Genomic DNA, 57,671 nt, shown 5'->3' on the forward strand with positions numbered 1-57,671 from the left:
TAGGCCGATCCAACAAAAAAGCTTATTGTTATTTGCTTACACCGCCGGTGGCTGGTTTACCAAGTGATGCCCGCAAACGCCTGAGCACCCTGGAAGAATTTTCTGATTTGGGCGAAGGATTTAAAATTGCGATGCGCGACCTGGACATTCGTGGGGCTGGCAACTTACTGGGCGGTGAGCAAAGTGGTTTTATCACGGACCTTGGTTTCGAGATGTACCACCAGATACTAGATGATGCCGTGAAAGAGCTGAAAGAAACAGAATTCCGGGAGCTGTTTTTGGGAGATAACCTGGAACAGTTTTTAGAGCCTGTGCGCGACTGTAATATTGAAACCGACATGGAAGTACTGATCCCGGACTGGTATGTAAGCAACATTTCGGAACGCCTGAGCCTGTACAGCAAACTCGACAGCACCAAAGACCTGCAGGAACTGGAAAAACTGCGCGCCAGTATAGTTGACAGATTTGGTCCGCTGCCGGAAGAAGTACAGAAACTGATCGAGATCGTAAAACTACGCTGGCAGGCACAGCAGCTCGGCTTCGAGAAACTGACGATCAAAAAAGAAGTGATGAAGGGCTACCTGCCAAGCGAGAACAACGACAAATACTTCCAGTCCGATACCTTTGGCAACATATTGAAGTATGTGCAGCAGCATTCGCGCCGCTCGCGGTTAAAGGAAGCCAAGAACAAGCTCATAGTTATCGTAGAGGATATCCAGACGATAGCAGATGCCCGGGAAGTGTTTGAGGACCTGGGGATAAAGGAAATCAACCCTGCATGATTTGATAACGTAAAACCCTGACCTAGATATACCGCCATTATGGATGAATCGATTTACAAGCAGGCTAAAAAAGCACTAGATGTAAGTAACGAGAACCTGCTTGATTTTATGGATGCATTACCACAAATGGCATGGGCAGCACAACCTAACGGAAAGGTTATATACTTCAACAAAGCCTGGCATATGTATACCGGCAAAGCTCCTGGTACCACAGATGGCTGGATTACTACGGTACACCCGGAGGAATCCAGCCAGGTTATTGAAGCCTGGAAGAGTGCACTACAGAAAGGTGATTACCATATAGAATGCCGTATCCGAAACGGGGCAGACGGCTCATACAAATGGTTTTTAGAGCAGGGCATGCCCATCCGGGATGAAAACGGAAAAGTAATTATGTGGTTTGGCACCTACACTGATATAAACAATGAGAAACAGGACCTGGAGCCTTTATAGTTACCAGGCATGCATAAACTATACTAGTGGCGCAGTAGCTGAACCCACAGTAATTTAATTTTAGAGCCTGCCAAATAAAGATTTGAATAGGAGATTTCTTTAATTAAATTTACTCACCAACCCTTTTACCGGAGGGAGGAACTTTATTTTTTCCCATGTCAGCTCAGCAAATAACTGCAATACCCAACCTTGGCCCTGTTTTTCGATTATTACCTGGCTTATATGTTGCTCTTTCGCCGGAGCTCACCATTATTGAGGTAACAGATGCTTACCTGCGGGCCCGACATACCTCCCGAGGCGCGCTGCTGGGCAGGCCTTTAGTCGAAACCTATGAGGGCAGCAACATTTTGCTTAACACTTCACCTACCCAGGCACTGGAACAGTCGCTGCAGCAGGTATTATTTTCCAAACAGCCACACCATATCCCCACCTTTTGCTATAGTTTAAAACTGCCGGAGGCAATGGGTGGCAACTATAAAGAGTGTTACTGGAGTGCAACCAATACGCCAGTGCTCGATGAACAGGATAACCTGCTATATATTCTGCACGAGGCCCGCGAATTATCCGCAGAGAACAGCACCACACAGGTTGGCGAGCATATACCATTGCTTAGAGATACTATGGATGCAGTATCGTGGGAGTACGACCCAATTCAGAACAAGATGGAATGGGGACCGGGACTAAAAAAAATACTCGGTTACACACCAGACGAAATGGGGCCTGGAGGCGAATCATGGGACGAACGTGTGCACCCCGACGATTTTGAAGAAGTACAGGCTAGCATTGAAAAAGCGAACGCTACAGGCAGCAAAATATGGACCGGCGAGTACCGCTTCAGAAAAGCTGATGGAACTTACATACCGGTACTGGACCAGGGTTATATTATTTACCATTCAGATGGCAGGCCTCTGCGTACGCTTGGCTCTATTATAGACCTATCAGGGAACAAGAAATCGCAGCCAGAACTAAAGGAAAGCGATGCCCGTTTCCGGCACCTGCTGGAAGTACTGCCGCATATGGCCTGGATGGCAGATGCGAATGGCAAGGTGATCTACTTTAATAAGAACTGGTATAGTTACACCGGCATGGCCACTACCCAGACTGAAGGCTGGACAAGTGTGATTCACCCGGAAGATACGGCCATAGTATTAATGGAATGGCATAATACCCTGGCTGCCGGCTCTCCTTATGAAATGGAGTATCGCCTGCTTAACTACCACGATAAAAGCTACCGCTGGTTCCTGGAGCGCGGTGTACCCATGCGCGGCGCCGATGGAAATGTACAGTTCTGGATCGGTACGCTCTCCGATATTGATGATCAGAAGCAGGCAATGGAGCACATCCGCGAAAAAGACCTCCAGCTTGAGAACATACTAAACCACTCACCGGTACATTTCTGCCAGTTGCAAGGCCCGGAGCATGTTTGTACCTATATTACCCCCGGGATAAGCATGTTTTTCGGAAACCGCCAGTACCTGAACAAAACTGTGCGCGAAATATGGCCTGAGCTAAAACATACCGAGTTTTTCGGCATCCTTGATGAAGTTTACAGGACCGGAAGCAAAATAAAGACCCAGGAATATAAACTGGTAACAGATCGCTTTCGCAACGGCCAGATTTCGGAAATATACCTTAACCTGGAATACAGGCCCATTATCAGGGAAGACCGCGTAGAAGGCATACTGGTTTCTGCAATAGATGTGACCGAACTGGTAAAGACCAAACAGCGCGTGGCCTACAACGAGCACAGCATGCGGCTGCTTTCCAAAGCGACAGGTTGTGTTACCTGGGAGTGCGACGTACCCCGTAAAACAATAGCCTGGAGTGAGTCTTACAAAGAAGTGTTTGGCTACTCCGACAGCGACCTGGAAAACGACTCCGGCACCTGGGACAAAAACATACACCCTGAAGATTACACAACCATACGGGAAAGCATAAACGCAACTATAGCAAAAGGCCAGCGAACATGGACGGGCGAGTACCGGTACATGAAAGCTGATGGCAGCTATACTTCTGTGCTGGACCATGGCTATATAGTTTACAACAGCAAGGGCGAACCAGAGCACATGCTGGGCTCGCTGATAGATATTACCCGGCAGAAGAAGCAGGAACTGGCGCTGCAATACAACAGCGAGCGTTTTAAGCGCATTGCAATGGCCACCAACGACGTACTTTGGGACTGGAACCTGGAAGACGATACCATCTGGTGGAACGAAGGATACACGACCCTTTTCGGATACCAGGTTATCCCACACAATCTTAAGATCGACTCCTGGACAGCGAACATCCACCCAGATGATTTTGCCAGAGTGAAAGCATCTATCCATGGTGTTATAGAATCAGAGCAGAATACTTGGGAAGATGAATACCTCTTTAAGTGTGCCGACGGCTCTTTTAAGCTGATACATGATAAAGGCCATGTGCTGCGCAATACCGAAGGCAAGGGAATCAGGATGTTTGGTTCTATGCTGGATGTAACTGACAAGCGCAAAATTGAACAGCAACTGCAGGAAAGCAATGCCCGTACCCTCAAAATACTGGAATCGTTGCCCCTGATGACCTGGACCGCCACACCGGAAGGCAAAGTAAATTATTATAACCAGCGGTGGTACGACTATACTGACAATACCTACTCGGAACTTACAAGCTGGGCAGATATTATTCACCCGGATGACTTGGAACATACTACCCAACTATGGGCAGAGGCAATAACTACCGGGAAACCATTTGAGACCGAAAACAGGTGGCGAGCTGCAGCTGATGGTAAGTACCGCTGGTTTCTGGCGCGCGCGGTTCCGATCCGCAATTCCGAAGGCGAAATAACGATGTGGGTAGGCTCACACACTGAAATTGAAGACCAGAAACAGTCGATGCTCGCGCTTGAAGAAAGCACGAACAAATTCAGATTCCTGACCGAGTCGAGCCCGCAAATTGTATGGAGCGCTAACCCGGATGGCAACATAGACTATACCAGCAAGCAATGGCTGGATTATACCCAAATGACCCTAGAGGATTCGCTGGGCTATGGTTGGGCGCCTGCCGTCCACCCCGACGACCTGCCTGTGCTGATGGAACTATGGTCAGAGTCTATTACTACCGGAAACCTGTTTTATGTAGAAGTGCGGGTATGCAATGTAAAGACCAATGTATACCAGTGGTTCCTGATAAAAGCACAGCCATTACGCAACGAAAAAGACGAGATCATAAAGTGGTATGGTGTCGGGCTTAACATAAACGAGCTGAAAGTACTGCAGGAGCAGCTTCAGGAATCTGAGCAGCAATTCCGTTTTCTTTCGGAGTCTATTCCGCAAATGGTCTGGACGGCAACACCGGACGGCAGTACCGATTATTTTAATAAACGCTGGATAAACTATACCGGGCTGTCGTTTGAAGAAAGCCTGGGCCCCGATGCCTGGCTGCTGGCATTACACCCAGATGATCTTAAAATGGCCTTTGAGCGCTGGCAGTACTCTGTACGCACCGGCGAATATTACGAGCTCGAGTACCGCATCCGGAATGGCAAGAACGGCCCTTACCGCTGGTTCCTGGGCCAGGGCATACCCATGCGCGATGCAGAGGGTAACATAACGCGCTGGTTTGGCACTTGCACCGACATTGAGGATCATAAAAAAGCAGAAGAAGAACTGGTAGATAAGAACCTGGAACTGGAACGCATTAACCAGGACCTTGATGGTTTTGTGTACGCTGCCTCTCACGACCTGAAACTGCCTATAGTTAACATGGCCGGTATTTTTAAAGAGCTAACGCAAAATGCTGTATTCACAGACCCTGATGCGCCGAAGCTGATAGGCATGTTCAACAAATCGCTTGAGCAGATACATAATACGATCTTCGACCTGTCGGATGTGGTAAGGATGCAGAAACGGAAGACCAGGGAGAATGAGTTAGTTGACCTGGAAGAACTGACAGCAAATGTGCAACTGAGCATACAGGATATTCTGACCAATACAGGGGCCAGCATATCAACTGATTTTTCGGAAGTGCCGGCACTTGCTTTCTCAAAGGCTAACCTCAAAAGTATAGTTTACAACCTGCTCAGTAATGCCATTAAGTACCGCAAGCCAGACCAGAAACCGGAAATTGTTTTAACTACTACCCGCAAAGGCGACTATGTAGAACTGAAAGTGCAGGACAACGGAGTGGGCATTGATATGAACAAACACCAGAATAAACTGTTTCAAATGTTTAAGCGCTTCCATAACCACGTAAGTGGTTCGGGCTTGGGCTTATACATTGTAAACAGGCTGCTTACCAATAGCGGCGGTTACATTACTATCGAGAGTACTATAAACGAAGGAACTACGTTTTTCCTCTACTTTAAACAAAGGAACGCGTAAGCTAATCTGAAAAATAATCAGCAACATGAGGCAATTAAGAACTATCCTGCTTATCGACGACGACGAGACAACCAACTACCTAAACCACCGACTGCTTTCGCGTATGAATACCGCAGAAGAGATACGGGTAGTTACAAATGGCGAAGAGGCGCTGGATTACCTGGAAAAAGCCTTTGCAGGTGTAGAAAGTTACCCCCGCCCCGACTTGATTTTTGTAGATATCAAAATGTCGGTAATGGATGGATTTGAGTTCCTGGAAGAGTATCAGAAGTTTGACGAGGCAGATAAGAACCAGACCATTATGATGATGCTGACATCTTCGGCCAGTTTTTATGATCTCGAAAAACTAAAGCAATTCCCGGAGGTGCTTAAGCACTACTCCAAGCCGTTGGCAGAAGCCGATGTAAGAGAAATTATAGAAGAACATTTTTAGCAGCTTATTTACAGCACAACTATAGCAGGATGCCTTTTTTACAAGAGGCATCCTGTTGCTTTTATACCCTCCGCATTAACTATAGCCATGCCAGCCTCGTATTGTTAAGTATCTGCCATATGGTAGCATTTGATGATTAAAAGACTGAAAGACAATGGCAAACTATAATGAAAACGAAGAAAACAAACGTGTAAACCGTGAACAACACCGCAGCGGTATGGAACAGAACCTGCCCCAGCAACGCTATGGTTACAGAAGCACGAAAGATCAGAAATGGGATGAGGGGAATTACTTCCATACAGGGCCAAGCCGCAGCGGCGCACAAGACCGTGAAAACCGGGAGAGAACCTCAGGACCATCACAACAGCGTTTCCAAAACAAAGACCAGAACGCACACCTGAACGAACACTACGGAAGCCGTCCTAACAGTGCATACCGCAACGAACGCTCTTACCTGGACCACGGCGACTCCTTCGGCTCGTCGCACTATAATCCGCAGCAATCTGCAGGCTGGTCGCAGCAGAGCAACTATAACCAGCGGCCAACCAGCCGTGATGAACAATACCAGGATTTGCCCGGCGACAGAAGCCGTTATAAAGAATCTGATTTCAGGTATGGCAGTGGCACGCATAACTGGTACCAGGAAGGCCGCTTTACCCCGGACAGCACACCGGAGCCGCAACGCGATAACAGAAGCTTCTTTGGCCGCATAAAAGATACCTGGAACGACATCATGCATTCTGATGATCCGGATTACCGCCCGAGCCATGGCTACCCGACCGACGAAGACCGCAGAAATGAACGAAAACGCTACGGCAACGACCTTTATAACAGGCAGCAGTTTGAACGTGGCTACGAAGGCGGACCACGCTGGGCTGACGAAACAGACTCCGGGAAAGACAATTATTACGATGATGCAGACAGAACCCAACGTTTTAGAAGATACTAACGTATAGGGAGCAGGTTAGATAGATTGGTTATAGATTAGTTTTAGTTAGTAAAAGCGAAGCAGCACCACCTGCTTCGCTTTTTTTATGCGCTCACAAAACTGTAGCACCGGTCACGAACATCCTCTTCCTGGCGTCGTAAACCCAATAGTGCATTAAACAATAAAAGCTATGAAACACGAACAGGATTATAACGATAGAGAATACCGGGACCGCGAAAACTATAACCAGGACGGAAACCGCCGCCATCCGCAGGACCAGCAAAACACAGCTAACCGCTGGGGAGAACCCAATCCACAGATGAGTGCGCACGAAGAAGACTGGTCCATGCGCCACGAGGACCGTTACAGGCAGGGTCACGGATTCAGGGACGACTGGCGCCCATTTAACCAACCGGAAAACCGCCACTTCCAAAACGAAGACCGCGAGTATGGCAACTATAGAAATGAACGCCCTGAGTGGGAACAAAATCAACGCTATGGCAACCAGAACCAGCAGCCTAACGACCGCTGGACGCAGGAAAATTACATGCACCATGAGCAACACCATCATCCGCGCCACTCCTCGGAAAGATTTTACAGAGAGCAACGCAGAAGAAACTGGTAAGTATAAAGGCCCCTGGCACTCCAATGCCAGGGGCCTTTGGTTTTATAGTTTATAGTTTAAAACCGCTGCCTTAAGCCTACTCCAAAAGAGATTAGTTCGGGCAGGCCGGGCACCAGGTTTACCGAAAAGTCTGTTTGTCCGGATAGGCTATAGTTGTATTCGAGTTCGCCGGCGTACCAGTAAAACTTATATTGCCACTCGCCGCGCCTGTTAAAATAGCCATCGTCCTTGTAGCCAACTATACGGTTCCAGTCGCGGCGGTATACCAGGGTTGGGCCGATGCCACCATTCAGCGAGTGCCTGTTTTTCTGAAGGATAAGCGCGCGCCAGCCAAGGTGTGTAAAGCCAGCCAGGGATGCGGCGCAATCAGCATACAACCCCTGCTCTACCCTGACAGCATGTTTGTTGCCAACTATAAACCTGTCGTAGCCAACTATAGCACCGTAGTTAAATGTGATGTAGCCTTTTTCATCGAGCCGGTTCGGGAATATTTCGGGGTGCGGACTTTCTTTCAGGTGTACTGACACACCAAATAACTTTACCGTAAACGCATTTTTATATTCCGCGTCCTGCGCCAGGCACGGACCAGCAACTATAACAAGGAGCACTATGAACATAAAACGACACATCCGTTTTGCTATACGAAACTTAAACGATAAAATGATTTACCGGCACGCAGGTAGAAAAGCGTGAGGGATGGAGCGGTTGTCTGAGCTCCTATAGTTGGGCACAAACTATAGAGCGAGCCGCGAGAGCCCGACGGCTGTGCCGGCACGCCCAAACTATAGTTCATCACAAACTATAGTTTTAAATAAAGCAATCAACAATTAACAACTTAGTACCTTTGCACCAGCATATGACCCAACTCGAAAACTTACTGCAACAGATACGCGCCTGCCGCATTTGCGAGGAGCACCTGGTACTTGGCCCGCGGCCGGTGTTGCGTGCAAGCACTACGGCAAAGCTGCTTATAGTTGGGCAGGCACCCGGCACCAAAGTACATGCCAGCGGCAAGCCCTGGGACGACCAGAGCGGGAAACGTTTACGCCTGTGGCTTGGGCTGGAGCCCGAAGTATTTTACGATGAAAGCAAGGTGGCTATAGTTCCGATTGGGTTTTGCTACCCGGGCAAAGGTAAAAGCGGCGACCTGCCACCACGCCCCGAATGCGCCCGGCACTGGCACCAGCAATTACTCAGTCTGTTGCCAAACATTGAGTTAACCTTGTTGGTTGGTAAGTATGCGCAGGACTATTTTCTAAAGGAGAAAGCCAGGCCAACTCTTACGCAGACAGTTGCTAACTGGCACGAATATTTGCCGGCTTTTATGCCCATGCCGCACCCGTCGCCGCGCAACCAGTTCTGGGTAAAACATAACCCCTGGTTTGAGCTGGATGCCGTGCCGTATTTGCAGCAACAGGTAAAACAGTTGCTCTCCTAAACCTAACTATACTATATTCGTTGCAAGAAACTCCCACTGATATAACCACCAAAACTATGGCAAATTACCCAACCAGCAAACTACCTGATGTAGGCACCAGTATTTTCTCGGTGATGTCGGCACTGGCCAACGAACACAAGGCCATTAACTTGTCGCAGGGCTTCCCGGACTTTAACTGCCCCGATGAATTGATGGAGCTGGTTACCAAGTATATGCATGCCGGTTTTAACCAGTATGCGCCTATGCCTGGTGTTGTATCGCTGCGCGAAAAGATCAGTATTAAAACAGAAAAACTATATGGTTACCGCCCTAACCCGGACACTGAAATAACAGTTACATCAGGCGCTACTGAAGCGTTGTATGCTGCCATTACGGCTGTAGTTAAACCCGGCGATGAAGTGGTGGTGCTGGAACCATGCTACGATTGTTATGCGCCTGCCATCCGTTTAAACGGTGGTATTCCGGTGTATGTACCACTGGCATTGCCTGGTTTTAGCGTGGATTGGGACTTAGTGAAACGCAACATTTCTTCTAAAACCCGATTGATCATTATAAACACGCCGCACAACCCAACCGGCGCTGTCATGACCAAAGCCGACATGGACGAACTGGCGCATATTGTGGATGGAAGTGACATTCTGGTTATCAGTGATGAAGTGTACGAGCACATGGTTTTTGATGGTTTTAAACACCACAGCGCTCTGGAGAATGCAATACTGCGTGAGCGCAGTTTTGTGATCTCGTCGTTCGGTAAAACCTACCACACCACCGGCTGGAAGATCGGCTATGCTATAGCGCCACCGGCTTTAACGACAGAACTCCGTAAAATGCACCAGTTTATTACGTTCAGTACGGTTACGCCATTGCAGTTTGCCATCGCCGATTTTATGGATAACGAAGCACATTACCTGGGCCTTCCGGACTTTTACCAGGAGAAACGCGATGCTTTCTGTGAATACTTGGCACCATCACGGTTCGAGTTTCTACCATCGGCAGGCACCTATTTCCAGTTGCTAAAGTACGATGCAATTTCCGGAGAACACGACCAGGACTTTGCCAAACGCCTGGTGCAGGAAGTTGGCGTAGCCGCTGTTCCGGTTTCTGCTTTCTACCACAACAAAACCGACCACCACTACCTGCGTTTCTGCTTCGCCAAAAGCGACGAAACCCTCTGCGCCGCCGCCGAAAAGCTCGTTAAATTATAGGTTAAATGGTTAAATTGTTGATGGTTGATTGTTGGATCAGCTGTAGTTTAAGACGCAAAATATTGCGTCTCTACAAATCATACCTTTCTAACTTATACCTTTCTAACTCTCTAACTCTCTAACTCCTAAACTCTCAAACTCTTTAACTTTAAAAAGCATGGATCTTCGGGTAACTATAGTACAGACAGAACTGCACTGGCAGGATGCGGAAGCGAACAGGAAGATGTTTGCTGAAAAGTTAGCCGCTGCCAATCCACAGACAGACCTGATCGTCCTACCCGAAATGTTTACAACTGGCTTCAGCATGGATGCTGCCTCGCAGGCCGAACAACCGGAAGGTGAAACCCTGCAGTGGATGAAAGAGCAGGCGGCAAACTATAACGCTGTTATCACCGGAAGTATTATTGTGCAGGAGAATGAGCAGTATTTTAATCGTTTGATGTGGGTGAGGCCGGATGGCAGTTATGAGCATTATAACAAGAAGCACCTGTTCCGGATGGCAAAGGAGCATCATACCTATACGCCTGGAAGCGAGCGGCTAACTATAGATTTGAAAGGCTGGAAGATTTGCCCGTTGGTGTGTTATGACCTGCGCTTCCCGGTTTGGAGCCGCAACACCGGCGACCGCTACGATCTTTTGCTCTATGTTGCCAACTGGCCGAAAGCCCGCAGCCTGGCCTGGCGCACCTTGCTACAGGCCCGCGCCATCGAAAATATTGCTTATACGGTAGGGGTGAACCGCATCGGTACCGATGGCAACGATCATCCCTATTCCGGCGACTCCGCCATTATCCACCCGAAAGGTCATAAACTTTTAGAAACAACAGAGCAGGAAGGCATCCATACCATCTCCTTAAGTAAACAGGAGCTACTGGATTTCAGAGAAGCTTTCCCGGCGCATCTGGATGCGGACACGTTTGAGTTGAAGGGTTAATTTTACCTAGTACACTCTTTGTGCTGTCCCTTGAGCTGGCCTCGCTGGCGCGAGTTTGTAACTCGTGCCTAACTATGATGTTGAGTTTGTAACTCAACTGGGCCAGAGGCCCAACTATAGTTCGACACGAGCGAGGACGCTCGCGCCATGGTTTGCTCCTGCTTTTCCCGCTGTTTCGGACTTCTTAGTCCGAAAGCTAAGCTGCCGGGAATTTCCTAATCCCCGTATTGCCGGTAACGCGGATTAGGAAATCCGCTTCAGTGTGGAGTTTCGGACTTGGAAGTCCGAAACAGCTTTAAATTTTCATAATAACTCAGTTGTAAAACCGCTTCACCTCACTTAACAACTCCACATCATCCTGTACTACTTTCATCTGCAATTCTGGTCTTGCCTGTATCATGCGTAGCAAACGGGGGTGCTCATTCCTGAAAACTATAAGCTGCTCTTTTCGCCCTTCCAGCACCAGCTCCAACAGCGGAAATACACTCCCCAAACCAGCATCTGCCGCGGTGCTTTCTATACAAACTATAAGCTGCTCCGAGTTTTGCAGCAACTGTTTCGCATAATGCAGCACCAACTCTTCAGATTGAGAATCTACATCCAGCACAGCCAAATTCGGAAATTGGCTTTTTATCTGTTCCAGGAGCGGGTTGCCGTAGGCTATAGTTTGATTTTCTGTTAATAGACGGAGGTAGAGTAGCGCTTTCATTATTTCACTACAAATTTTGCAGTTTTATAGCTGCCTTGTCTGTTTACTGCCCTCACGAAATACATGCCCGCTTTCAGGGTATGCACCTGCAGGCTGTTGTATTGCTTATAGCTGTTCCCGCTGTTATAAACCTTTTTCCCGATGGCATCATATACCACAAACGTTACCGGCTCTGAGGCCTGCACCCGAACGATAGTTCCGTTCCTTTCTGCCAGGTTGGGATATATTTCAACTATAAATTCTTCGGTTGGTGCCTCAGGGTTATGTTGGTAGCCGGAGGTTTGCTGTAGCAGGTAAAGGCCGCCGCCCTGTGTGCCTGCTACCAGGTATAGTTTGCCTGCCCCGCCTAGTGCAGCTGCGATAATACTTGTGCCCTTTCCCAGTCTGGTCGGGAGCAGGTTTTCAGCAAACTGGTTCTCCAGCAGCCCTGTTTCGGGTGTAAAGGTTTGCTCTAGTATAGCTGCCAGGTTACGGTATACTTTTATAGTTCCACTGTCGTCAGTGGTGATCAGGTCTATAGTTCCGTCACCGTCAATGTCTATGGTTGTGGGGTGCAGATGGCGCTTATCAAAACTGAAACTAATACCACCCAGGTTGGCTTTGGTTAAACTATAGTTTGTACCGGTGTTGGTGTATAGTTGCAGTTCGCCGGACGCTTTCCCTATAACCATATCCAGGTCACCATCCTTATCAGCGTCAAAGAAGGCCGGTGCATCTCCGTCTATAGCTGTGTGGAGTTGCGTTTTATCTGCCCAGTTATATGCTGTAGCTTGGCCTGTATGAGGCAGGTAAACTATAGATGTAGCATTGGTCTGTGTGTTCTTATATGTAAGCACTAAGTCTGGTTTTCCGTCTCCGGTTATGTCAGCAAAGGTTGGTTTTATGTTGAGCAGCTGCTGATTCTCCAGGTCCAGGTAATTGTCTGTTATAAGCGTAAAAGCCGGATTTGTAGCCGTGCCGGTATTTTGATAGTAGCTTATGGTTGCCACATAATTGCCGTTACGGTAAGCACCTAAATTACCCACCAGCATATCAAGGTCGCCATCGATATCCAGGTCCGCGAAAGCCGGGTAAGCGCCTTCTCCTAGGTCCATCATCTGGTCCTGCAGAAAATCATCCTGTACGAACTCAAAAACAGGCTGGCTTACAGTTCCTTTGTTTTTGTAGAGCCATACCGAACGCTGCAGTTCAGCCTTTGCTTCGTTGGTATTGGCCAGATTCGGCGCTACAAGCAGGTCGGGTATGCCATCAAACGTTACATCTTCGTAATAGGCAGCCGGAAATTTACTAAAACTGGCGCGGCGCGTATTTGCCGGAAAATTCACCGATAACTCATCCATAAAAGCCTGCTGCGCGGTTCCTTTGTTTTCCATTAGTACCAGGTCATTGCATTCTACTGCTCCGGTCAGTAGGTCTTTATCACCATCTCCATCCATATCCAATAACAGCAACGAACTGCCGGTATGGCCGGTATGCAAGGGCGCTGCCACGCGGCACGCGGCCCCGAAAACATAGTTGTTACAGCCATCGCACTCCGTAATACCGCCCCACCAGTTGGAGTTACGCACAAAGCTCAGAGTGTTGCAGTTCAATTTATTTTCGACGCGCATGTTCTGGTAGTATTCCAGCTTCTGCCCATGCGAGAACTCCGACACCAATACATCCAGATCACCGTCGCCATCCATGTCTTCTATAGCCGGAATATCGGCACTTTGCAGTTGCAGGTTTACACCCTGATTATACAGAATGGCCTCTTCAGCAAGCACGAAACGGGGTAGTTGATTAGCGCCTTTCTCCTGCCGGTACACTTTTATACCTAGCGGCGTGCTTGTAAAAATATCCTTTAGCCCATCGCAGTTATAATCGCGCAGCAATACCCAGGCCGTCAGGTCATCCGGAAAAAGAACTTCATATTCAGGGCTGTATCTATAGTTCCAGGTCCCATTTTGCTGCACTGCCAGCCATGTAAATACTTTTTGCTGCATGCGGTCATAAGCAAACAGGTCGGGCTGGTTATCGTTGTTCAGATCTAACGTTGAGAATTGGGGTGCGCTCAGTCCGCCGCTCCAGGGTTGGGTTAATTTACCCTCTGCTATAGTTACAGGCACATCGTGGCGCAGCACGAACTGCAATGGCTGCTGGGCCATAGTTGTTGTTGCGACTAAGAGTAAAAACAGAGTCAGTAACTTTTTCATAGAGATGTAAGGAGCGGTGATGTGCTGTGGCGCCGTTGCTGTTTTGGGTGTATATTGCACCGTGTATGGCAGCTATAGTTTAGGTACGTGGCCGCTACAGCGTTTATACTTTAAAATTAACTATTTCATGCAGACCAGCATCGAATTTCTATATCAAAAATACCTGGAGTGTAGCCACGTTAGCACCGACTCGCGCGCCGACCAGAACCAAAGCCTGTTTTTTGCTCTGAACGGCCCGAACTTTAAAGGTGCTAAGTTTGCCATGATGGCCCTGGAAAAAGGTGCAAAGTATGCTGTAGTGGATGACCCAACGATGGCTGCCGATAATGTATTTGTTGTAGAAGATACGTTGCAAACGCTGCAAGATCTGGCCCGCCATCACCGCAAGCAATTAAGTATTCCTGTAATAGGCATAACGGGCAGCAACGGCAAAACCACTACCAAAGAGCTGATCTATACGGTACTGAGCCAGAAGTTTAATACGCTGTACACGCAGGGTAACCTAAATAACCACATCGGCGTGCCGCTTACTTTGCTGCGCATAAAACCGGAGCATGAGATGGCAATTATTGAAATGGGTGCGAACCACATCGGTGAGATAGAACTGCTTTGCACGATAGCTCTGCCTACCCACGGCATGATCACGAATATTGGTAAAGCGCACCTGGAAGGTTTTGGTAGCCTGGAAGGCGTGGCCCGTGGCAAAAGCGAACTATACGTGCACCTGGACAATACCGCAGGCACTGTATTTGTAAACACCGGCAACGACCACTTGGTGCGCATGAGCCGCCGCATCGCCAGCAAAGTAACCTACCCAGCTGTTGGCGATTATTACCACAGCGAGTTACTGGAAGCATCGCCTTATGTGGTATACAAAGACGAAGAAGGCAATGTAGTGCATACGCAACTGGTAGGCAGCTACAACTACGAGAACATGGCCGCTGCTGCTTGTATTGGCAAATATTTTGGTGTGTCTTTACAGAAAGCCAACGAAGCCATCGCCAGCTATAGCCCGGTAAATAACCGCTCGCAGGTACTGCAGAAAGGTAGTAACACGATCGTCCTGGATGCCTATAACGCCAACCCAACTTCAATGGCCGCTGCTATCCGTAACTTTGGCAACATGAACGCCCCGCGCAAGGTGGTTATACTAGGTGACATGTTTGAGATGGGTACTGAGAGTATAGCAGAGCACACCGTCTTGGGAACTATAGCCGCCGAACAGCCTTTTGATACCGTTCTGCTTTGCGGAAAAGACATGAAGTTCGCTGCCGAAGCAGACAGCAACTTTAAGCACTTCGAAAACAAGCAGCAACTACAGAAATGGCTGCAGCAAAACCCGATCTCAGACAGCTATATTCTGATCAAAGGCTCGCGCGGCATGGGGTTGGAGACGCTGGTGGAGTTGCTGTAATTTAAAATTTTGAATGGCTGTTTGAGTGAATGTGTGAATTTAATCTGAACGAGATTAATAGAAATTTCTGGGATTGACAGCTAATGTAGAGACACAATACGTTTCGTCTTTTTTTGTCTGAAACAAGATTTATGCCGCAAGTTTAGCGATAGCGTAACTTGTGGTTAACTATGCAGCCAGTTTGTAACTGGCTTTCTGCGTGAGCAGAAATTATAGGTAACATATCTATAGTTTGGCAGATTTATAGTTGCAAGCTTCGCTTTTCTTGCTTTTTCAAAGCAAAGCAAGTTGAAAACTTGCTGCCATAAACAGCCACAAGTTACGCTGAAGCTAGACTTGCGGCAGGAACGTTTTCTTACAATTCCCCTTAATCAGGTTTAGACTTAATCCTATCATTCCTTAAATCTTAAAAATCTTAGTCTAAAACGGAGACTCAAAATTTCTTAACAGAGGCAGCACTTCATCCTTTGTAGATACCAGCGGGTTCTCAACTCCCCAATCAATTCCCAACTCCGGATCGTTCCAAAGCAGGCCGCCTTCAGCTGATGGCTGGTAATAATCGGTGCATTTGTACAGGAATGTTGTATCGTCTTCGAGAGCTACAAAGCCGTGGGCAAAACCTTCGGGTACATAGAACACATTCTGCTGTGTGGCATCTAAAATGCAGGTTACATGCTTGCCATAGGTAAGTGAATTTTTACGCAGATCAACAGCAACATCTAATGCCCTTCCCGACGAAACGCGCACCAGTTTACCCTGCGCATAAGGTGGTTTCTGGAAATGCAATCCGCGCAGCACGCCTTTTTTAGAAACCGACTGGTTGTCTTGTACAAAGTTGGGCTTAATACCCAGCGGCTCAAACCACTTCATGCTAAAGGTCTCCAAGAAATAACCCCGGTCATCGCGGAACACGCGTGGCTGAAACTCTACTAACCCTTCAATCTCAAACGTCTTAAAATCCATCTATACTTTACTGTAACTATAATTTATACTTTTTTGGAGTTGGTAACTTCGGCAATAGCGTGCAGGTAGCGCTGTATCACAAAGTTCACATCAAATTTTGTTTCGGCTATATGGCGGCTGGCTTCACCCATTTTTTGTAGCTGTTCCGGCGGCATCTGCAGCATCTGCTCCATTTTTTCGGCCAGGTCGGGGGCATTGCGTATGCGGCATAACAGGCCGTTTATATTCTGCTGCACCACTTCGCGACAGCCAGGCACATTAGTAGCAATTAATGGCTTAGCCATAGCAGCAGCTTCTAATAACGTGCGTGGTGTGCCTTCGCGGTACGAGGGCAAGACTACACAATCGGCCTGCGCAATTATAGTTGCCACATCGTCAGTCGTACCTAAATACTCTACTGCCCCTTCGGCCAACCAGGCATCCAGCACCGTTTGCTTTACCCCAAAGCGGCTGAGTTCATCTACCTGTCCCAGCAACTGGCACTTTATAGTTGGGTATTTTGCTTTCAGCAACCTGCTGGCTTCCATATATTCGGCTACCCCTTTTTCATACAATACCCGTGCTATCATCAGGAAAGTAAACGGAGCATTGCTATCTGGTTTGGGTATGGGTGTAAATGCCTTCAGATCTATGCCTGAACCCGGCAACACCTCTGTTATCCCTGCCCTTACCAGGTTATGTTTCAGGAAAAGCCTGCGGTCGTCCTGATTCTGGAAAAACACTTTAGCCGGATACTGAAAAGCCTGTTTGTATAGTTTGAGTGCGATACTGGAGATATAGTCTTTCTTTATAAATACCGTACCCAGGCCCGATACATTATTGATAGCCGGAATGTTTGCAAAGTGCGCCGCTATAGCCCCGTAAATGTTAGGCTTTATAGTATAGTGTAACACCACGTCGGGCTTTACGCGGGAATATGCCCGGTACAGGCGCCAGGTAAGCCAGATATCTTTAAAAGGATTAGTGCCTTTCTCCATTGTTACCGGCACAAATTTGCAACCGGCATCTATCAGTCGCTGCGAGTACGTATCGCGTGGGGCAATCGCTATCACCTCATGGCCTTCAGCCAGCAAGGCCTTTATCAGGCTAAGCCGGAAGTTAAAGATGTTCCAGGAAGTGTTGATAACGATAGCTATGCGCATAAATGCTTTACCGGAGCAGGAGGTTGGTTTGGTTGCCGCTTTTGTACTCTTTTAACGGTCCAAGTTACCTAAATTAAGCCTATCATCTGAAAAAAATACCCTAAATTGCATCCTCTCTTCTCAAACTTTTGCCTTTAAAATAAAACCAACGATGCCGGTCACAGCCTTCTTACACACCCATATTCTGGTAGTGATCTTGTTTCTGCTGTTGTTTATTATAAAAACGGGGCTGCTACTGCTGAACAAACGTGGTGCATTAACCAGGCTGCGCAATAAGACCAAAGTAGCCGAAATGATCCTGGGCACTTTGATTTTGGTAACGGGCGGCTGGCTGTTGTTTAACTATAGCGGCATCCCAGGCTGGCTTATCACAAAAGTATTCTTAGTGCTGATCGCTATTCCGGTGGGTATAGTTGGTTTAAAGCGTGAGAATAAAGTACTGGCTGTTATGGCGCTGTTGTTCTTTGTGTATGTGTATAGCATTGCCGAAACCGACAGCCTGGCTATGCAGAAAGAAACACCTGAAAATACCATCATTGTTACTCCGCCTGAAACAGCTATAGCCGATACAACAGAAGCTGCGGCCAGTACTCCAGCAACTGCACCGGCAGATATAGTTGCTTCACTTAATCAAACTGCGCTAACCAATGGTCAGACAATTTTCGTACAACAGTGCGCCACATGCCACGGCGAAGATGGAGCTAAAGAATTAAGCGGAGCTGCCAACCTTATACAAAGCCAGCTTAACCTTACCGACCGGAAGCAGGTAATTGCAAAAGGCCGTGGCTTAATGCCAGCTTTCGGAGAGCAACTGAGCGAACAGGAGCTTGAAGAAGTAGCGGCCTATACCATGACGTTTAAAAAATAATTAATGGCCAAACAGAAATTTTACGAAACCGCCAAGCCCCAGGAAACTGCCGTGCTGGTAGCCGTACCAGCCTACCGACAGACAGATGAGCAAACCGACGAGTACCTCGATGAGTTAGCTTTTTTAACGGAGACTGCTGGCGCACAAACTATAAAACGCTTTATTCAGAAGCTCGAAAGACCAGACCGCGCCACTTTTGTGGGCAGTGGTAAACTGGACGAGATAAAAGCCTACGTGCAGGAGCATAACGTGGACATGGTGATCTTTGATGATGACCTTAGCCCCTCGCAGGTGCGTAACATTGAGCGCGAACTACAGATTAAAATTGTAGACCGCAGCTTACTGATACTCGACATTTTTGCGCTCAGGGCTAAAACCGCCCAAGCCCATGCCCAGGTAGAGATGGCCCAGTACCAATACCTACTGCCACGCCTTACCAACCTCTGGACTCACTTATCCAAACAAAAAGGTGGTATCGGTATGAAAGGTCCCGGTGAAACGGAAATTGAAACTGACCGCCGTATAGTTCGCGAAAAAATAACCTTGCTGAAAGAGCGTCTCAAGAAGTTTGAGAAGCAGAACTTTGAGCAACGTAAGTCGCGCGCAGCTATGGTTAGGGTAGCCCTGGTTGGTTATACCAACGTTGGTAAATCCACCATCATGAACCTGCTCTCTAAGTCAGAAGTGTTTGCCGAAAACAAGCTGTTTGCTACCGTAGATGCTACGGTTCGTAAAGTCGTGTTCGATAACATTCCATTCCTGCTTTCTGATACGGTTGGGTTCATCCGTAAACTCCCTACTAAACTCATCGAGTCGTTTAAGTCTACGTTGGATGAGATCCGTGAGGCAGACCTGCTGGTGCATGTAGTGGATGTTTCGCATCCATCTTTTGAAGAGCATATTGAAGTCGTGAATGACACCTTGAAGGATATTAATGCCGCTGAGAAACCGGTACTGCTGGTATTTAACAAAGTAGACCTTTACCTAAAGAAGCGCGAGCAGGAAATGCAGGAAGAAGGCCATGAAACGCTTCCTTCCATCGAAGACCTGAAAGCAACCTATATGGCTAAAATCCATGCGCCGGCACTTTTCATTTCGGCTACAAATAAAATCAACATCGAAGGCCTGCGTGAAGAACTGCACCGTCGTGTAGCGGAGATTCATTATGAACGCTATCCAAATAATGTGTAAAGCTTACACTTTATAGAACCTTAAAAGGGCTACTTAAATGGTAGCTCTTTTTTGTTAGGTCTAATTTTGAGATGAGCGGATTTTTGACTGAATCAGGATTTATAGGATTAATGGATTTTCAGGATTTGGTCCATATCAACTGGCCCGGTAGGGACAGTAATTACGAAGGCTGACACTATAGTTCTATAGTTGGCGTGGTCCAACCACCCCCAACCCCTCCTTGTCTAAGGCGGGGAGCTTTGGTTACTGCTATAGTTGGTGGCTATCGTTTCATCGTTGCGGTTTTAACCCACCCCTACCCCTCCCGAGAGGGGAGTTTTGGCTATAGTTGTAGTTTGACCTATAGTTCTATAGTTGCGGCGTTAACACCCCTAAAGTCCCCTCAAGGGGACAATTGCGGCCGCTACCAATTTCTAAACTATCGAACTATAGTTACAGACCATGGACAGGACAGGTTTACCTGTTCCGACGAAACTACCACCACGATAAAGCTCGAAGCTTATAGTTTCAAACAGCATAAACTATAGCTATCGAACTGATCTCAGTCTTTGGGTGGAGCGCCTTGTGAATCTCTGGTGGCGCAGCCATTGCGAGGCACGAGCAAAAGAGATTCGCACAGCGCGATGCCCGAAGACGGGGCCTCCCGGCCGTGAGGGCACCAAAGCTAAATTGGAACGATAGGTTAGTAAAGATCCCAGGATGGAAAGCAGCTATGAAAGATAAGGCCTGGTTCTAGTTGCAACTATAATTAGCTATAAGCCGAGATAGATTTCTCTCTGCGTCGAAATGACAAAAGAAGAACTATAGAACACGTAAGAACTCAAGGCTTTGTTCGAAATGACAAAAGTAAAACCATACTTACAATCAAAACACTTCAACTTCCTTCACGATCACAATCCATCAACCAACCTCCCCTACCACAACTATTTCCCATCACTTTCAGTAAAGACACAGAACCATAGTAACTTTTGAATATGCTATTGGTTTGAATGATTATTGATCCCATGAAGACATTATATATCCTGAGACACGCTAAGTCGAGCTGGGAATTTGAGGAACTAAGCGACCACGACAGACCCCTGAACAAACGCGGACGCAACGATGCGCCCCTGATCGGCCGGGAACTGTCATCGCGTGGCGTTTTACCCAACCTGATCGTGTCGAGCCCTGCGGTGCGTGCTATTTCTACAGCTACCCTGGTAGGTAAGGAGCTGGGCTATGATCCGGATGACATCATGATTGACGAACGAATTTATGGTGCAGATAAGAACATGTTGCTGGAGGTAGTACAGGAAACACCTTTAGAAATAGAAAGCCTGATGCTGGTAGGCCATAACGACGCGCTCACCGAGTTTGCAAACATGTTATCGCCGGAAGCAGTGGGCAGCATCCCTACTGCCGGTATAGTTGCCCTAACCTTTGAATGTGAAAGCTGGTACGAGATTAGCCACGACAACGCAGATTACCTGTTTTTCGACTTCCCGAAGAATTACGAGTAGAGCACCCGCTTTACACTACACCCATATTGCTGCACTTGCACCAACCTGCAAACTATAGTTGCCAGCACAAACCTTACTACAATGGAAAAAGAGAAAAAAAAGAAGCACCAGACAGAGCCGAAGTTTATTAACCGGGAGCTTAGCTGGCTTGCTTTTAACTATAGAGTATTACAGGAAGCACGCGATAAAAAGGTGCCTTTACTGGAGCGCATCAAGTTTATGGCTATTTTCTCATCAAACCTGGATGAGTATTTTAAAGTGCGCGTAGCTACGCTGAAGCGACTGGTAAAATTAAAGCGCAAAACAATTGAGAAGCTCGATGAAGACCCGGCAGAAACCCTGAACCAGGTACTGGAAGAGGTAAAGCGCCAGCAGGATGAATTTGGCGAAGTATTCCGTGAAGGCATTCTGGCCGACCTCAAAAAAGAAAACATACACCTGGTAACAGAGAGCGAACTTACAGCCACACAAAAGAAATTCGTTACCACATACTTTAAAGAAAATCTGCAGCCGCTGCTATTGCCCATGGTTATGGACGATACCGAAACGCACTTTTTCCTGAAAGACCAGACCGTTTACCTGGGTGTGCAGATGAATGGTGCAAAAAAAGACACTACCAGACCAGAGCAATACGCGATGCTGGAAGTGCCAACTAAAAAACATGGCAGCCGTTTTATAAAATTACCTACCCAGAAGAATAACCGGTATGTAATGTTTATAGATGATGCCATCCGTACCTGCCTGCCCTTGCTGTTCCCGGAATATAGCCAGTTCGAGGCGCATGCTGTAAAAGTATCGAGGGATGCGGAGTTGGATATTGAAGAAGATATCTCGGCTAACCTGATGACCAAGATAAAGAAAGGGCTGAAAAAACGTGAAATAGGCACCCCCGCCCGGTTACTATACGACCCTGAAACACCTCAGGCTTTGCTGGATGAAATAATGGCTCATACCGGTATAACAGACGAAGAACTGGTAGAAGGCAGCAAATACCATAACTTCCGTGACTTCTTCGGCTTTCCTAATTTTGATCTGCCTGAACTAAAGTATGAACCACAGCCTACGCTGGTGCATCCCTTGCTGAAAAAGGAACCGAGCATACTGGCAGCTATGCAGAAGCAGGACTATATTGTACACTACCCGTACCAGTCTTTCGATTATGTGGTGAAGCTGTTTAACGAAGCCGCTACTGACCCTGCTGTTACAGCCATCAGCGCAACATTATACCGCGTTGCTGATGGATCTGAAATTGCCAAGGCCTTGACCAAAGCTGCTAAAAATGGCAAACTGGTGACGGTTGTTGTAGAGCTAAAAGCCCGTTTCGATGAAGAGTCTAACATCTTCTGGGCGGGTAAACTTCAGAAAGCCGGAGCTAATGTTATACTCGGCGTTCCTGATCTTAAAGTGCATTCCAAGTTAGGGTTAATTACCCGAAACGAGAATGGCAAAATGGTAAACTATGCTTACCTGAGCACTGGTAACTATAACGAAGACACCTCTAAAATTTACGCTGACCACGCCCTGTTTACCTGCGACAGCCGCCTGACAAAAGATGTAGAACAGGTCTTCAACTTCTTTATTGATCGCCAGCCGGATAAAAAATTCAAGCACTTGCTGATGGCACCGATTAACATGCGCGAGCGGTTTGTAGAGTTAATTGAAAAGGAGATCAAGAATGCGAAGAAAGGCTTACCTGCTTCCATGATCCTTAAAATGAATGCTCTGCAGGATGATCGCATGATCAGGAAACTATATGAGGCCAGCCAGGCAGGCGTAAAAATAGAGTTGCTGGTGCGTGGTATTTGCTGTCTGCAACCGGGCATAGAAGGCCTCAGCGAGAATATTACCGTGCAAGGCATCGTAGACCGCTACCTGGAACATGCCCGCGTTTATATTTTCCATAACAATGGAGAAGAAAAATATTATGTAGCCTCAGCCGACTGGATGACCCGTAACCTGAACCGCCGTGTGGAGGTTGCTTTCCCGCTATATCAGCAGGATTTGATAGACCAGGTTCGCACCATTATAGACCTGCAACGCTCCGACAATACCAAAGCGCGCCTGGTTGATAACAGCTATGTAGAAAAATCCGCTACCGAAGAAACAAGGTCGCAATACGCTACTTACGATTACCTCCGCACCCTTATACCGAAAGGTATGAAAGCTGAACGGGAGTAAGGTTTTAGGCTATTTTATTTTAAAGGAGCAGGTTGCGTTAATTCTCAGCCTGCTCTTTTTTATGGGGAGTTATAGTTCTATAGTTGTGGTTTTAACCCACCCCTACCCCTCCCGAGAGGGGGAATTTCGGCTATAGTTGTAGTTAAAGCTATAGTTCTATAGTTCCCGATGGTCATCCCCCTGCCCCCTTCAAAGGGGGACTTTCTGCTACTGCCTTTCCAACTGTCAATTCGAACGCAGAGAAAAATCTGAATTAGATATAGTTACAGCCTGTGAGCAGGACAGGTTTACCTGTCCCCTCGAAATTATCACCAAGATTAAGCGATGAAACTATAGCTAGTCAAATCAACTATAATTCAACTATCTAATTGATCTCAGTCTTTGGGTTGAGCGCCTTGTAGATTTCTGGTACCGAAGGTATTGTGAGGAACGAACAAAAGAAATGTACACCGCGCGATGCCCGAAGACGGAGCCTCCCGGCCGTGAGGGCACCAAAGGTAACTATGACAACTATAGATTTGTAAAGCTCCTAGGATTTGAGAAAGCTATAAAATATAGACTTGGTTCGAATCAGCGACTATCGCCAACTATAAGCTGAAATAGATTTCTCACTGCGTTCGAAATGACAAAAGAGAAGAAATCAATTATAGCCCAGACACTAGCAGGAGCTGCGCACACTGCCAGGTCCTACAAATCTTTCTGTTCCAACATTACTTTTTCTTCTCCATAAAACGCCTTGGTGGCACAGCATATAACTCGACACGGACATAGCCTGCGCCGGCCAGATCATTTTTCAGGATCTCATCCTGGGAGCCGATCTCATCGAATACTCGGTTGCGGTAATATTGCCTGAAGCCGCCCTCAAGAGAGAACCACAGAAAATCGTAGATCTCGCGCTCCAGCCTCAAAAAGCCTTTAAAGTCGGTACGGCGCAGCTCTATTTCTTTAAATTCTGATAAAGGACCTTCATCTACAAACAGGTTATAGCTCGCACCATCTATTTTGTAACCAGTGTAAAGCAAGGTCTTCTCGTTTACATTGTAACGCACTCTTGTATTGGCCGGAAAAATGGCCTCAACGCCCCAGTTATCATTAAAGGTGCGGTTATAGATAACGGCCGGGTAAATGCTTTTTCTGCCAAAGGTGTACCCAACTTGGAAGCCAACACCAATCACATAGTTTGGAGACTTTTTCCAGCCGTAGCCTGCCTCAAATGTCGATTTAAGATAATCTATCAGGTCATGACTGGCGTTATCTTTTCCCCAGTCTCCGTTTATCTCGCCTTTCACCCGGAGCAGGTAAAACCGGCGACTATCTATAGAACGGAGGTAAGCCAGTTGTGTACCCAGGCTTTGCAGGTTTTTATCTTCCAGGTAATTATACAAAGGATAAGATGCCGGCGATACATTTTCGAAATTAAACTCTTCCATGCCATAGTCTAGTCCGAAAATAACTTTGGTCTGGGGTCTGTTAACCAGCGGGGCATAAACACGGGCCTCAAATTTATTATTACGCCGTACGTGTCCGCTGCCGCTTTCAATGCGCGGGTCTTTGGATTCAGAATCTATGTCGAATTGCGGGAGTCGCTCATAACTCAGCACGATGCCCCGGCTTTTACCCATATTACGCACACCCGGACTGGCGTATTCTTCCAGCAATTCTACATCCGGGCCCTGCGCCTGCACCTGCCCTATAGTACAAACTATAGTTACTGCTCCTAAAAGTAGCTTTGTGATCTTCATAGTTTTATAGTGTATAGTATGGCCTGTCTGTAAAGCAGAAAGAGCCGCAGGTTTTACATACGGCTCTCTTTTATTAAAGTGTATTAATTTAGAACTGGAAGCCGAAGTTGAGCATCCACAGTTTATCTTCTTTGCTGTAAGAACGGGTTAAGGAAAGTACGGTTCGGTTCAGAAAGTCGACCCAAACACCTGCTCCGTAACCATGGTGCAGACTTTTTATAAAGCTCTGCGCCGGGTCATCGTCGTGGTATATGCGGCCTGTATCGTATAAGCCTAATACACCAAACCTGCCTGGCGCAAGGTAAAGGTTAAAGTCAAATAACTGGATACGTCCTTCAGCGTTTGCATAAATGGCACTACGCCCTGCATACCGTGTACGCCTGTGTCCGCGCAGGTTTTCGGTGCCGCCCAGGGTGCTGGCCTGGTAAAATCTGTACTCGCCTATATTATGCATGGCCCCTATGCGACCGGCCCAGGTTAGCTGAAACGGGAAGTTAGGTGTAAGGTAAAATCTGAACTCGGAGCTAAGTCGCATATAGTCTAACGACGGCGAGCCTAACTGATAGTTATAGCTGATGTTGTTATACCAGCGCAGCCCTATTCTTGGGTTGGTTTGTGTACCGCCACCTACTACGTTCATGTTGGCAAAAGCTTCAAGGCCTACATATTCCTGTGGTTTGAAAGTGCCGGTTGCTTCGTCATAGGTTCCCGGTTTCAGGTTTCCGGCCCTGGCTTCGTCAACCAAAAAGTTTTCCTGGTCCGGAGTATTTACTTTAAAACGATCATACGTCGGCCCAATACCTACTTTAAAGAACGAAGTCGCATCTTTATACAGCATCGCGCTGGCCCGCTGACGCTCAAACCGTACACGGTAGTAGGCTTCATCTACATCGGAAACCTGTTCTGTTTCGTTGCCCAAACCATAAAAATTACGCTGGAATTGTGGCCCCTGCACTTTGCCATCAAGCAACACGTGCCAGCTGCCCATCACCTCCCTGAAATCGCCGCTGTAATGGATATTATAGGAATTGGTAAGGAAAGCATAGTTGGCTTCGAGCAGATGCTCGGCCGCATACGGATCTTTCCGGAACTTATGCGTGCGAGCCAGTACGCCTGCACCTATAAAGAGACCATCGTCAACGTTATATTCAAACGATAACCTCGGGCCGATATACGGCTGCTTATAGTTGTTACGGTCGTAGAAGTTTACATCCACGTAAGGGGATGTTTCATCCCTGGTTTCAGGACCGAAGGCAAGGTTATTGCCTGTTTTGAGATCGTAAACTATAGTATGTCTCTTAAAGCCGCTTACGTTGGAATTGTCTGTTATATCGTCTTCGCCGCCGCCGCCAATTATGCGCACAACTATACCATCGTTCACATCGCCGTTAACTATAAATTCGTCCTCGCCACCCAGTCCGTATAGTCTGATCTCTTTGGTCTCGTTGGTATAAAAAGTGCGTTTGTATAGTGTATCGCGCAGCTCACCTTCTTTGGTAATTTTGTAAACTGTAACGTTGGTTTCTTCGTCGTTTACCCGGTTAACTATAAAACGTTCGTGTTTATCACTGCCGGCAATATCTACCAGTTTGGCCAGGTAACTATAGTATTTCGCTGCGGCCTCCGGCAGTTTATCTCTTCTTGATTTTAGTTTGGCAACAATCTCAGGGCCGGAGAGCGGTACTATGTTTTCGGGTAGTTCGCGTACGGCTTCTTCAATTACAGCATCGGTCATGCTGGCCTTTATGTCTTCAGCAATGCGCAGCCAGTCCTGCCGCGAAACACTGGACAGGAAGGTACGGTCTACGGTCTGAGCACTCAGGTTCAGGCCAACCAGGTCGCCATAGTCGTAGCCAAAGTTCTGTACGTTCCGGATGCTCCATTTGCGGGTAGCGAGCCAGGGCAATAAGCCGTCTACTTTAAAGAAAGCCTGGTCACGGTCTTCGGGTACTGGTATGTATATATCTCCGTTCTTGCCCTCTCTTTTCTTTTCGGCCCAGCGCCACTGCCCTTCATGACGATCCCAGTCGCCAATGAGCATATCCAGCAGGCGGGCACGCGCAAATTCCTGTTCATCTACCTGGTTATCGTTGTCCTGCTGCAGTTCTTCCAGCACTTTATCCGTACCAACCAGGTTTTCGGCATTGCCCAGGCTTGCTACATCTACGTGGCTTTCATCGGCATCCTCTTCCAGAAAAGCTATGGTGTTGCTGAACTCGTCCATGTACTGACGCAGGTACGGAGTCTGCGGAATATACACCAGCTTCGGGTTGGTATGGTACACGCCGGCAGCATCGGCCAGTTTAGGCACAACCAAAGCACCATACGGGTGCTGCGCCGATATCTGGTCCTGTAGCAAATCACGGGCAACGGTTTCGCGCAGGTATTCCGGCAGGGCCATTGTCGGGTCTTTGTTCACGCTGCGCAGGGTAAACTCGCGGGCATCGGGGTTACGTACCTTCAGGGATGTAGTTTGCCGGCCGCCGCCTTTCTGGTATGGCCGCAGGCCTCCCTGTTCATTCTTCATATCCAGGGTTGGTATGGTAACAGGTGTAGCCCACTCCTGGCGGTAATGCTCGCCCAGCAAAAAGCGCTTTACGTCGCCAACTTTATATTTGGTGTTGGCGGCGAGCGTAAGGGTGCTGTCGGCATAGTTGGTTTCGTCTTGTACCAGTGGTTGCTCTTTGCGAGGCTTTTTGGCGTATACCGGGGTTCTGAACGTGACTTTGCCTGTAGCTCCATCTCCTTCCGGCACCCAGAATTCTGTCCATACTTCGCCGTTTTCATAGTATAGAACTTTGGCATAGCCTTTTACTTTTTCGGCATAGTATGCATCGCCACCACCGCGGATGTCCTGTATCTTACAGCCTGATCCGCTAACTATAAGTCCTGTGTTGTTATGCTTAAAATACTCCAGGGCATGCTCGTGGCCGGCTGCATAAATAATGTTGTCGTACTTATCGAAGATATTGTAGAATCCTTGTATCAGGGCCTGGTAGCGCGGGTGGGGTATATCCTGCAAAATGCCGCCGTACTTACGCGCAAACGGATAAATAGAACCGATAAGCGGCACCGGAAGATAGATCCATTCGCGGAGTAGGGTAAACGGGAATATGTGATCTTTAAATGTAAAGAAACCGCCATGCACACCACGGCTTTTAAGCGGGTGGTGCCCCACGATCATGATATCGCTCCCGGCATTCTTCTCAATAATATCTTCAAGTTGTATGAGCAGGTCTACTTCTGTGGCAGCGCCGCAGTCACTGTTCTCGCCATAGGGCCTGTCGAAGGGATGCAGCCACCACTCGGTATCTAACGCTATCAGCACCAGGTCGTCGCTGATCTTTACTTCGTAAGGTCCGGGACAGCCGTTGCCCGGAACATAAAAGTCTCCGCCAACAACTATATTTTCATCCGTCAGGTATTCGTTAACATAGCGTTGCTCGCGCATAACAGCTTCCAGACCACCACGGCCACTGTGGTTCCAGTCGTGGTTGCCGGGTATCATGTACTTTTCGCCGGGGTAGCCCTTCAGAATATCGAGCTGTGCATTTAAGCGCTTTTCAGATACTTCGCGGTCATAAGCGCCAGGTTCGGGCAGGCCGTTGTGGTACACATTATCCCCTAGAAATATAGTTGTGCTTTGCGCGCCGGCCTCCATCATCTGCTGACGCATCAGCTTCATAGAGGGTTCGCCATTTACCAGGTCGGGAGCACCTACGTCACCTATCAAAAAGACCGTATAAATTACTTTGTTGTTTTTAACTGGTTTGGCTGTTTCCCAGTTTGCAGTTTGCGGCCCGAAATATACATCGTGGCCGGTGCAGGCACTCAGTATAAATAAAAACATCACCACACCAAACTTAAAGCAGGCGGAGTGCCATGAAGTGTATTTTTTTCTCATAGTTATGGTAAGCAAAGCCTTTTGAGCTGGTGCAGCACGCAGGCGTAGCCCGGTTATAAACAGGTAAGCCGAGCTATAAGCTGCCAAATATATTATAGAAGTTATATACGGCCGGACTGATGTAAATAACGAGCATAATGTTTTTTTAGTTATAACTGTTAATTACTCCTTAAAACACAGCTGTAGCGCCTGCAGCTAACAAAAACAGGATTAAACCGTAACGCAGGTAATGCAGGGCAAATGCTTTGTCTTATTAAATAGTATGTCGCCTGCCTCTACACACATGGCACCTGCAGAAAAGCCTTATTATGGAGAATAACACAATCGTAAAGCAAGCCGGAGAGTACGTTTTTAAACTGTTTAAAAATCAGCTTTCCAGAAAGCTTGTATATCACAACTACAGACACACTTTTGAAACTGTAAACGAAGCCCGCGACCTGGGCGAAATGCAGCATTTACCTGAAGATGAACTACAGGACCTGCTGCTTGCTGCCTGGTTTCATGACACCGGATACGTGAATGTGTATGATGGCCACGAAGAGGAAAGCATACGCTTTGCCCGTGAATGGCTGGAACAGCAACAGCACCCTGCCCCGCGCATAGAACGCATTGCAGAATGTATACAAGCTACCAAACACAGCCTGGAACCTACTACCCTTTTACAGGAGCTTCTTGTAGATGCCGATATGTCTAATATTGGTAAGGATACCTTTTTCAGCACTGCCGAGCTGCTGCGCGTGGAGTGGGAGATTTTCAAGGACAAGTCTTTTTCGGATAGAGAATGGGCACAGTTCCAGATGGACTTCCTGTTATCAACCACGTTTCATACGTACCAGGCGCAACGCAAATATGCCGGGCAGCTTGGCATAAACATACAGGAGCAACGCAGCCGCCTGAGCAAAGAGGTTAAAAAGAAGAAGAAGGATGATAAGAAGCACCAGGAAACACTGGCTCAACCTAAGCGCGGTATCGAGACCATGTTCCGGAACACATATCGCACGCATCTTGACCTGAGCGCGATTGCCGACAATAAAGCCAACATGATGATCAGCCTGAATGCTATTATCCTGTCGGTGGTGATTACTTACCTGAGTACCAAAACTTCAGTATCGGGGCCGGAATTTGCCCAGCATCGCTCGCTGCTTATACCTATTGGCACGCTGCTGCTAACGGCACTTGGCTCTGTTGTTACTGCTATTATTTCGGCACAGCCTGAGATCACGAGCTTCTCATTTAAAAAGGAGAAAATGAACAGCCGGAAGGTAAACCTGCTCTTCTTCGGTAACTTCACCAACATCCCTCTTGAAGATTTCCAGCATGGGATGCACAATATCATGCGTGATAAGAAGTCGCTTTACAATAACATGATAACTGATATTTACTACCTGGGTGAGGTGCTGAAACGCAAGTACAAAATCCTGCGCATTTCTTATACCATCTTTATGATTGGCCTGGTGCTAACGGTTATCGCTTTTGGCATTTCTATCGCTTATTTCCGGGAGGGCGTAGCGGTTGCCGAGCAAGTTGGTTTGTAGGTATTATTTTTTAATTTTGCCGCAACACTACCCGGCCCCGTAGTTCAATGGATAGAATAGAAGTTTCCTAAACTTTAGATCCAGGTTCGATTCCTGGCGAGGCCACAAGAAAGCCGCACTGCATTATGTAGTGCGGCTTTTTTGCGGCCTCGGAAATATATCGGGCACTAAAAAGGTTTTTGTCCTGAGCCACTTGCATTATAGTTTACTACAGCCAGTATAAACAACAGCTATCGGGTATGCTTATTTTTTTGACCGGAGGTGTCTATAGGGATTACCTGGTTGTGTGATACACTTGTATATATTTAGGCTAATTCTCTATTTAGCACAAACAAAAAAAAACGGCTAACCGTAAGAAAATAAAGTCTTTACAGGACACATTTATTTTCAAACTTAAACCGTTTTTCTATGAAAAAACTTATTGCGCTTATACTAGCGCTGTGTATCTTTTTAGCTTTACTATCAAAGATTATGTAACCCTAAGCCATCTCTCTGGAGGTGGCTTCTTTAGCACAAGTTTTCTCTAATTTTGTTGATCTATAAGTTTCACTGAGTATCAGCGAGTTACCACATGAAATTACACTAAATTATGGTAGATCTTTAAAACAAGATACTCTTAATTAAGGTCAGATGTTACACATATGTGTATAATTATTTTATATATCTGTGCATAATTACACATATATAAAATAACCCTGTGTTTATTATATATACACCTGTTGAGCTGCAATATGGGCATGCATAGGACTGATGCGGCGTAAGCGTTTATAAGCGCCTAATTCCTGCGGGGCTATAATAAAGCCGCACTACGTTATATAGTGCGGCTTTATTATTTACCTCAAGAACATATTAGACAGTAGCTATATTCCCAATCTTGTAAATAAGCAAGTATTACAATATTTAGCTGCAAAGTTATTGTTGTTTACTTTTATCTTCCTACATTAGCCCCTGTAACTGAGACAACTCTAAGTCCTTTTTGGACTCCTATTGAAAACCAACTTAATGCCGGCACCCAGGCCAGTACAGGTGCACCCTAGTATGAAGTACCATTTAGTATTTTGCCTTAATGTAGCCGCAGAGCTACTATTTACAGAGCCTGAAAGATGGGCACAGCGTTACAAACGCATTAAGATCCAGCATAAGAGAAGGATCAGCAAGATGGAAAAGCCCGAACCGCGGTTTACTATTCAACCTCAATCTACTGCAACTTCCGTCCAGCCTACTGTAACAACACTTGATACCAGACTTGCCTCTTAGAGATTGGCTTACAGATTAGTTTTTCCTGTAATTAGAAACTCCGGTACTATAGTTACAACAATACTATCAAGAGTAGCTGAAGCCTCTCTTTTAGGATTTGCTATTGTTTCAAGGCTTGTTTCTTCAGTGTACCCGGAACATTTATAGGCAGGCTCAGCTCTTGATTCGCATCTTCCAGCAAAAGCTCAGGCAGCAACCACAACTGCGCGGCGCAAGTATAGCCAAAACAGAACACACCAAACCTGACTTATGAAGAAACGCGTCCTGAAATGGGTACGGCGCTATTACACTAATGTAGTAAATAGCATTGCCTTTTACCCGGCCCTGATCGCACTAAGTTTCCTGGTGTTGTCGTACCTGTTGCTGCTGTTCGATTTCTCTGAACCGGGCAAGAACCTGAAAGCCAAGCTCCTCGATTTTATCAGCCTGAAAGATGCCAGCACTGCCCGAACTATAGCGTCAACTATAGCCGGAGGTATTTTGTCGCTTACCGTTTTTAGCTTCTCGATGGTGATGCTGCTGTTAAACCAGGCGGCGTCTAATATGACCAACCGTGTACTTGGCAGCTTAATTGGCAACCGTTTTCAGCAGATTGTGCTTGGCTTTTACATCGGAACTATAGTTTACGCACTTTTTCTGTTAAGCACCATCCGCGATATAGACTCCGGTGTATATGTACCCGCGCTCAGCGTTTACCTACTCATCCTGCTTACTATCATAGATATCTTCCTGTTCATTTATTTCCTGCACTACATTACGCAGTCGGTAAAGTATGAAACCATTATTGAGCGCATTTACACCAAAACCTTAAATGAACTAAAAAGCCATTGCCACCTTAAAACTGCAGCGCCATTACAACTGGATTTACCTGACAGGTACACAGACTTTACAGCCAGAGAATCAGGATATTTTCAGGGGATAGAGCAGGAAACGCTACTTAACCTTTGCACACGGCATAACTGGATCATCAGGTTCCATTATCAGGTGGGGAGCTTTATAGTTTATGGTACACCCATACTTTCTATTTACACCAGCAAGCCAGTATCAGAAGAAATGGAAATCCAACTGGACCTTGCACTTAACTTTTACAGGGGAGAACCAATCGAAAAAAATCCCTATTATGGTTTTAAGCAGCTTACCGAAGTTGCCGTTAAAGCGCTTAGCCCCGGTATTAACGACCCGGGCACAGCCATACTTAGCCTGCACGCCCTTATCGATCTGTTGACCTACCGCTTTAACCACCACCCAACCCGAACTATAGCAGATGAACACGGAACAGAACGAATTATATTACAGGAAGAAGTTGTGGAAGAGTTGTTCGAGAAATCAATTGCACCGATATGGGATTACGGCAAAGAAGACAGGTTACTACAAACTGCGATGCAGCAAATGCTGCTCCAGATGATACCACTGGTGAAAACTGAAGAAGGCAAAGCTCTTATACAGGCTTATTATCAAAAAACAGTACAATCTTAAACTAAACGGAGGTTAAGCTATAGTTTAAGTTGATCATAACCCATGTGCCGCTTGTCGGGTACTAAAACTAAAAACCAAACACTATGGAACAGTTTTTATTTGATAGCTGGACAAGTTTATTCCGCACATTGGGTATAGGCCTGTTATCGTATGTTATGCTTGTGCTGCAGCTCAGGCTGTCGGGCAAACGGACGCTCTCTAAAATGAACGCCTTCGATTTTGTAGTAACTATAGCGTTGGGATCTACGCTGGCAACTATGCTTTTATCGAAAGATGTAACACTGGCAGATGGGGCAGCGGCTTTCGCATTGCTTATTTCCCTGCAGTATATTATCACCTGGCTTTCGGTACGATCAGAGAAAATACAGAACATGGTAAAGGCACAGCCGGCATTACTGCTTTATAAGGGGAAGTTTATGGAAGAGGATATGCAACGCGAACGAATTACTAAAGAAGAAATTCTGGCAGCTATCCGAAGTCAGGGAATAGGAAACGTACACAATGTAGATGCCGTGGTACTCGAAACGCAGGGCAACCTGAGTGTTATACAGAAAACAGAAGACGGGAGCGGGTCTGTTCTGCAAAATGTAAAACCAAACCAACTATAGTTTGTTAATCAAGACAGCCTGTTTTATAGTTGCACCTATTGCGCTATAGTTTGGGTAAAATAACACGAAAACATAACCATGAGCGATAAAAAGCGAACACTTTCTGATACTGCTATCTCTGTACTCGACCTGGTTCCTGTACTTGCCGGCAAAACCCCGGCCGACTCTTTTAAAACCAGCCTGAACCTGGCACAGCATGCCGAAAAATGGGGTTATACCCGTTACTGGATGGCCGAACATCACAATATGCCCGGCATTGCCAGTTCTGCTACCTCTATCCTGATAGGGCACATAGCAGGCGGCACAAAAACAATACGCGTAGGATCCGGTGGTATCATGTTGCCAAACCACGCCCCTTTAGTAGTAGCTGAGCAATTCGGAACCCTGGAAACACTGTTCCCGGGCAGAATAGATCTGGGCCTTGGCCGCGCGCCGGGCACCGACCACGTAACGGCCATGGCACTACGCCGCGACCTACAGGGCGCAGGCGAAGACTTTCAGGCTAACCTGGAAGAACTCAGAAGCTACCTGGCTCCGGCCAGTGCGGGGCAACGCGTTAGAGCTGTACCCGGCGAAGGGCTGAACATACCGATCTGGTTGCTGGGTTCCAGTACATTTAGTGCACAACTGGCCGGTATTCTGGGTTTACCTTTTGCCTTTGCCAGTCACTTTGCGCCTACGCTGCTGCATACGGCCCTTAAAATTTACAGAGACAGCTTCCAACCGTCCGAAACGCTAAAAGAGCCTTATGCGATGGCAGGTATAAATGTAGTAGCCGCCGAGACCGACGACGAAGCACGCAAACTGGCCACCTCACTATATATGTCTTTCCTTAGTGTGATACGTGGTACCGCCCGCCAGATGCAGCCGCCTGTAGATAGCATGGATGATAAATGGGATATGTCGGAGATGTATGCGGTACAACAGATGCTGCTTTATAGTTTTATTGGTAGTCCTGCCTCTGTAAAATCGGAGTTAGATAAGTTTATAGAAAGCACAGGTGTGGATGAGGTAATGGTTACCTCGCATATCTACGACCATGCGGCACGCCTGCGCTCTTACGAAATTCTGGCTGAGCTGAAGAAAGGAACGATAGGATAAAGCTAAAAGACTAACCCTGACCGGAATGGAACCGTAATTCTCAAAGGCTTCGATTTAAAGGGGTTACAAGCTCACTTTTCAGTTAATCACCCGCTATGCAGAAACTGGTAAACGCATTAATCATAGCTGCAACTATAGTTTGCCAGGCCTGCCAATCCGATGGAGAGCAGCAAAGTAAATCAGAAGCAACTATAGCCGGTGAGCCAGTTCCGCTGCCGGATGATGTATTGTCGGTAACGAAGCCGTTGATAGGGGGTATACTTTATAGCGAACCGGACTTTAACAGCCCAACTATAACTCACTTCGATACTGCGCAGCAAGTGCAACTTCTGGATACTACAGATGCACTTTTTATAAAAGTACGGCTAAGTAAAAACGCTGAGACATATACAGGCTATATTTCCAAAGCCATTTTGCCGGAGCAACTATAGCTATAAAACAAAATCTCCCGGATGATGCATCCGGGAGATTTTTCACAAACTTAATCTATAAGCTACTGCTCAGTTAAAAGCTTAGCTGCTGCGCTGCATTTTATGCTGCTTCATTTTGTTGCCTTTATGGTGCTCGCCGCGCTTGCCATTCATTTCACTTTTACGGGCTTCTTTTTTTGCCTGCATCTCTGCAAACTTCTGCTTCTGCTCTGCATTTAAGATTGTTGTAATTTCCTGCTGCTGGCTGGCATGTAACGCTTTCATTTTCTCGCGTTTTGCATCGCGGGTCAGGTTCTGGTCGTTACGGATGGCCTGCATGTCTTTTACTCTGTCCTCCTGAATGGCTTTTAACTTTTTAGTCTGCGCATCGGTCAGGTTCAGGTTCTTTTTATAGTTCTCCAGCATTTTTTCCTGGCGCTCAGCCGGTGTCATCTGCTTTTTAGGAGTGCCCTGCTGTTGCTCCTGTGCCATGGCTCCTACCGAAAGGAAAACACCTAAGCCAAGTACAAAAACTTTTTTAAGGATGCTATTAGTCTTCATGTCTGTTCGTTTTAAATTTTGATTATTTGACAGCTGTTTTTTCGTAAGGTTTAACTTGCTGATAGGGGTATAACAAAAAGGCGGCCAGCTTTTTAAAGCCGGCCGCCTGCAACTATAGATTTTTTATAAGTAACTAATACACTGCCTTTTCATGCACGTAAGTTTCGTTATCTTTTCCTTTTATCAGCATCTCTACCTGTACGTTATCTGCCCAGTTAAACTGCAGTACCCCAAAGTTAAGTTTGTTAACCAGGTCGCCCACGCGGTACTTGTTTGGCTCCACATTACCACCACTGTACACGTGCGTCATGCCACTGCTGGTTACTTCGTAAAGCGGGTAGCTCATGCCAGGTAACTCGGTTTTAGATATCTCTGCAATATGACGATCGCCGCTCAGCAGTATAACACCGGGTGCATTGGTAGCTGCAATCATATCCAGCAATCTTTTACGCGATGCCGGGAAGTTGGCCCATTTCTCAAACACCTGTTCTTCGGGCAATACCTGTATGCCATTGCCTATAAGGTTTATCTGCGCTTTGCTGTTACGTAGCTCATTTTCGAGCCACTTCCATTGTTCTTCGCCCAACATATCGCCGGTATAGTTGGTCTGGTATACTTTGTTGATGCGGGCCAGCGAATCGCGGTTGTAACGGCTGTCCAGCAAAATTACTTTAACCTGTTTGCCCTCGGGGCCATAGGTATGCGAACTATAAACGCCCTGCTGCTTACGGCGCGGGCTATTGGCGGGCTCGCCTATAAAATCCCAGAAGAGTTGCTGGCTTTGCTCCCGCATTTTAAATTCTTTACCGCCATCGTTAAGGCCATAGTCGTGGTCGTCCCAGGTGCCGACAATGTTGGCATTTGCCTGCAATTGCTTGTAACCTGGCTCCTGCAGCACCATATCATATTTCTGCTTCAGCACATCCATGTTCTCCGAGTCGCCATAAATGTTATCGCCCAGCCATACCCACACATCCGGGTTGTTCTGGTTTACAGCCGGCCAGATAACCTGCGGCAGATCCTGGCGGTTACACGACCCGAAGACTATAGTTTCGACGGGCTTAACGTTGGTTGCTTCGAGAGGCTTTTTACAGGCTGAAGTAAGTACCAGTAAAAGTGGGAGAAGGCGGAACAGGAAAGTAGAATGTTGCATCTGATCTGAAATGTTTGTGTGCGGTAAATTTAGGCAAATGTGTGCTTTAATAGACAATAAGCACAAAAAAAGCGGCAGCCTCGTTTTAAGAGACTGCCGCTTCTGTTTTTTCTGCAGTTATTTTATCGCACTATTACGCGACGCACCACACTAAAATTATCCGTTTCCAGTTTTACATAGTATAAACCTTTCGCCTTAGAATAGCGGCTCAGATCTACTGTTGTAGAAAGCGTAGAATTATCGCGGGTCAGCGTTTCGTGATAGATCTCATTGCCAATCACGTTCATTATCCGCAGATCTGCTTTTTTTGAAGTCATGTTAGCAAGCGACACGGTGAATACCCCATTGCTTGGGTTAGGATATATAGTAAAATCCTTTTCATCCTGGCCTACTGTAAGTGTTTTCTCTTTCTCTGCCTTCTGCCCGGTGGGTTGTTCCTGCGCCTGCACTGCCAGCATCGAAAAAGTCACTAAAATCGTAAGTATAAATTGTTTCATAGAGAGTCTTTAAGAAGTATTTCTACGTAAGGGAATTACAAAAGTCGTTCCATTTATTAAAACGAGCAAGCTTTTAAATAGTTATTGCATTATACCCTCCAAAAGTGGGGTGTTCACCAAATTTTAGCGATCCCTGTTTTGCATAAATCGAATACTCCTGACTGGCCTGTTATCGTTGTGGGAGGTGGCCTTGCGGGGCTCACCAGCGCACTTTTTCTGGCACAGCAGGGTATACAGGTGCTCCTCATCGAAAAGAAAGCTTACCCCTTCCATCGCGTATGCGGCGAGTATGTATCTAACGAGGTTTTGCCTTACCTTAAAAGCCTGGGAGCAGATATAAACCAACTGCAACCTGCCCGCATTAACCGCTTTCAGCTTACCGCACCTTCAGGCTATAGTTTAGAAACCTCTCTGGATCTTGGCGGCTTCGGCATCAGCAGATATACGCTGGACAATTACCTGCACCAACTTGCTGAGGCAAAGGGTGTTACTTTTAAACTTAACACTGCAGTGCAGGATGTTGTTTTCAGGGATGATAGCTTTTTGCTGAAATTAGGTAACGGGCAGGAACTGACAGCAACGATAGTAATTGGCGCTTATGGTAAACGAGCTACCTTAGACCGGCAACTGGACCGGCATTTCTTTGCAAAGCGATCTCCCTATATCGGCGTAAAGTATCATGTAAAATATGATCAGCCTAAAGATATCATTGCCCTTCATAACTTTAAGGATGGCTACGCAGGTATTTCAGCAGTAGAGAATGACACCTATTGCTTTTGCTACCTTACTACCCGCCACAACCTGAAAGAGCACGGAACTATAGCTGCTATGGAACAGGCCGTACTTTATGAGAATCCGCACCTGCACCGGATCTTTACCGAAGCGGAGTTTTTATATGCCCAGCCCGAAGTGATCAATGAAATATCGTTTGCTACTAAAACCTGTATAGAGAACCATATGCTGATGTGCGGCGACGCAGCCGGCATGATTACGCCACTTTGCGGAAACGGCATGGCCATGGCGATACACGCAGGTAAGCTGGCAGCTGAACATACAACGCTGTATTTTAAAAACGGGCACAACCGGCAGCAGCTCGTAGCCAACTATAGCCACGCCTGGAACAAACATTTTGCCAACCGCCTGCAGCTGGGCCGAACCATACAGCATCTATTTGGTCATCCGGTGCTATCTGAAGTAACTATAAAAACGCTGAAGCACCTACCTTCTGCCCTGCAATTGTTAATGCGCCAGACCCACGGACAACCATTCTAACTATAGTTTAACTGGGTTACATCTAATCTGTGCAGGCATTCGTACAACAGGCAACTATAGAAGCATACATATATCCTTCACCACATACCTGTATGAAAAGCTACATTTGCGCCATCGGAACGGCTAACCCTCCACATGTAATACCGCAGATGCAGGTAGCTGATTTTATGGCCAGTGCCTTGCAGTTCGATGAACAGGATACCCGCAAGCTAAAGGCGCTTTACCGCGTATCGGGCATTGGGCAGCGCTATAGCGTATTGCAGGATTATACCCGCCAGAACGGAGATTTCACGTTTTACCCAAATACCCCAACCTTAGCTCCTTTCCCGACAGTGCAGCAGCGCATGGATGTATACAAACACCACGCTGTGGATTTGTCTGAAAAGGCGGTACGTAACTGTTTAGAACAAACCCCAACTATAGTTCTCTCCGACATTACTCACCTGGTAACTGTTAGCTGTACCGGTATGTATGCACCCGGCCTGGATATTGAACTGGTGGAGCGACTTGAATTACCTGCCACTGTGCAGCGCACTGCTGTCAACTTCATGGGTTGCTATGCTGCCTTCAATGCCATAAAACTTGCCGATGCCATCTGCAAAGCTGATCCGGATGCCAATGTATTGCTGGTTTGTACTGAGATCTGCACTATCCATTTCCAGAACAACCCAGAGGAGGATCATCTTATATCGAATGCGTTGTTCGGAGATGGCGCTGCCGCTGTGCTGATGCAGGGTAAACCATGTAAAGAAATGAGCCTAGAACTACAGTCTTTCCACTGCGACCTGGCTCCGGCAGGCAAACGTGATATGGCGTGGCACATTGGCAATACAGGCTTCGAGATGACGCTTTCCTCCTACGTACCTGACCTCATTAAATCAGGCATAAAACAACTGACCGACAGTTTACTGCACGGCCTGAAAACCACTTTATCAGAAGTTAAACTATTTGCCATTCACCCTGGTGGCCGCCGCATTCTGGAGGTGATAGAACAGGAACTGGGCATGACCCGCAACGATAACCGCTATGCCTACCAGGTGCTCCGCGATTTCGGAAATATGTCGTCGGCTACGGTATTATTTGTGTTAAAGGCACTGATGGATAACCTGACACGGGAGGAGAAAGATGAGCCTGTGCTGAGCTTTGCTTTCGGCCCCGGCTTGACCCTGGAATCGATGTTGCTAAAGGTACACTATGCTGGCGCTGCGGAGTAACCAACCCGAGTTAATGGATGATCTTACCCTTGCCGGGGAGGAGTTGAGCAAAAATCTGCGTGAGCTGGAGATAATAAACAACTGGCTGGGTGGCCATAAAGTAGTGCTGGATGCCCTGGATAAGCTGACCGCCAACTATAAAAACCAAACCATAACGATAGCTGATATCGGGTGCGGCGGCGGCGACACACTGACAACTATAGCCAAGTGGGCAAACCGTAAAAACATAGCTGTGCAGCTAACTGGAATAGATGCCAACGATTTTATGGTAACCTATGCACGCCAGCATTGCCAGAACTATAGTAACATAACTATAGCCCAGCACGACGTTTTCTCATCAGCGTTTGCCCGACAACAGTACGATATTATAGTTTGCAGCCTCTTTTGCCATCATTTTACCGACGAGCAGCTGGTACAGCTTTTCCGGCAACTATACAGCCAGGCACGCACAGCCGTTATAGTGAATGACCTGCATCGCCACTGGTTTGCTTATTACTCCATCAAGTATATTACAAAGCTGTTTTCAGGATCGAGGTTAGTGCAGAACGATGCGCCCCTCTCGGTATGGCGGGCTTTTAAAAGAAGTGAATTACAGCAGCTAATGGCTCAGGCAGGTATTACCAACTATAGTTTGCGCTGGATGTGGGCTTTCAGATGGCAACTCGTGCTGAACAAACCAAACCCAGAAACTCAAGTATAAACTATAAACCAACCCCCTTACACATGAGCCGGCAAAGCATCAACTTCTGGGTACTTTTCACCATCTCCATCATCCTCTCCGCAATTGTTATCTCCGTTTTTGTAAAAGCGCTGAAAGTTATTTTGATGGTGATCCTGATTCTTGCCTTAGCTCCTATCATTTACCTGGTCCTACGCCTCATCATTCCCGGCCAGAAAACCATTGACGAAAACGACAAGCTGAAGAAGCGGCATTAAACGTTAATTGTTGATTGGCTATAGTTGATTGTTATCTGGCCTATAGCTACAACTATAGTTTAGGCCTCATTCTCATACAACTCCCATTTCTCCAGTACAGCTACAAAATCCTCGGGAAGGTCGGAGTTAAAATGCAGCTCCTGTTTAGTTACCGGATGAATAAAACCAAGTGATTTGGCGTGCAATGCTTGGCGTGGCATCAGTTTCATGGCATTATCTACAAAAGCCTTGTAAGATCCTACCGGAGAGCCATACACAATTTTATCGCCGCCATAGGTAGCATCCGAGAAAAGCGGGTGTCCGATGTATTTCATGTGTGCGCGTATCTGGTGCGTTCTGCCAGTCTCGAGGTTACATTGCACCAGCGATACATACTTAAAGCGTCTGAGCACCTTATAATGCGTAACAGCATGCTTGCCGTAAGAACCATCCGGGTAAACGGTCATCACTTTACGGTCTTTGGCGCTACGTCCAACGTGCCCGGTTATAGTGCCAGAATCTGACTTCGGTATTCCCCACACCAGGGCATAGTAAGTTCGCTCTATGGTATGGTTATAAAACTGCTTCGCCAGGAAAGCCATGGCATACTCGGTTTTAGCAATTACCAGCAAGCCCGAAGTATCTTTATCGATGCGGTGCACCAGCCCCGGGCGGCCTTCGCCGTTACGGGCTGTCGGCAGGTTTTGCAGGTAATAGGTAAGGGCATTAACCAGCGTGCCTGTCCAGTTGTTATAAGCAGGATGCACCACCATACCGGCAGCTTTGTTTAACAGTAGCAGCTCTTCATCTTCGTAAACTATAGTTAGCGGAATATCCTCCGGTACAATATCCGTATCACGCGGAGGTTCAGCCAGCGTTATAGTTATTACATCCAGCGGCTTTACCTTATAACTGACCTTAACCGGCTTGTCGTTTACCTGCACCGATTCTGCCCGGATAGCCTCCTGCAGTTTGTTGCGGGTAACATTGGCCAGCCGGTCCATCAGAAATTTATCGATTCGCAGCAGCGCCTGCCCTTTATCCACTACAATGCGATGGTGCTCGTATAGTTCGTCCGAATCTTCTGCGGTTATATCCTGTTCTTCGTAATCTGCCACGGGTATGTGTTACTATAGACTATAAATAAAAAGAAAGCCGAAGTTTATCACATCGGCTTTCAAAACTATAAGAAAATACGTTATTAGTTTTTCTTCTTGTTGTTAGATTTTGCTGGTGTTTTAGCAGGAGCCTTAGCTGGCGTAGTTGCTGGTTTAGCAGCAGCTGGCTCAGGCGTAGCTTTTACTTTAGTTGGGTCAACACCTAATTTCTTAAGTACAAGCGGAGAGATATCTCCATCCTCAGGACCTGCCAGTAATGCCTGGTTGCTGATCACGTAAGTATAACCGTTCTCTTTTGCTACATCTTTAATAGCCTTGTCGATCTTAGCAATAACCGGGTCAACTAAAGACTTCTCTTTTTGCTGTAAAGACTGCTGCGCGTTACGCTGGAACTCCTGGATAGAAGTGTTCAGGTTCATCAGCTCTTTTTCTTTGTCTTCGCGGATAGTTTTATCCATAGTAGCAGCACCTTTTTCGTAAGCCTGCAGTTTGCTTTCGTAGTCTGCGTACTTTCCTTTCAGCTGGTTCTCAAGTTGAGTGCTGTGGTCTTTAAGCGACGACTCTATCTGCTTGCTTTCAGGAAGCTGCAGTAAAATGTATTCAACGTTAGTATAACCAATCTTCAGGGGCTGGTCGCTGCTCTGTGCGAAAGACGCAAAGCTGATCAGTAAAAACGCTACTACTAAGGTTTTGATTTTGTTCATCATTGGTTGGTTAATTAATAATAAGTATAAAGGTTAGTTGTTAGGCTTCTTTTTGGTTGCCGGCTTTTTGGGTTGCGCTGCCGGCTGCGGTTCTTCCTGTTGTTCTTCTCCTACTGCCGGCAAATCATCCGTTTTCTCTTTCAGAGCATCCGCAGGCTGCTTGCCTTTTGTATTTGCTTTATCTGATGCCAGGCCCAGTTCTTCCAACACATACTCGGTATAGTCGTGTACCGGGTTTGTATAGATCATGACTAGGTCTCCGGACTTATCAAACATGATTGCAATCTGCTTTGCCTTGGATACTTTCTCAACAGCTGTAAAAACCTCATCCTGTATCGGGCGCATCAGGTCCTGGCGGCGTTTAAACATCATGCCTTCGTAGCCAAAAACCTTGCGCTGGTAATCCCGCACTTCGGTTTCTTTCTTGCTGATCTCGGCCTGGCGCTTCTTCTTCATTTCTTCGGTAAGAAGCACTTCTTCGGCGCGGTAGTCCTGCTTTAGTCTATCAGCCTGTTGCTGCAGTACCTCAATCTCTTTTTGCCAGGTTTCAGCATAGTTGTCCATCTCCTGCTGCACTTTGTTGTAAGCAGGCATTTTGCTAAGTATAAAGTTCGAATCAATATACCCAATCTTCTGAGCATTGGAAATATGCGTCAGAAAAAAGCCTGCTAAAAAGATGAACAAAAGTTTCTTCATACTGATTCCTTTTAATTAGCGCAGCTGCTGGCCAATAATAAAGTGGAACATACCTGGTTTTGCATCCGGCTGGCCCGGTATATCATCCAGTCTCCAGCCATAGTCAAAGCCTAACAGGCCAAACGCCGGCATAAATATTCTAGCACCTACACCCACCGAACGGTACAACTTGAACGGGTTATAGTTCTCGTAAGAGCCAAAGTTGTTACCTGCCTCTAAAAACGCTAAACCATAAATAGTTGCAGCCGGACTAGGTGATATCAGCTGACGCATCTCTATTACAAACTTGTTATACGCAATACCACCTGCCTGTAACAGGTTAGGGTCGTTCTCATTTACAACACTTTCGTCGTCATAACCGCGTAAACCAATGTACTCTGTACCAACAAACACGTTACCGCCACCAAGGCCTGCACCACCCAGCTTAAAGCGCTCAAACGGACCTATAGTTGCATCTGAACTATACTTGCCCAGGAAACCAAAGTGTGCTCTTGTGTTCAATACCAATTTCCCTGCCAAGTTTATGAAATACGATGCATCGAACATCCATTTGTTGAATTCGATGTACTCATACTTACCTGCATCCTCTTTAAACAGCGAATAAGGTGGTGTTAAATTTACGCTTAACGATAGCTGCGAACCACGTGTCGGGAACGTTGGGTTATCTATACTATAGCGTGATAGTGTGTTTATAAAGGATATACTGTTTGAGTTACCGTCTGTAAAATCACGGAACAGCTGCTGATAGTTGTTAAGTGTATAGCGGCTATAAGATAAAGAGTGGCTGATGTTGAAATAGTTATCAGGCCACTGCAGTCTTCTGCCAAGCGTAACAGACGCTCCGTTCACATCCAGCTTCGACTCTTCTTCCATGATAGCCGGACGGCGGTAAACTGTTTTAAATAAGCTTACCGATAAAGAGTTTGGTCTGCGGCCACCTAACCATGGTTCAGTAAATGACAGTGAGTAAGACTGGTAGTACTTACCATTCGCCTGCAGGTTCAGAGACAGTCTCTGTCCGTCACCGCTAGGTACCGGTGTCCACTCATCCAGATCCCAGAATTTACGGGTAGAGAAGTTGTTAAGTGTTAAACCAACGGTACCAACGGCACCAATAGGTCCACCCCAACCACCTGATAAACTGATCTGGTCGTTTGGTCTCTCCACAACTGAGTAATGAATATCAACGGTACCGTCTGCCTGATTCGGGATTGGCTGCAACCCTATGTTCTCAGGGTCGAAGTAACCTAAAGCTGCCAGTTCGTTTCTTGTTCTGATCAGGTCTTCGCGGCTATACTTTTCGCCAGGCAACGTACGTAATTCTCTGCGTATTACGTGCTCGCTGGTTTTCGTATTTCCGGTAACAACCACATTTTTTATAGTTGCCTGCGGGCCTTCGTACACACGCATTTCCAGGTCTATCGAGTCACCTTCCACACGTACCTCAACCGGGTCGATGCTCTGGAAAAGGTAACCGTCGTTCTGGTAAAGTGCTGACACGTCTATTCCGGTCGGGTTAAAGGTAAGGCGCTTATCCAGTTCCTGGCGGTTGTATACATCTCCTTTTTGAATACCCAGCACTTTGCTCAGGTACTCGTCATTATACAGGTAGTTGCCTTTCCAGGTAATGTTACGATAGTAATAGCGGTTGCCTTCATCTACTGTTATTCTGATGCCCAGCCTGTCATCGCTTATTCTGTAAACAGAGTCAGAAACTATAATCGCATCGCGGTAGCCTTCTGAGTTATAAAAATCAAGCAGTAGTTGCTTGTCGTTCTCGTATTCAGAGCGTTGGAATTTAGAAGATGAAAGGATATTACGAATGCTTTTCTCCTTCGTCTTCTTCATCTGCTTTTCCAGTTTTCTGTCTTTAAAAGCTTCGTTGCCAACTATATCAATTTCGCCGATCTTTACTTTATCTCCTTTGTCGATCTTGATGTTAAGCACTACGCTGTTAGGCAGAAGCGAATCCGGACGCTGGGTCATGCTGATCTTCGCATTCAGGTAGCTCTTCTCAGCAAAGTAATTTTTGATTACAGTACGGGTGCTGTTCAGGGTTGCATCGTTTACAGTTCTTCCGCGTTGCAGGCTTATTTTTTCGGTCAGGGCTTCCTGCTGCGACTTATTTATTCCGGAGAAAGTGAAGCGGGAAAGACGCGGACGCTCCTTCAGGTGGAAATCCAGGAATATCTGGTCGCCCTCTATTTTAGAGATGCTAACATCTACGTCGCCAATAATACCTTGCGCCCACAGTTTCTGGATGGCCTGGCTGATATCTTCGCCTGGTACTGTGATCTTATCGCCAACCTGCAGGCCTGTAACACCAATGAGGGCATTCGAATCTAAGAAGTTGGCTCCACTTACAGTAATGCCGCCTATCCTGTACTCGCGCGGCTGCATGTAATCAACAGGGTTTGTCTGCGTAGCTTTGTTAAGAACTTGGGAAGAGGCTGTGCCTGCCAGAAGCAGGAAAAACAGCACCCAGATGCATCTTGTCATTAATATTTTACTTGATTAGTTGTTCACTGGTCTTTCCGAAGCGTCTTTCGCGACGTTGGTAAGATATTATTGCTTCGTATAAGTGCTCCTTCCGGAAATCCGGCCAAAGCAACTCTGTTATGTATAGTTCAGTATAAGCTAACTGCCACAATAAAAAATTACTGATGCGCATTTCGCCACTGGTACGTATAAGCAGCTCCGGGTCTGGCATACCAGCCGTTCCCAGGCTATCAGCTATCATGCTTTCCGAGATATCTGCGGCCTTCAGCTCGCCTTGCTCTACTTTTGTTGCCAGCTTGCGCATAGCCTGCGTTAGTTCCCAGCGGCCACTATAGCTAAGTGCCAGAACCAACGTCATACGCGAATTACCGCTTGTCATTTCTACAGCTTCCGCAAGCTCCTGCTGGCAGCTTGCCGGCAGACTTTGCGTATCACCTATAGTTTGTAAGCGTATGTTATTCTTGTTCAGTGTGGCAGTTTCCTTCCGGATTGTAGTCACCAGTAGCTGCATTAGCGCAGATACCTCACTGGCTGGCCTGGACCAGTTCTCTGTTGAAAAAGCGTATAAGGTAAGATACTGTACTCCAAGTTCGGCGGCGGCCTCTACTGTTTCGCGCACAGCTGTGATAGCATTCTTGTGCCCGAAAATGCGTAAGCCCCCTCTTTGCTTAGCCCAGCGCCCGTTACCGTCCATTATAACGGCAATGTGCCTGGGTAAATTGTTTATATCTACTTTCTCCTTAAGCTCCATTTAACCACAATTTCCTTGCAAGTTACAAAAAGCAAGATAATTTAATTAAAAATTAAATGGCTAATCTAATATACCGGGCTGGCGTCTGTATGGTGGTGGGCAATTTGCTCTGTAAAAAGTGTAAGAAAGACTGATACCGTTATAGTAGTACCAGTCTTTATCGTAGGGGTTGGCCACATGCTTTCCGTCCGCTTCTGACAGAAAATCCATGTTATCATTAAAGAGAATGCGTGTACCAAACTCCAGACCAAGGTTCCAGTGCTTGCTCAGGGCATATTTTATACCCACGCCAAAAGGCACGCTTACTGTAAGATCTGTATCGAAAGGTTTGTCTAGGCTCGGCAGGCTTGGGTTATCTGTTGTAAGTTTCTTATTGTAGATGAGCCCGGCAAAACCGGCAAAGAAGTAAGGTGATATCCGTACTTTTTGCGAAAGGTCATAATAGTCGAGGAAGTTATACTCCATCACCAGCGACACTTCGGCTAAGCTCAGCCGTAGTTCTGCCTGCCTGTAGTCTGGCAGCGGCAGATCCTGCACATCATCGCCTATCGTATTATCATCCGCAATACGATGGCTGAGCATAATGCCGCCTCTTGCAGTAAACGTGTTGGTAAGGTCTCTGCGGTAAAAAACAGTGAGCGCCGGCTGATTATTCAGGAAACGGTATTCCGGGGCAAGTTCACCCTTATAGTTGGCACCGCCAATACCTACTCCTATCTCGCTGGTAGATACTTTATACTGGGCGTGCGCTTGTGTGCTAAAAAAAGCACTCCCTATTTGCAGCATTACACAAACAAGGAGTGCTAGTTGGATTCTATGTAAAGTCATGTATTCGCTAAACAGAGTTTAGGTAACAACGCACAGTACTGTGTTCTATTATCTAAACTTAGGGCTTCTGATTCTTGGTGTTAAAATATAGTTAATGTTTACGCCCGAAACGATGTACCAGTCTTTATCTGTTTTGTCGCCCCGGCGTGCGTTTGCAGATGTTCCGTATCCACTTAAGTGTTGATATGGTGTTCCGCTCGGGTCAGGAACCGGTATAAATTCTCCTTCCGCACTACGGTCAGAGAAAATAGCTGACGCTGGTCTGTTAGGGCTGTTATTAGCTGAGCTTAACAACGTAGATTTATCAACATAAGAAGAACTTGCGTCATCCAGGTAATCTGTAAATGTTTTTCTCCAGCCTACCTCAAAGCTCACATCCCAGTATCGGTCTACTTTGTAGCGTACGCCTAAACCAAACGGAATAGAAACCTGAACGCGTTTATAGGGCTCAGGGTTATCTCCTCCGTCTACATGTTGTCCCTCAGTACCCAGTGGCTGTAACTCGTACCAGCCTGTTGGTATGTCATCACCTGCTGCTAAGCCAGGGTGTGAGCCTGTTTCATAATATGCTTTTGGGTTGTGGTGCAATACAGCTACACCCACAAATCCGTAAGGCACAAAATCAGGACGACGACGGTACGTCTGGCGGTTCTCGAAAAGGTCAACTATAGCAACTGCGCTCAGCTCTTTTATATCGTTACGGAAAGACAGGTTACGTCTGTAACGGCCTGCGTTTTCAGATTCGTTAAGAGCAGCACTTTTTATATCATCTCCGATTATACGCCCCCAGTGAAAGCTACCACGCACCGATATGCGCGGAAAGTACCGATACGTATAACTAATGCCAATGTTTGGTCTTGTTGATTTAAAGCGAAGGCTGGTAAAATCCGGCTCCGGTACAATATCTCCGAAGTAGTTCATTGCCCCAAGGTGCACTCCAACAGATGCGTACCGCTTCCTCAGCGTAAAGCGTTGAGCTTCTGCATCTGTAGACACTAAGGTCATGGTAATAGTAAGCAGCAGAACAAGGGTACAAAGTTTTCTCATATGAATAAATGCTATGTGAGTGCCTGTTACTTACAGATACCTCTCCTCAAGTTATAAAGACAAAAATAAAGATTATGTATTATTAAAGAAATAATATTACATATATTTAATCTGCATCACTTTTGGAAGAGATTTCTGTTATCCATACCCCAATTGAGTTTGCTGCGAAGCGTAGATAAAAAGTTAACATGATGTAACTTAACTAATCTTGCCACGAAGTTCTCCCTGCGTACTGCTAACTGAACATTCATATCAACAGGCACCGACCTGGAATCGAGAGAGGCAAGGTAGCTGCTGCTGCGGCCTTCCACTTCAAAAGAGATCACGCTCCTGTCTGATACTATCATTGGCCGCACATTCAGGTTGTGCGGACATACGGGTGAAATGATAAAATTGTTGGTTTGTGGCAGTACTAAGGGACCTCCGGCGCTTAGCGAGTAACCCGTAGACCCGGTAGGTGTAGCTACCACTAATCCATCGGCCCAGTAAGAGTTCAGATATTCACCATCAATATACGTATGTACCGCAATCATAGATGAACTATCACGTTTTAGTACGCTAAACTCATTTAATCCGAAGTTAATGCCATCAAAAACCTCCTGATCGGAATCTACACGTATCAGGGCGCGGTCGTCCAGCGTGTAATGGCCTTTGTAAAGTGCATCTATGGCCACGTTAATACTGTCGTGCGAAATGGTTGCTAAAAAACCTAAGCGACCGGTATTAATACCCAGTATCGGAATCTGCTGTGCCCCCACATAAGTGACTGTATCCAGCAGGGTACCATCGCCACCTATGCTTAGTACTACATCCACTCCTGTCAGATCATCGCCACGTTTAAAGGTAGGTATGTCGTTAGGTATTTGCAGGGTATTCTGGAGGTATAGTTGGAAGTGCTCTACCAGCATAATATCGGTATTGCGGCGCAACAGCTCATCAAATAGTTTTTGAATGAATGGTGCGATTCGTTCGCTGAATGGTTTTCCGAGTATAGCAATCTTCATAAGCAGGTCTTTAAAAAGGATACCCCATGTTCAGGTATAGGCCACGGTTGCCTTCGCGGTTGGCCGTGTACTCGCCGCGCAGCACAATATCGTAAAATGTTACCACATGTAACCCAATACCACCACCAAGCAGCAGCCGGTTTGTTAAAGGATTCCGGGCTTCGTAAGTGTTATCTATTGTATAACCGGCATCTGTAAAAGCGTTCAGGTACAGGGCTAATGGGATCGTATTCAACTTCGGGTTACGGATAAAATTCAGGCGGATACTCTTCAGGTTTAGCAACTCTTTTGAAAGCCCCTGTTTGAAAAGCCCGTAATGCTGCCCGCCCACCACATATAATTCGTAGCCCCGCACCAGCGACCTGTACCCCAGCGCGGTATTATCGGTAACGGCAAAGTTGCTGCCCAGCCTTGCCTGCGCCTCTACGCCTACACTGTAATAAAAATTTCGGGGCAGTGCGCTATAGTTTACATACTTGGCGCGGGCAGTGGTAAAGCCCGTGCCGGTATTGTTCAGGAAAAACGCATGCCCTACGCCAATATCAAAGTAACTACCGCTTAAAGGGTAGGCAAACGTGTTTCGCTGGTTTATTACACGGGTAAGGTCTACCCGGATATAGTTTCGGTTGGTATAAGGGGTATTAAAATAATCGGGATTGAGCTCCGGTATGGTATCAGAAACCTCTTCGTGGTAATACGAAAGCCGGAGCGCTGATTGCCGCTGCACACTTTGCCTGTGAATAATGGCGGCACCTACACCTGTGCGCTTTATCGGCATGCCATCTTCCTGCTCATAAAAATACTGGCGGTTATTACGGATATCGTAATTTATCGTGTGGCTCCGGTAATCGGCTGCGCTAACTTCATAACCCAGATTCCGGCTACCAGCCAGGTACGGAACCCGGTAAGACAGTTCTATACGGCGGTTAAAGCCATGCTGTAATCGTAACCGGACATCTTCGTTTCGACCTCTGAAGTTTCGACGTGTCAGCACAAAACCATAATCTATACGGCGCAGGTCTTTTTTCTCGAGCCAGGCATTAAAGTTACGGTCAGCAAAATCTAAAATGGGAATGGGATAGAAATAGAAACGCTCCTGTACCTGGTATGTAACTATAAGCTGGCCTGCATCGCAGGTATAACTATAGTTTACTGAATTAAATAAGCGGAGATTATAGATGCGTTTTCGGTTTTCTTCGAGCAGGTTCTCGAGTTGTGTGGTCTCAACAGAATCACCGATGGCAAAAGTTAGCTCACGGAGCAGTACAAAGTCTTTCGTGGTTTCGTTGCCCTGCAGCTGTACATCCTGTATAACTATAACCGGAACCGCACACGGCGATGCACCTGCAACTATACAGCTAAACAGCAGACCAAGAAGCAGACCCCAACGCAGCACCGGTTATATGTCCAGGTACTTAAATAACATATCCAGCCGGTCTTTGCCAACATCAAATGTGCTGCTATCATGAAACTGGGCGGTAATACGGTATTCGAAGCGCTCGAGTGTTGTTATGATGCGGGAAAGGTCAGTAGCGTTTAGTTTAAGGGTAAGCTTAATACTGTACGGATCAAGCTCGTCAGGCGAAACATAGGCGCTCAGGATCTTGGTGTTCTCTTCTTCTATCAGGCGGCTGATCTGGCTCAGCGAGTAGTCGCGCTCCGGCATGCTCAGCACCAGTATACTGCCGTGCCCCTGCAATGCCGACATTTGCCCGAAAGCAGCCAGTGTATCGTTTATCGTAATAATACCCATGTACTCCTGCATTTCATCGAGCACCGGCACTACCTGCGTTTTGTTTTTAATGGCTGCCTCCATCACATCATAAAAATGCTGAAAGTGCATTACATGCACATCCTGGTGTTCCAGCTCAACATCCTTCAGGGTTTGGTTTCTGTCTGTGAGGTCTACTAAACTAAGCTCGGTAGCCATGCCCATGTATTTGCGGTTACTTACCACGGGCAGATCATTTACACGGAACTCATCCATCCAGCGCAAAGCTTTCTCTACGGTATCATAGAGCTTAAGCGGTGGTATCATTTGGTTGATGAGTTCTTCTGCGATCATGTAGTTTGTTCTACGGTAGTTTTACTTAAAAACTTCTCTAAAATACTATTAAACTTCTCCGGATGTTCCATCATTGGCGCGTGGCCACACTTATCTATAAAATATAATTCGGAGTTTGTCATCAGCCGGTTAAACTCATGCGCTACGAGTGGCGGAGTAATAGTATCATTTAGTCCCCAGATTAACAGGGTAGGCACTTTAATGTTTGTAATATCTTTAGCCATGTTGTGGCGCTGCGCCGATTTAGCTATGGCTATAATACGCAAACACTTGGCATTGCTGTTCGTGATGTTAAAAACTTCGTCTACCAGTTCTTTCGTTGCCGTCTCAGGACTATAGAAGGTATATCCAACACGCTCTTTTACATACTCATAGTTACCACGCTTTGGAAACGAGCCGCCCATAGAGTCTTCGAACAAACCAGAGCTACCGGTAAGCACCAGACGTTTTACTTTAGCCGGATTATTTAAGGTATACACCAGTGCTACGTGGCCACCCAGCGAATTGCCTAACAAAGTAAGGTTATCCAGCTTTTTAAACTTCACAAAGTCTTCCACAAAGTTCATTAAGCCAGGTACACCAGCTTTATGCAGGGCCATTTCGTAAATGGGCATAAGCGGAATAACCACGCGGTAATTCTTTGAGAAATGATCTACGACGCCTTTCCAGTTGCTGAGAGCTCCAAACAGTCCGTGCAGTAATAACAGCACTTCTCCCTGGCCTTCATCTATATACTGAAACTCGCCTTCTTGTCTGATTTGTAGATCCATAAATAAGGGTAAACTAAACAGAAAAATATAATTTATACTGCAATATTAGCAATAGTAAGCCAATTTTGTAGCATTTCGAGACCATAAGTAGTAAGTGCCGCCTCCGGATGGAATTGTAACGCATACAATGGCAACGAGTTATGCTTAAATGCCATAAGTTCATGATTTGCCGTATGTGCCAGCGGAACTATAGTTGGGGGCGTATGTCGCAGCACCAGCGAATGATACCGTACCACTTCCATCTTTTCCGGCAGGTTTTTAAAGATCGGATCAGGCTCGCAAATGATTTCGGATATCTTACCGTGCATCGGCCTTTCGCCCTTTTCCAGCTTTGCCCCAAAGAACTCGCCCAGCGCCTGGTGTCCCAGGCAAATACCCAGCATCGGAACGCGCTCATGGTATTCTTGTATCACCTCCATCAGTACGCCTGCTCTCTTCGGCGTGCCCGGCCCCGGCGACAAAACTATAGCTTCTATAGGCAATTGCTTTATTTCAGACAACGGCACATCGTTCCGAACCACATGCGCTTCTACTCCCAACTGGCCGAAATAGTCTACCAGGTTATAGGTAAACGAATCAAAGTTATCGAGCAGGAGAAGCATGGGTTGAATGAAATGTCTGGTTAGTTATTTATAACTTATACTTCTTTAGCATAACCTATAGTTAAAAGAATCCTTTCAACGACTCAATCAGCGTTTTCACAAACGGCAACACGTAACCCAGGATATCCAGCGCATAAGGAGTGGTTTTGAGCACAACCGGGTAAACTATAGATTCAGAAGCCGTTTCGGCAGTGATGCTGATGCCGGCCATATCAGAAACGTAGAGCAACAAACTAATAGCGAAGCACCACTTGATAGCACCCAACACAGCTCCCAGGAAATTATCAAAAAAGCCGAAGGGCGTAAAGTCGATGATCTTTTTCAGGATGAAGCCAAGCAGGTAAACTATAAGTATGATCCCGATAAAAACGAGCAGGAATGTAAGATAAGGTAGCACGCCGCCTACATCACCAACAAAATCCCGAACTATAGGCAGGGCCACATTCAGAAATTTGAGTCCGCCAAGTATAGCCACTACCAGCGCCAGCAAGGATACCAGCTCTAACAGCAGGCCTTTGCGGTAGCCCATAAACGCGCCAAACAGGATCGGGATCAGCAGGAAATAATCGAAGGTACTCATGCCTGTAAACTATAGCTAAAAATTAAAAAGCGCTGCTGCACAGGTATAGAGCCCATGCAGCAGCGCTAAGATAACTATAATCAGTATAGTGCACCAACTATAAATCAGTGCAAAACTACCCGGTATGCTAATTAAAAATCGGTATTGTTAAGCAAAGCGCCTACCGCCGAAGAGATAGCGCGTCCATCGGCCTGGCCAGCCAGTTCTTTAGAGGCTACGCCCATTACACGACCCAGATCAGAAGGACCGGTTGCACCTACACGTTGAATGATTTCCAGTAATCTGGCTCGCAGATCACCTTCTCCCAGCTGTTTCGGCAGATATTCTTCTATCACGGCCAGTTCGCCAATCTCAATCTGTGCCAGGTCTTCGCGATTTTGCTGCGTATATACTTCCGCCGATTCGCGGCGCTGTTTTGCTGCTTTCGTCAGCAGTTTTAGTTCAGTATCCTGGGTTAAGCCTTCGCCGCCACCTTTTTCGGTTTCGGCCAGCAGTATCAGCGATTTTATACTTCTTAAAGCCTGTAAGCGTGGTTTATCTCTTGCCAGCATGGCCTGCTTTATGTCGCTTTCTACTCTTTCTTTTAAGGTCATAGTTTTTAATCGTTTATAGTATGTATCAGCACAAGGAGTTATGCTACTTCTACGGAGCTTTTGCAGTTACGGCAAAGAACCATGCATAACATCTTATTTAAATTTCCATTAATTTAGTCATCTCGTTTATAATAACTATAGCCGCAACTATAAGCGGCAAATAAACAACATGACCAAACTGAGTGTAAATATAAACAAAATAGCCACGCTTCGGAATGCCCGTGGCGGCGACAGGCCCAATGTAGTGCAGGCAGCAAAGGATTGCGAGCGCTTCGGAGCGCAAGGCATAACTGTGCACCCGCGCCCTGATGAGCGCCATATCCGCTACCAGGATGTATATGACCTGAAGTCAATTGTTACTACCGAATTTAACATAGAGGGCAACCCGACTCCTGATTTCCTGAAGCTGGTTAAAGAGGTGAAACCAGAGCAGGTTACTTTGGTGCCCGATGCACCGGATGCCATTACCTCCAACGCTGGTTGGGATACTATTAAGCACAAAGATTTTCTGACCAATATTATCTCAGAAATGAAAAGCCTGGGAATACGTACTTCAATTTTCGTGGACCCGGCGGAAAGCATGATTGAAGGTGCTGCTATAGTTGGAACTGACCGCGTAGAACTATACACCGAAGATTACGCCCGTCAGTATCATACCAACCGCGAAGCTGCTCTTGCGCCTTATGTAAAAGCAGCCGCTAAAGCACAGGAATACGGCATTGGCCTAAACGCTGGCCACGACCTGGACCTGGACAACCTGAAATACCTGAAGGATAATGTGCCCGGCTTGCTGGAAGTAAGTATAGGTCACGCCCTGATCTGCGACGCGTTATACTATGGCCTGGAAAACACGATACAATTATACCTGCGCCAGCTTAAATAAGCCATTTTGATAAACCAGGTAACTATCGAAGAATTTCTGCAGAAGGCTGAAAACCTGCCTGTGCTGGACGCGCGTGCACCCAAAGAGTACCAGGCTGGCCATATCCTGCAGGCGCAAAGCTTTCCTATTTTTACAGATGAAGAGCGTGCTATAGTTGGAACATCTTATAAGCAGCAAGGCCATGACCCGGCGGTGCTGCTAGGGCTGGATTTATTCGGGCCAAAGATGTCTGAGTTTGTAAAAGAAGCTACCAGAATTGCCCCTGATAAAGAAGTACTGCTGCATTGCTGGCGCGGTGGTATGCGAAGCGGTGCCATGGCCTGGCTCCTGAGCTTTGCCGGTTTTAAAATACATTTGCTGCAGGGCGGCTACAAGGCTTACCGGCATTTTATACAGGAGCAGTTCGCTAAACCCTGGCCTATAGTTGTTCTCAGCGGCTTTACAGGCAGCGGCAAAACGGATATCCTGCCTTATCTGCAGCAACACGGCCAGCGAACTATAGATCTGGAGGGGCTGGCAAACCACAAAGGCTCCGCTTTCGGCAGTATAGGCATGCCCGCACAGCCAACTACTGAACACTTCGAGAACCTGCTTGGCTCCGAACTTTTAAAACTAAATGCGCAGCAGGCGGTTTGGTTTGAAGATGAGGGCATGACGATTGGCCGCATAAAGATGCCTCACGAATTATTTATCAACATGCAACAGCGACCAACTATAGTTATAGATGTACCTAAGCAGTTGCGCGTCCGGAAGCTGGCCCACGAATACTGCCGCACCGATCAGGCTATACTGGAGGCATCAATACTTAAAATTAAAAAACGCCTGGGCGGCTTAGCCACGCAGGAAGCACTGGACGCCATTGCAACCGGCGATATGGAAAAGATGGTAGAGATCGCGCTCACGTATTACGACAAAGCGTATCATTACCAGCTTAAACCAAAGCAACAGGTGCTTACCTTGCCCTTGCAAACTATAGATCCGGAAGAAAGCGCACAGCAGATAATAACTTTCGCTAAAACCAACAACCTGATTTAACCATGGAAGAGATAACCGAACAAACTATAAAACTTACCCAATACAGTCATGGCGCCGGTTGTGGCTGCAAAATTGCCCCAAAGGTTTTAGATGCTATCCTTCACTCTGATATCACGTACCCTGAAAACGATAAGCTGCTGGTAGGCAACAGTTCGCGCGACGATGCGGCTGTGTATGACATTGGCAATGGCCGCGCTGTTATCAGCACCACCGACTTTTTTATGCCAATCGTAGATGATGCGTATGATTTTGGTCGTATTGCGTCTGCCAATGCTATTTCGGATGTGTATGCGATGGGCGGTTCTCCGATGATGGCCATTGCAGTGTTGGGTTGGCCGATAGATAAACTGGCCCCAGAAGTTGCCAAACGTGTAATAGAAGGCAGCCGCAGCATTTGCCACGAAGCAGGAATTCCCTTAGCAGGCGGGCACAGCATCGATAGCCCTGAGCCAATTTTCGGGCTGGCTGTAACCGGCATGCTCGACATACCGAACCTGAAACGCAATGATACTGCCACTGCAGGCTGCGAACTATACTTAACCAAACCAATTGGCGTAGGCATTCTTACCACCGCTCAGAAAAAAGCTATACTTAAACCAGAGCATGCTCAGATAGCGCCGCAGCAAATGATGCAATTGAACAAGATCGGCGCTGAGTTAGGCAAATTGTCCCAGGTAAAGGCCATGACCGATGTAACCGGTTTCGGGCTGATGGGTCACTTATCAGAAATGTGCGAAGGAAGCAACTTAATGGCAGAAGTATACTTTGATAAAGTGCCGGTAATACCGGAAGCACTGGAATACCTGGCACAAAAAGCCATTCCCGGCGGCACACACCGCAACTTCGACAGCTACGGCCACAAACTCGCCGACCTTACGCCCGACCAGAAGCACCTGCTCTGCGACCCTCAAACGAGCGGAGGCTTATTGGTAGCTGTTGATCCTGCGGGTCGTGATGAAGTTCTGGCAATTTTCAGAAAGTATAATCTAGAACTACAGCCCTTAGGGGTTTTAAAAGAACGAGGCGCTGAAGAGAAACTGATAAGAGTAGTTTAGCTTTTTACTACCTACTACCGTAAGCGGATAAACTGATATCTATTTACTATTAACTGATACCTGAGAGTAATGAAACTACACTATAAAGAAATGGGCCATGGTCAGCCGCTGCTTATCCTGCACGGTTTATTTGGCACATTAGACAATTGGCAGACATTAGCAAAACGTCTTGCAGAGCATTACAACGTATTTTTGATAGACCTTCGTAATCATGGCCGCTCTCCACACAGCGACCAGCACGATTATGATGCTATGGCAGCTGATGTGCTGGAGCTAGTAGATGATCTGCAGATTCCGACGCCAGCTATTATGGGTCATTCTATGGGAGGGAAGGTAGCTATGAATTATGCGCTTAAATACCCTACCCGCATCACCAAACTTATAGTAGTAGACATTGCTCCCAAAGCATACCCGCCACATCATGACGAAATAATAGACGCCTTGCAGTCTGTTGATCTAAGCACTGTCACCAGTCGTGGTG

General features: G+C 46.7%; 52 protein-coding genes and 1 tRNA gene (2 of these 53 cut by a window edge). 28 read left to right on the forward strand and 25 right to left on the reverse strand.

Annotated elements, in window-relative coordinates; all coding sequences use genetic code 11:
* From mfd to KYK27_RS17040, 6 genes are all read left to right on the forward strand, one after another.
* A protein-coding gene (mfd, locus tag KYK27_RS17015) for a transcription-repair coupling factor (protein ID WP_199111508.1) crosses the window boundary here: on the forward strand, positions 1 to 782 show its final stretch. The gene continues 2,590 nt to the left of window position 1, outside the view; the window shows 782 of its 3,372 coding nt (coding positions 2,591-3,372); the start codon falls outside the window, past its left edge; the stop codon is at positions 780 to 782.
* A 39-nt stretch (positions 783 to 821) separates the two neighbouring features.
* On the forward strand, positions 822 to 1,235 hold the full coding sequence (locus KYK27_RS17020; protein ID WP_199111509.1) for a PAS domain-containing protein: 414 nt from the start codon (positions 822 to 824) through the stop codon (positions 1,233 to 1,235).
* A 155-nt stretch (positions 1,236 to 1,390) separates the two neighbouring features.
* Complete coding sequence (locus KYK27_RS17025) at positions 1,391 to 5,593, forward strand: PAS domain-containing protein (RefSeq protein ID WP_199111510.1); 4,203 nt, start codon at positions 1,391 to 1,393, stop codon at positions 5,591 to 5,593.
* Positions 5,594 to 5,618: 25 nt separating this feature from the next.
* A complete protein-coding gene (locus KYK27_RS17030) occupies positions 5,619 to 6,026 on the forward strand; it encodes a response regulator (RefSeq protein WP_199111511.1) in 408 nt (135 codons plus the stop codon).
* 154 nt (positions 6,027 to 6,180) lie between these two features.
* Positions 6,181 to 6,975: a hypothetical protein gene (locus KYK27_RS17035; RefSeq protein ID WP_199111512.1), complete on the forward strand. Its 795-nt coding sequence runs from the start codon at positions 6,181 to 6,183 to the stop codon at positions 6,973 to 6,975.
* Between the two features lie 169 nt (positions 6,976 to 7,144).
* Complete coding sequence (locus tag KYK27_RS17040; protein WP_199111513.1) at positions 7,145 to 7,579, forward strand: hypothetical protein; 435 nt, start codon at positions 7,145 to 7,147, stop codon at positions 7,577 to 7,579.
* A gap of 56 nt (positions 7,580 to 7,635) precedes the next feature.
* Here KYK27_RS17040 and KYK27_RS17045 read toward each other — a convergent pair whose 3' ends face one another.
* Together KYK27_RS17045 and KYK27_RS17050 are read right to left on the reverse strand one after the other, a co-directional pair.
* Entirely contained in the window at positions 7,636 to 8,196 is a 561-nt protein-coding gene (locus KYK27_RS17045) for a hypothetical protein (RefSeq protein WP_233150499.1), read from the reverse strand.
* A gap of 20 nt (positions 8,197 to 8,216) precedes the next feature.
* Entirely contained in the window at positions 8,217 to 8,372 is a 156-nt protein-coding gene (locus tag KYK27_RS17050) for a hypothetical protein (protein WP_199111515.1), read from the reverse strand.
* 63 nt (positions 8,373 to 8,435) lie between these two features.
* Between KYK27_RS17050 and KYK27_RS17055 the strand changes: the two genes are divergently transcribed.
* The 3 genes from KYK27_RS17055 to KYK27_RS17065 all read left to right on the forward strand — a co-directional run bounded on the left by KYK27_RS17055 (position 8,436) and on the right by KYK27_RS17065 (position 11,156).
* The gene (locus KYK27_RS17055) at positions 8,436 to 9,017 is read left to right on the forward strand and encodes a uracil-DNA glycosylase family protein (RefSeq protein ID WP_199111516.1); all 582 of its coding nucleotides are present in this window, start codon (positions 8,436 to 8,438) and stop codon (positions 9,015 to 9,017) included.
* Between the two features lie 56 nt (positions 9,018 to 9,073).
* A complete protein-coding gene (locus KYK27_RS17060; protein ID WP_199111517.1) occupies positions 9,074 to 10,222 on the forward strand; it encodes a methionine aminotransferase in 1,149 nt (382 codons plus the stop codon).
* 157 nt (positions 10,223 to 10,379) lie between these two features.
* Positions 10,380 to 11,156, forward strand: a complete 777-nt coding sequence (locus KYK27_RS17065) for an amidohydrolase (protein WP_199111518.1) — start codon at positions 10,380 to 10,382, stop codon at positions 11,154 to 11,156.
* A 313-nt stretch (positions 11,157 to 11,469) separates the two neighbouring features.
* Here KYK27_RS17065 and KYK27_RS17070 read toward each other — a convergent pair whose 3' ends face one another.
* On the reverse strand, positions 11,470 to 11,865 hold the full coding sequence (locus tag KYK27_RS17070) for a hypothetical protein (RefSeq protein ID WP_199111519.1): 396 nt from the start codon (positions 11,863 to 11,865) through the stop codon (positions 11,470 to 11,472).
* Positions 11,865 to 14,060, reverse strand: coding sequence for a T9SS type A sorting domain-containing protein (locus tag KYK27_RS17075; RefSeq protein WP_219337375.1), 2,196 nt, complete (start codon positions 14,058 to 14,060; stop codon positions 11,865 to 11,867). Before KYK27_RS17075 ends, KYK27_RS17070 begins: the two co-directional genes overlap by 1 nt.
* Before the next feature lie 127 nt (positions 14,061 to 14,187).
* On the opposite strand from KYK27_RS17075, the gene KYK27_RS17080 reads away from it, so the two are divergent.
* On the forward strand, positions 14,188 to 15,474 hold the full coding sequence (locus KYK27_RS17080; protein WP_199111521.1) for a UDP-N-acetylmuramoyl-tripeptide--D-alanyl-D-alanine ligase: 1,287 nt from the start codon (positions 14,188 to 14,190) through the stop codon (positions 15,472 to 15,474).
* Between the two features lie 420 nt (positions 15,475 to 15,894).
* Here KYK27_RS17080 and rfbC read toward each other — a convergent pair whose 3' ends face one another.
* Positions 15,895 to 16,437: a dTDP-4-dehydrorhamnose 3,5-epimerase gene (gene rfbC / locus KYK27_RS17085; protein WP_199111522.1), complete on the reverse strand. Its 543-nt coding sequence runs from the start codon at positions 16,435 to 16,437 to the stop codon at positions 15,895 to 15,897.
* Between the two features lie 23 nt (positions 16,438 to 16,460).
* Positions 16,461 to 17,579 carry a glycosyltransferase family 4 protein gene (locus KYK27_RS17090; RefSeq protein ID WP_199111523.1) on the reverse strand — a complete coding sequence of 373 codons (1,119 nt, stop codon included), beginning with the start codon at positions 17,577 to 17,579 and terminating at the stop codon, positions 16,461 to 16,463.
* A 151-nt stretch (positions 17,580 to 17,730) separates the two neighbouring features.
* Between KYK27_RS17090 and KYK27_RS17095 the strand changes: the two genes are divergently transcribed.
* The 4 genes from KYK27_RS17095 (at position 17,731) to ppk1 (ending at position 23,315) form a co-directional block, all read left to right on the forward strand.
* A complete protein-coding gene (locus KYK27_RS17095) occupies positions 17,731 to 18,447 on the forward strand; it encodes a SirB2 family protein (RefSeq protein ID WP_199111524.1) in 717 nt (238 codons plus the stop codon).
* 3 nt (positions 18,448 to 18,450) lie between these two features.
* Entirely contained in the window at positions 18,451 to 19,638 is a 1,188-nt protein-coding gene (gene hflX, locus KYK27_RS17100) for a GTPase HflX (RefSeq protein WP_199111525.1), read from the forward strand.
* Between the two features lie 1,004 nt (positions 19,639 to 20,642).
* Positions 20,643 to 21,137 (forward strand): SixA phosphatase family protein, encoded by a 495-nt coding sequence (locus KYK27_RS17105; protein WP_199111526.1) that lies wholly within the window; start codon positions 20,643 to 20,645, stop codon positions 21,135 to 21,137.
* 81 nt (positions 21,138 to 21,218) lie between these two features.
* Positions 21,219 to 23,315 (forward strand): polyphosphate kinase 1, encoded by a 2,097-nt coding sequence (gene ppk1, locus KYK27_RS17110; protein WP_199111527.1) that lies wholly within the window; start codon positions 21,219 to 21,221, stop codon positions 23,313 to 23,315.
* Between the two features lie 710 nt (positions 23,316 to 24,025).
* On the opposite strand, the gene KYK27_RS17115 is transcribed toward ppk1, so the two are convergent.
* Positions 24,026 to 25,057: a DUF6268 family outer membrane beta-barrel protein gene (locus KYK27_RS17115; protein WP_199111528.1), complete on the reverse strand. Its 1,032-nt coding sequence runs from the start codon at positions 25,055 to 25,057 to the stop codon at positions 24,026 to 24,028.
* Between the two features lie 88 nt (positions 25,058 to 25,145).
* On the reverse strand, positions 25,146 to 28,961 hold the full coding sequence (locus KYK27_RS17120) for a metallophosphoesterase (protein ID WP_199111529.1): 3,816 nt from the start codon (positions 28,959 to 28,961) through the stop codon (positions 25,146 to 25,148).
* A gap of 308 nt (positions 28,962 to 29,269) precedes the next feature.
* Here KYK27_RS17120 and KYK27_RS17125 point away from each other — a divergent pair, with 308 nt between their 5' ends.
* The 6 genes from KYK27_RS17125 (at position 29,270) to KYK27_RS17150 (ending at position 35,369) form a co-directional block, all read left to right on the forward strand.
* A complete protein-coding gene (locus tag KYK27_RS17125; RefSeq protein WP_199111530.1) occupies positions 29,270 to 30,496 on the forward strand; it encodes a Pycsar system effector family protein in 1,227 nt (408 codons plus the stop codon).
* Positions 30,497 to 30,529: 33 nt separating this feature from the next.
* Positions 30,530 to 30,601, forward strand: a tRNA-Arg gene (locus tag KYK27_RS17130).
* Between the two features lie 1,401 nt (positions 30,602 to 32,002).
* A complete protein-coding gene (locus KYK27_RS17135) occupies positions 32,003 to 33,229 on the forward strand; it encodes a DUF2254 domain-containing protein (protein ID WP_199111531.1) in 1,227 nt (408 codons plus the stop codon).
* 83 nt (positions 33,230 to 33,312) lie between these two features.
* Positions 33,313 to 33,837, forward strand: coding sequence for a DUF421 domain-containing protein (locus tag KYK27_RS17140; RefSeq protein WP_199111532.1), 525 nt, complete (start codon positions 33,313 to 33,315; stop codon positions 33,835 to 33,837).
* A gap of 78 nt (positions 33,838 to 33,915) precedes the next feature.
* Positions 33,916 to 34,938: an LLM class flavin-dependent oxidoreductase gene (locus KYK27_RS17145; protein ID WP_199111533.1), complete on the forward strand. Its 1,023-nt coding sequence runs from the start codon at positions 33,916 to 33,918 to the stop codon at positions 34,936 to 34,938.
* 95 nt (positions 34,939 to 35,033) lie between these two features.
* Positions 35,034 to 35,369: an SH3 domain-containing protein gene (locus KYK27_RS17150; RefSeq protein WP_199111534.1), complete on the forward strand. Its 336-nt coding sequence runs from the start codon at positions 35,034 to 35,036 to the stop codon at positions 35,367 to 35,369.
* 81 nt (positions 35,370 to 35,450) lie between these two features.
* Here KYK27_RS17150 and KYK27_RS17155 read toward each other — a convergent pair whose 3' ends face one another.
* From KYK27_RS17155 to KYK27_RS17165, 3 genes are all read right to left on the reverse strand, one after another.
* Positions 35,451 to 35,909 carry a hypothetical protein gene (locus KYK27_RS17155; protein WP_199111535.1) on the reverse strand — a complete coding sequence of 153 codons (459 nt, stop codon included), beginning with the start codon at positions 35,907 to 35,909 and terminating at the stop codon, positions 35,451 to 35,453.
* 133 nt (positions 35,910 to 36,042) lie between these two features.
* A complete protein-coding gene (locus KYK27_RS17160) occupies positions 36,043 to 37,062 on the reverse strand; it encodes an alkaline phosphatase D family protein (protein ID WP_199111536.1) in 1,020 nt (339 codons plus the stop codon).
* A 122-nt stretch (positions 37,063 to 37,184) separates the two neighbouring features.
* Complete coding sequence (locus tag KYK27_RS17165) at positions 37,185 to 37,559, reverse strand: T9SS type A sorting domain-containing protein (protein WP_199111537.1); 375 nt, start codon at positions 37,557 to 37,559, stop codon at positions 37,185 to 37,187.
* Between the two features lie 138 nt (positions 37,560 to 37,697).
* Between KYK27_RS17165 and KYK27_RS17170 the strand changes: the two genes are divergently transcribed.
* The 4 genes from KYK27_RS17170 (at position 37,698) to KYK27_RS17185 (ending at position 40,981) form a co-directional block, all read left to right on the forward strand.
* Positions 37,698 to 38,831, forward strand: a complete 1,134-nt coding sequence (locus tag KYK27_RS17170) for an NAD(P)/FAD-dependent oxidoreductase (RefSeq protein ID WP_199111538.1) — start codon at positions 37,698 to 37,700, stop codon at positions 38,829 to 38,831.
* 92 nt (positions 38,832 to 38,923) lie between these two features.
* Positions 38,924 to 40,045 (forward strand): type III polyketide synthase, encoded by a 1,122-nt coding sequence (locus KYK27_RS17175; protein WP_199111539.1) that lies wholly within the window; start codon positions 38,924 to 38,926, stop codon positions 40,043 to 40,045.
* A complete protein-coding gene (locus tag KYK27_RS17180) occupies positions 40,026 to 40,745 on the forward strand; it encodes a methyltransferase domain-containing protein (protein ID WP_199111540.1) in 720 nt (239 codons plus the stop codon). Before KYK27_RS17175 ends, KYK27_RS17180 begins: the two co-directional genes overlap by 20 nt.
* Before the next feature lie 23 nt (positions 40,746 to 40,768).
* Positions 40,769 to 40,981, forward strand: coding sequence for a hypothetical protein (locus KYK27_RS17185; protein ID WP_199111541.1), 213 nt, complete (start codon positions 40,769 to 40,771; stop codon positions 40,979 to 40,981).
* A 59-nt stretch (positions 40,982 to 41,040) separates the two neighbouring features.
* Here the strand turns inward: KYK27_RS17185 and KYK27_RS17190 are convergent, their stop codons facing one another.
* The 14 genes from KYK27_RS17190 to KYK27_RS17255 form a co-directional block, all read right to left on the reverse strand.
* A complete protein-coding gene (locus tag KYK27_RS17190) occupies positions 41,041 to 42,078 on the reverse strand; it encodes an RluA family pseudouridine synthase (RefSeq protein WP_199111542.1) in 1,038 nt (345 codons plus the stop codon).
* Positions 42,079 to 42,161: 83 nt separating this feature from the next.
* Positions 42,162 to 42,785, reverse strand: coding sequence for an OmpH family outer membrane protein (locus KYK27_RS17195; RefSeq protein ID WP_199111543.1), 624 nt, complete (start codon positions 42,783 to 42,785; stop codon positions 42,162 to 42,164).
* 30 nt (positions 42,786 to 42,815) lie between these two features.
* Positions 42,816 to 43,478, reverse strand: coding sequence for an OmpH family outer membrane protein (locus tag KYK27_RS17200; protein ID WP_199111544.1), 663 nt, complete (start codon positions 43,476 to 43,478; stop codon positions 42,816 to 42,818).
* A gap of 15 nt (positions 43,479 to 43,493) precedes the next feature.
* Positions 43,494 to 45,977: an outer membrane protein assembly factor BamA gene (gene bamA, locus KYK27_RS17205; protein ID WP_199111545.1), complete on the reverse strand. Its 2,484-nt coding sequence runs from the start codon at positions 45,975 to 45,977 to the stop codon at positions 43,494 to 43,496.
* A 7-nt stretch (positions 45,978 to 45,984) separates the two neighbouring features.
* On the reverse strand, positions 45,985 to 46,728 hold the full coding sequence (locus KYK27_RS17210) for an isoprenyl transferase (RefSeq protein ID WP_199111546.1): 744 nt from the start codon (positions 46,726 to 46,728) through the stop codon (positions 45,985 to 45,987).
* Positions 46,729 to 46,788: 60 nt separating this feature from the next.
* The gene (locus KYK27_RS17215) at positions 46,789 to 47,556 is read right to left on the reverse strand and encodes a DUF6089 family protein (protein ID WP_199111547.1); all 768 of its coding nucleotides are present in this window, start codon (positions 47,554 to 47,556) and stop codon (positions 46,789 to 46,791) included.
* A 48-nt stretch (positions 47,557 to 47,604) separates the two neighbouring features.
* A complete protein-coding gene (locus KYK27_RS17220; RefSeq protein WP_199111548.1) occupies positions 47,605 to 48,603 on the reverse strand; it encodes a DUF6089 family protein in 999 nt (332 codons plus the stop codon).
* 116 nt (positions 48,604 to 48,719) lie between these two features.
* Positions 48,720 to 49,607 carry an NAD kinase gene (locus KYK27_RS17225; RefSeq protein WP_199111549.1) on the reverse strand — a complete coding sequence of 296 codons (888 nt, stop codon included), beginning with the start codon at positions 49,605 to 49,607 and terminating at the stop codon, positions 48,720 to 48,722.
* Positions 49,608 to 49,617: 10 nt separating this feature from the next.
* Entirely contained in the window at positions 49,618 to 51,003 is a 1,386-nt protein-coding gene (locus KYK27_RS17230) for a POTRA domain-containing protein (protein ID WP_317195951.1), read from the reverse strand.
* 3 nt (positions 51,004 to 51,006) lie between these two features.
* Complete coding sequence (locus tag KYK27_RS17235) at positions 51,007 to 51,672, reverse strand: CBS domain-containing protein (RefSeq protein WP_199111550.1); 666 nt, start codon at positions 51,670 to 51,672, stop codon at positions 51,007 to 51,009.
* Entirely contained in the window at positions 51,669 to 52,442 is a 774-nt protein-coding gene (locus KYK27_RS17240) for an alpha/beta fold hydrolase (RefSeq protein ID WP_199111551.1), read from the reverse strand. The genes KYK27_RS17235 and KYK27_RS17240 overlap by 4 nt, the downstream gene beginning before the upstream one ends.
* A gap of 32 nt (positions 52,443 to 52,474) precedes the next feature.
* On the reverse strand, positions 52,475 to 53,044 hold the full coding sequence (locus KYK27_RS17245) for an anthranilate synthase component II (protein WP_199111552.1): 570 nt from the start codon (positions 53,042 to 53,044) through the stop codon (positions 52,475 to 52,477).
* Between the two features lie 61 nt (positions 53,045 to 53,105).
* Positions 53,106 to 53,624 carry a CvpA family protein gene (locus tag KYK27_RS17250; RefSeq protein ID WP_199111553.1) on the reverse strand — a complete coding sequence of 173 codons (519 nt, stop codon included), beginning with the start codon at positions 53,622 to 53,624 and terminating at the stop codon, positions 53,106 to 53,108.
* 131 nt (positions 53,625 to 53,755) lie between these two features.
* Entirely contained in the window at positions 53,756 to 54,217 is a 462-nt protein-coding gene (locus KYK27_RS17255; protein ID WP_199111554.1) for a GatB/YqeY domain-containing protein, read from the reverse strand.
* Positions 54,218 to 54,386: 169 nt separating this feature from the next.
* Here KYK27_RS17255 and KYK27_RS17260 point away from each other — a divergent pair, with 169 nt between their 5' ends.
* The 4 genes from KYK27_RS17260 to KYK27_RS17275 all read left to right on the forward strand — a co-directional run.
* Positions 54,387 to 55,100 carry a pyridoxine 5'-phosphate synthase gene (locus KYK27_RS17260; RefSeq protein WP_199111555.1) on the forward strand — a complete coding sequence of 238 codons (714 nt, stop codon included), beginning with the start codon at positions 54,387 to 54,389 and terminating at the stop codon, positions 55,098 to 55,100.
* Positions 55,101 to 55,106: 6 nt separating this feature from the next.
* A complete protein-coding gene (mnmH, locus tag KYK27_RS17265) occupies positions 55,107 to 56,135 on the forward strand; it encodes a tRNA 2-selenouridine(34) synthase MnmH (protein ID WP_199111556.1) in 1,029 nt (342 codons plus the stop codon).
* Between the two features lie 2 nt (positions 56,136 to 56,137).
* Positions 56,138 to 57,190: a selenide, water dikinase SelD gene (gene selD, locus KYK27_RS17270; protein ID WP_199111557.1), complete on the forward strand. Its 1,053-nt coding sequence runs from the start codon at positions 56,138 to 56,140 to the stop codon at positions 57,188 to 57,190.
* A gap of 69 nt (positions 57,191 to 57,259) precedes the next feature.
* Positions 57,260 to 57,671, forward strand: the 5' portion of a protein-coding gene (locus KYK27_RS17275) for an alpha/beta fold hydrolase (protein WP_199111558.1). Its footprint extends 359 nt past the window's final position; 412 of the gene's 771 nt are visible here — the first part of the coding sequence; the start codon lies at positions 57,260 to 57,262; the stop codon falls past the right edge of the window.

Source organism: Pontibacter populi (assembly GCF_019336435.1).
Taxonomy (GTDB): Bacteria; Bacteroidota; Bacteroidia; order Cytophagales; family Hymenobacteraceae; genus Pontibacter; species Pontibacter humidus.

Coding starts and splice junctions, on each gene's coding strand:
- KYK27_RS17020 (WP_199111509.1), top strand. CDS start 822: ATGGATGAATCGATTTACAAGCAGGCTAAAAAAGCACTAGATGTAAGT.
- KYK27_RS17025 (WP_199111510.1), top strand. CDS start 1,391: ATGTCAGCTCAGCAAATAACTGCAATACCCAACCTTGGCCCTGTTTTT.
- KYK27_RS17030 (WP_199111511.1), top strand. CDS start 5,619: ATGAGGCAATTAAGAACTATCCTGCTTATCGACGACGACGAGACAACC.
- KYK27_RS17035 (WP_199111512.1), top strand. CDS start 6,181: ATGGCAAACTATAATGAAAACGAAGAAAACAAACGTGTAAACCGTGAA.
- KYK27_RS17040 (WP_199111513.1), top strand. CDS start 7,145: ATGAAACACGAACAGGATTATAACGATAGAGAATACCGGGACCGCGAA.
- KYK27_RS17045 (WP_233150499.1), bottom strand. CDS start 8,196: ATGTTCATAGTGCTCCTTGTTATAGTTGCTGGTCCGTGCCTGGCGCAG.
- KYK27_RS17050 (WP_199111515.1), bottom strand. CDS start 8,372: ATGAACTATAGTTTGGGCGTGCCGGCACAGCCGTCGGGCTCTCGCGGC.
- KYK27_RS17055 (WP_199111516.1), top strand. CDS start 8,436: ATGACCCAACTCGAAAACTTACTGCAACAGATACGCGCCTGCCGCATT.
- KYK27_RS17060 (WP_199111517.1), top strand. CDS start 9,074: ATGGCAAATTACCCAACCAGCAAACTACCTGATGTAGGCACCAGTATT.
- KYK27_RS17065 (WP_199111518.1), top strand. CDS start 10,380: ATGGATCTTCGGGTAACTATAGTACAGACAGAACTGCACTGGCAGGAT.
- KYK27_RS17070 (WP_199111519.1), bottom strand. CDS start 11,865: ATGAAAGCGCTACTCTACCTCCGTCTATTAACAGAAAATCAAACTATA.
- KYK27_RS17075 (WP_219337375.1), bottom strand. CDS start 14,060: ATGAAAAAGTTACTGACTCTGTTTTTACTCTTAGTCGCAACAACAACT.
- KYK27_RS17080 (WP_199111521.1), top strand. CDS start 14,188: ATGCAGACCAGCATCGAATTTCTATATCAAAAATACCTGGAGTGTAGC.
- rfbC (WP_199111522.1), bottom strand. CDS start 16,437: ATGGATTTTAAGACGTTTGAGATTGAAGGGTTAGTAGAGTTTCAGCCA.
- KYK27_RS17090 (WP_199111523.1), bottom strand. CDS start 17,579: ATGCGCATAGCTATCGTTATCAACACTTCCTGGAACATCTTTAACTTC.
- KYK27_RS17095 (WP_199111524.1), top strand. CDS start 17,731: ATGCCGGTCACAGCCTTCTTACACACCCATATTCTGGTAGTGATCTTG.
- hflX (WP_199111525.1), top strand. CDS start 18,451: ATGGCCAAACAGAAATTTTACGAAACCGCCAAGCCCCAGGAAACTGCC.
- KYK27_RS17105 (WP_199111526.1), top strand. CDS start 20,643: ATGAAGACATTATATATCCTGAGACACGCTAAGTCGAGCTGGGAATTT.
- ppk1 (WP_199111527.1), top strand. CDS start 21,219: ATGGAAAAAGAGAAAAAAAAGAAGCACCAGACAGAGCCGAAGTTTATT.
- KYK27_RS17115 (WP_199111528.1), bottom strand. CDS start 25,057: ATGAAGATCACAAAGCTACTTTTAGGAGCAGTAACTATAGTTTGTACT.
- KYK27_RS17120 (WP_199111529.1), bottom strand. CDS start 28,961: ATGAGAAAAAAATACACTTCATGGCACTCCGCCTGCTTTAAGTTTGGT.
- KYK27_RS17125 (WP_199111530.1), top strand. CDS start 29,270: ATGGAGAATAACACAATCGTAAAGCAAGCCGGAGAGTACGTTTTTAAA.
- KYK27_RS17135 (WP_199111531.1), top strand. CDS start 32,003: ATGAAGAAACGCGTCCTGAAATGGGTACGGCGCTATTACACTAATGTA.
- KYK27_RS17140 (WP_199111532.1), top strand. CDS start 33,313: ATGGAACAGTTTTTATTTGATAGCTGGACAAGTTTATTCCGCACATTG.
- KYK27_RS17145 (WP_199111533.1), top strand. CDS start 33,916: ATGAGCGATAAAAAGCGAACACTTTCTGATACTGCTATCTCTGTACTC.
- KYK27_RS17150 (WP_199111534.1), top strand. CDS start 35,034: ATGCAGAAACTGGTAAACGCATTAATCATAGCTGCAACTATAGTTTGC.
- KYK27_RS17155 (WP_199111535.1), bottom strand. CDS start 35,909: ATGAAGACTAATAGCATCCTTAAAAAAGTTTTTGTACTTGGCTTAGGT.
- KYK27_RS17160 (WP_199111536.1), bottom strand. CDS start 37,062: ATGCAACATTCTACTTTCCTGTTCCGCCTTCTCCCACTTTTACTGGTA.
- KYK27_RS17165 (WP_199111537.1), bottom strand. CDS start 37,559: ATGAAACAATTTATACTTACGATTTTAGTGACTTTTTCGATGCTGGCA.
- KYK27_RS17175 (WP_199111539.1), top strand. CDS start 38,924: ATGAAAAGCTACATTTGCGCCATCGGAACGGCTAACCCTCCACATGTA.
- KYK27_RS17180 (WP_199111540.1), top strand. CDS start 40,026: ATGCTGGCGCTGCGGAGTAACCAACCCGAGTTAATGGATGATCTTACC.
- KYK27_RS17185 (WP_199111541.1), top strand. CDS start 40,769: ATGAGCCGGCAAAGCATCAACTTCTGGGTACTTTTCACCATCTCCATC.
- KYK27_RS17195 (WP_199111543.1), bottom strand. CDS start 42,785: ATGATGAACAAAATCAAAACCTTAGTAGTAGCGTTTTTACTGATCAGC.
- KYK27_RS17200 (WP_199111544.1), bottom strand. CDS start 43,478: ATGAAGAAACTTTTGTTCATCTTTTTAGCAGGCTTTTTTCTGACGCAT.
- bamA (WP_199111545.1), bottom strand. CDS start 45,977: ATGACAAGATGCATCTGGGTGCTGTTTTTCCTGCTTCTGGCAGGCACA.
- KYK27_RS17210 (WP_199111546.1), bottom strand. CDS start 46,728: ATGGAGCTTAAGGAGAAAGTAGATATAAACAATTTACCCAGGCACATT.
- KYK27_RS17215 (WP_199111547.1), bottom strand. CDS start 47,556: ATGACTTTACATAGAATCCAACTAGCACTCCTTGTTTGTGTAATGCTG.
- KYK27_RS17220 (WP_199111548.1), bottom strand. CDS start 48,603: ATGAGAAAACTTTGTACCCTTGTTCTGCTGCTTACTATTACCATGACC.
- KYK27_RS17225 (WP_199111549.1), bottom strand. CDS start 49,607: ATGAAGATTGCTATACTCGGAAAACCATTCAGCGAACGAATCGCACCA.
- KYK27_RS17235 (WP_199111550.1), bottom strand. CDS start 51,672: ATGATCGCAGAAGAACTCATCAACCAAATGATACCACCGCTTAAGCTC.
- KYK27_RS17240 (WP_199111551.1), bottom strand. CDS start 52,442: ATGGATCTACAAATCAGACAAGAAGGCGAGTTTCAGTATATAGATGAA.
- KYK27_RS17245 (WP_199111552.1), bottom strand. CDS start 53,044: ATGCTTCTCCTGCTCGATAACTTTGATTCGTTTACCTATAACCTGGTA.
- KYK27_RS17250 (WP_199111553.1), bottom strand. CDS start 53,624: ATGAGTACCTTCGATTATTTCCTGCTGATCCCGATCCTGTTTGGCGCG.
- KYK27_RS17255 (WP_199111554.1), bottom strand. CDS start 54,217: ATGACCTTAAAAGAAAGAGTAGAAAGCGACATAAAGCAGGCCATGCTG.
- KYK27_RS17260 (WP_199111555.1), top strand. CDS start 54,387: ATGACCAAACTGAGTGTAAATATAAACAAAATAGCCACGCTTCGGAAT.
- selD (WP_199111557.1), top strand. CDS start 56,138: ATGGAAGAGATAACCGAACAAACTATAAAACTTACCCAATACAGTCAT.